The following is a 57,671-nucleotide window of genomic DNA, read 5'->3' on the forward strand; positions in this document are numbered from 1 at the left end:
TTGCGGAGCATCATAACTCAAATGGCATCGCTGGTACCTCCCCAGAGATACTTATTTCCAGTATTGCCGCTCAGACAAACAGAATTCGTGTGGGATCAGGCGGTGTTTTACTGCCCCAATATAGTCCTTTTAAAATTGCAGAAGACTTTAAAGTGTTAGAAGCACTTTATCCGAATCGAATGGATTTAGGAGTGGGTCGTTCTCCAGGGGGGTCTACCCCAACCCGCTTGGCACTTACGGATGGGGTTAGAAAAAGCTTAAATGAATTTCCTCGCCAAGTAACAGCACTTCAAGAATTTCTCATAGGTTCTTCGCCTAATCACGAGGTTCAAGCTTATCCTTCTGTTGAAACGCAGCCGGAAATGTGGATGCTCGGTGTCTCACAGCGAGGAGCTAGATTAGCCGCTGAAAAGGGAACTGCTTTTACTTATGGCCACTTTATAAACCCCATTAGCGGAAGTATTGCCATGCAGCATTATAGAGAGAACTTCCAGCCGTCTAGTTTTCTTGCAAATCCGCAGGCAAATGTATGTGTATTTGTTGTTTGTGCACCTTCCCAAGAAGAAGCCGAAGAAATGGCATTAAGTCAAGATCTATGGCTGTTAGCAATCGAAAAAGGGCAAGATACTTTCCTTCTTTCAAAGGAAGAGGCGGAAAGTATAAGGCTTTCGGAAGAAGACAAAGCAATCATAAGAAAAAATCGCAAACGGGCCATCATTGGAACCCCGGGAAAAGTAAAAGAAGGACTGCTCCAATTAAGTAAAGTCTACCAAACCGATGAAATGATGATTATTACGAACATTTATGATTTTGAAGAAAAAATGCAATCCTATACACTGCTGGCAGAAGCAGTTCTTTGAAATTTTCATGTAAACACTTGATAAAATTAGCTATAATAATGAAAAAAGGGGGTGCTTACAGTTGGAGAATCATATACGATTGTCTGATACTACTTCCACTCATGCAAAGCCTATTATTGGAAAGGCGATACTTTGCATGGGGCGAAACAACTAATTTTATCGCTGACTAATATTTTGGCTTTGCACCTTATTTTAGACAAAAATAAAAATAAGGGAGCGGGCAAATTTGAAGTATACAAACGCAATGAATGTTTTACCTGAAAAGCTTATTTTGGAAATTCAAAAATATGTCCAGGGCGAGACTCTATATATTCCAAAACAAGAAAATGCTCATAAGAAGTGGGGAACTTCAAGTGGGGGAAGATTAATGCTGGATCGCAGAAATAATGCGATAAAAGCAGCTTTTGTAAATGGAAGCACCGTTCAAGCATTGGCGAAGGAATATCATCTCTCCACAGAAACAATTAAAAAAATCGTCTATTCACATAAAAATAAAGAATAGCACTGGTGAGTTTTCATCAGTGTTTTTTTATGTAAAAATCGTTTCTTAGTCATCTTTTCCATTTTAGAAATAGAGTGTCTTTACTAAAATAGGAAGAGAGGATAATCCATTAATAGGAGAGAATGATATGACAGAAGCATTTATAAAAAATGAACAATTAAATTTTATCAAAAAGCAAATTTCCAACATTAAAGAAAGTATGAATAAAAGTTTACCTAAAACAGTGTTAGCTGCAGTAATGGAGTTAGCTGAGGCAAAAATTTTCGAGCTTTTTCCCCAAGCAACAAGTGATCAGCAAGAGTTATTGGATATTTCCAAATGGAAAACAAAGGATGAATATGAACAATATATAGAGCGACTTGCTAAGTATGTATTGCCGTTTCCAAAAATTACAGAACAGCAGCTAAAAAAATTATTCCCAAAGCAAAAGAAATTAAGATTACCTGATTTTGCAACAATAGACCTTCATCAATTAACCTATTTAAGCTGGACAGATGGAAAGTCTAATAGAAAATTTGTCATTCATGAATTAGATGGGAAATTAGTAGGGGTGGAAGGGAAGATGACGCCGACTAATAAAAAAAATATTTGTTCCTTCTGCAATAGCTTTGGAGAGGTTGCCTATTTTTCAACGATTACCAAAGACAAGAAACCTAAAAATGCAGATTATTACAAGGCTATCGGAAACCTGATTTGTACAGATAGCAGCGAATGCAATAAGAACATGGACAATACCGCATATTTGCAAGAATTTTTACTGACCGCAGAGGGTCGATTTTACTGAGAACGTCCTCGGTGGAATCATCCCTCTGCTACCCTGTTGATAAGCTGTGCTAAGGTTATTAATCCTTTTTCTAATTCTTCTAATGAGGCATAGGAGTAGGATATTCGCAGATGCCGGTCATCTGCTTTATCGTATACGATGCCTGGATTGATAAGAATTCCTTCTTTAAGAGAAATCTCAAATAGCTTGCGTGAAGAAATCATTGGTTTTAATTTCAGCCATATGTAGAATCCGCCATTAGGTACTGTCCATTCAGCAATATCAGAGAAATTTTTCTTTAATAGATTATTTGTAAAATCTCTTCGCAGTCTTAGCTCTGCTCTTACTTCTGTTAAGAAATCCTCGTACCATCCGTTTTGCAGCCATCTTTCTACAGCAAATTGAGATAAACTGCTAGAACCATAGTCTGTCTGCATCTTAATATCGGCTAAATGCCCGATAACTGGTTCAGGTCCTACAATCCAACCAATTCGGAGCCCTGGGCTTAATGTTTTGGACATACTTCCGATATAGAGAACGTTTCCTTGTGTATCAAGTGCTTTTAAGGGCTTGGGCGGAGGAGTGTCTAACCATAAATCTCCGTATACATCATCCTCAATGATAGGTATTGCTTCTGTTTGACTAATTGCTATTAACTCCTTTCGTCTCCTTTCAGACATGACAATGCCAGTTGGATTATGAAAGTTAGGAATTGTATACAGCAGCCCGGCTTGATGCTGTCTTTTTAGCCGTCCAATGGTATGACAGGTAATTCCTTCTTCATCGAGCGGCAGGCCTAATAAGTGCATTCCTGCTGATTGGAAGACATGGATGGAACTTAAATAGGATGGTGTTTCATGAAAGATGGCTGCTCCTCGCTTTAAGAGACCAATTGATAGTAATTGAAGTGCTTGGAGCCCGCCTGAAACAATTAAGATCGATTCAGAGGTAGCGACTATTCCCTTCTTTTTTAAATAAGAACTAACCGCTTGTCGCAAAGCTAAACTTCCTTTAGGCTCGGTATATCCAAGTGAAAAGCTTAGATTGTCCTTAAGGTGAAAGATTTCTTCCATCCGTGCTTTAGGTAATAGCTTTGGAGAAAGCTCGCCAGTACCAAGTCTAATAATATTCGGATTTGCTTCGGCTTTATTAATTTTTTGGATAATAGATATGTTCGGTCGATGAATGCTCGATTTAACATAACTAGTCCAATCAGGAGGTGGAGTGGAGGCAAGTAAACTCCATGTATTATTTATTACCTTTGTTCCACTTCCTACTTTTGTTTCAATTAACCCATCAGCAGCTAATTCTTCAAGTGCTGTAACAATGGTGCTCCGGTTGACTTCGAATTGTTTTGCCAAACTTCTTTGGGAAGGGAGTTTCATACCAATCGTCCATTCTCCATGAATTATTTTCTTTTTCAGATAGGTAGTAATTTGTTGGTGTAAGGAAACGGTTGAATCCTTTTGTGGCTTCCATTCCATTTCTGCCATTAATTGTATACTCCCTTTGCTTTTTCTTTTATTTTAACAAAATGGTTGGGTTTGTAACCATCCAATTGGATGGAGACAGATAGCCTATTCTTCGTTATGCTCAATAAAAGCAAGGGGGAATAAGGATGGAACCAATATTACATGGAATTTTATTAGCATTTGGGTTAATACTACCATTAGGCGTTCAAAATATATTTATATTTAATCAAGGAGCAACGCATAAAAAATTTAGTTATGTGTTACCGGCCATAATTACGGCTAGTATTTGTGATAGTTTACTTATTTATTTAGCAGTTGCAGGTGTTTCAGTAGTAGTTTTTACCTTTGAATGGGTGAAAACAGTGCTTTTTACTGTTGGCTTCTTTTTCTTAGCGTATATGGGATGGTCTATGTGGAAAACAGCAGCCATGGTGGGGAGCAAGCAAGAACAGCTACTCTTTTCTCCACGCCGCCAAATAGCATTTGCTGCGTCTGTTTCTCTATTAAATCCACATGCTATTCTCGACACAATCGGCGTGATTGGCACAAGCTCCTTAGCCTATACTGGAGAGGAGAAAATCTTGTTTACTGCTGCTTGTATAAGTGTATCTTGGATTTGGTTTTGTTTATTGGCAATAGCAGGGAGAAAGATTGGACAAATCACCGGGCGCGGAAAGCTGATTAAACGCATTAACCAAGTATCAGCAGTTATTATTTGGGCGATGGCACTTTATTTAGGTCTAAATCTAATAATCTTAAAATGACATCCCGCTTTGGGCATTCAGAATGACATCTCCTTTATATTTCGCTATAATGAGAGGGCTGTAAGTGCCCTTCAAATGAAAAAGGGGGTTATGTAATGATTCAATTGCGTAATGTTAGTAAACGTTTTGCGGATGATGAAGTCATTAAGTCTATTTCTTTAGCGATACATAAAGGAGAAATTTTCGGAATTATTGGAGCGAGTGGTGCTGGTAAATCCACGTTGCTGCGGTTAATGAATTTATTAGAAGTTCCGGAAGCAGGAGAAGTGCTAGTGGACGGCCGAGAGCTGACCAGTATTAACTATAAAGAACTTCGACAAGCCCGTCAATCAATTGGGATGATATTTCAACATTTCAATCTTGCTGCAAATAAGACCGTTTATGATAATGTGCTAGTGTCTTTAGAATTGGCTAACTATTCAAGAAAGGACAGACGAAATCGAGTAATAGAGTGTCTCCGATTTGTTGGATTGGATAGCTTTATGGATAAATATCCTGCACAATTAAGCGGAGGTCAGAAGCAGCGTGTAGCGATAGCACGCGCAATTGCGAATAATCCGCAAGTATTATTATGTGATGAACCAACCTCTTCCCTTGATCCAAAAACGACAGGGGAAATCTTGCATGTTCTAGAGGACGTTAATAAGCGTCTAGGGGTAACGATTGTAATCGTCAGTCATGAGATGGAGGTAATCAAAAGCATCTGTAACCGTGTGACAGTTTTGGAAGATGGAGAAATTTATGATACCGTTGCAATCCAGCCAAAAGGAATTCAACAAATAAATAACACCTCCAAAAGGTTAGTAGAACAGCTGAAAAAGGATGGTGAAGTAGACCATGCCTGAGATATTAATTCAATATAGATTGGAAATTTGGCAATCTATTGGGGAGACTTTTATAATGGTAGGCATGTCTATCCTAGCAGCGATTATCATCGGACTGCCAGTCGGAACATTGCTTTTCTTAAGTAGAAAAGGAAAGATGCTCGAAAATCGAATAATTTTTTCTACACTGAACTTAATAGTAAATATTATCCGTTCTTTTCCATTTTTATTATTAGTAGTCTTTCTTATTCCATTTACGAGAATCATCATTGGAACGGCTATGGGTACAGCAGCTGCAACAGTCCCATTATCGATTATTGCCATCGCTCATTATGCTCGTTTAGTGGAGCAATCATTACTAGAAGTGCCAAAAGGCGTAATAGAAGCAGCCATTTCGATGGGAGCATCTGTCAGGGAAGTTATCTTCAAATTTCTTTACGTAGAAGCTCGTTCTGGACTTGTGCTAGGACTAACAACTTCGATTATCAGCTTTATTTCTTATTCAACCATTATGGGAGTTGTTGGCGGCGGCGGTATTGGAGATTTTGCGATTCGTTATGGATATCAACAATTTAAAACAGATTTAATGATTTATATGATTATTATTATGGTCATATTAGTACAGGCTATTCAGTTTACTGGTACAGCAATAGCAAAAGTAATTGATAAAAGATAAATGAGGAGATAAGAAAATGAAAAAAATATTATTTTTAATGATAATAGGCCTATTTCTGTTAGCAGCTTGCGGAAAAGAAAAGGCAGAAACAGATAAAAAGCAAATGAATACCAAGGAAAAAGAAGAAGTAACGCTAAAAGTAGCGTCTTTAATACCACCAATGACGGAAATCCTTGAGTTAGTAAAACCAACATTAGCAGAGGAAGGTATTAACCTTGATGTTAAAGTATTAAGTGATAATGTACAGCCGAATACGGCACTTGCGGCAGGGGAAGTGGATGCAAACTTTTTCCAGCATGTCCCCTACATGGAAGAGTTTAACCGCAGTAATAACGCTGAATTAGTGCCAGTAAAAGCTATTTATTTTGCAAATTATGGTGTTTATTCAAAACAATATGATTCTATGGATGATGTGCCAGAAGGTGCTGTAATCGCAATTGCTAATGATGTATCCAATGTAGACCGTTCTTTGGCATTATTGGCTCAACATGATGTCATTAAGTTAAAAGAGAAAACGGGTCCTTATTACACCAAAGCGGATATTATCGAAAATCCGAAAAACTATAAGTTTGAAGAAGTTGATTTATTAATGCTTGCAAGAATGTATGATGATGCCGATCTAGTCGTGATGACACCAGCTTATGCTTCCCCACTTGGCTTAACACCAAAAAGTGATGCCTTGTTAGTAGAAGGGGTAGAAAATGATTTTGCGATTACATTAGTTGCTCGTAAAGATAATGCAGATTGGGAACCTATTCAAAAGCTAGCGGAAGCAATGACTAGTCCAGAGGTTCGTAAATTTTTAGAGAAAAAATATGACGAAACAGCCATTCCTGCATTTTAAATAAGAGGTTGTCTAAAGACAGTCATATTTCACTGATAAATAGCATATCAATGCCTTATCCTAACTATTTATAAGGATAGGGCTTTCTTTTTGGGGAAATTCTGGCTTTAAAAAAATGAATAATTAGCGTATAATTATAGGTAACTATTTAAAATTTTTTGAAAATAAGTTGGGCTGTAACAAGGTGATGCTTGATCCAGAAAAGATGATAGCTTAAATAATTCCTTGGTTACTTTAATGCATCAAAAAGGGAACGCTTACATTCTTTCTGAAAATAAAAGTATAAGGAAGGTTAAAATGAGCAGACGAGAGACGAAAACAGACGTTATTTTAATTGGTGCCGGGATTATGAGTGCAACTCTAGGAACGCTTTTAAAAGAATTAGACCCAGATTTGAAAATTACAGTGTTTGAAAAATTGGCTAGTGCAGGTGAAGAAAGCTCGAATGAATGGAATAATGCGGGAACAGGTCATGCGGCACTATGCGAATTGAACTACACAGTAGAAAAACCAGATGGCTCTGTAGACATAAGTAAAGCGGTAGAAATTAACGAACAGTTTCAAGTTTCCTTGCAATTTTGGTCTCATCTTGTAAATAATCAAGTATTACATAATCCACAAGATTTTATTAGACCATTGCCACATATGAGTTTAGTGCTAGGGGGAAAAAATGTAGCATTTTTACAGAAACGTTTTGAGGCAATGGTAAGTAATCCGCTATTTAAAGGAATGGAATTTTCAAAGGATCCTGAAAAACTAAAAGAATGGATACCTCTCATTATGCAAGATCGCGAATTAAAAGAGCCGATAGCCGCGACAAAGATTGATTCTGGAACAGATGTGAATTTTGGTGCCTTAACACGCTTGCTGTTTGCTGATTTATTGAAAAAGGGGGTAGAAATTAACTACAAGCACAGTGTAAATGATTTAAAACGAACGAAAGATGGTTTATGGGAAGCAAAGGTACAAAATTTAAATAGTGGCACAATGGAAACACATGCTGCTAAATTCGTCTTTATTGGCGGCGGCGGCGGCAGTTTACATTTACTGCAGAAATCTGGTATTCCTGAAGGTAAACATATGGGTGGGTTCCCAGTCAGTGGTATATTTTTAGTCTGCAAAAATCAAGAAATAATCGAAAAACATCATGCAAAGGTGTATGGTAAAGCAAAGGTCGGAGCACCACCCATGTCCGTTCCCCATTTAGATACACGATTCATCGATAATCAGAAATCATTGCTTTTTGGCCCTTTTGCTGGTTTTTCACCTAAGTTTTTGAAGACAGGCTCCATGTTTGATTTAATTACATCTGTTAAGCCAGATAATTTGTTAACGATGCTGGCAGCTGGTGCAAAAAATATGTCCTTAACAAGTTATTTAATCCAGCAGCTTATGCTTTCAAAAGAAAAGCGAATAGAAGAATTACGTGAATTTATCCCGAATGCCAAAGCGGAGGATTGGGATCTTGTGGTAGCTGGGCAGCGTGTCCAAGTAATAAAGGATACAGAAGCTGGCGGAAAAGGGACACTTCAATTTGGAACAGAGGTTGTAAGTGCTGCAGATGGCTCGATAGCAGCATTGCTTGGTGCCTCACCTGGTGCCTCTACTGCTGTTCACGTTATGCTGAAAGTAATCCAGAAATGTTTTACAGAAAAAATGCCAGAATGGCAGCCGAAATTAAAGGAAATGATCCCATCGTATGGATTATCCCTAAAAGAAAACCCCCAGCTATTGCATGACGTTCATACATTAACAGCAGAAACATTGCGATTGTCTGAAAAAAGCCCTATTCATCATTAATCGAAATTAGATTGTTAATCCATTCAACTAGGAGAGAAAAAATTTTTTTCGAACAAGTAATACAAAATCAGATACATTTATTTAAAAAAACTTTCATCATGGGATGGAAGTTTTTCTTTTGGAGAAACCGATAGAAGCTTCGCTATTCCTATGTTTTTTCTATATGTATAGAAAAATGATTTAAATTTTGCGAAATGATTGACAAGCGCTTTCAAAAAATGGTTAACTTTGTTTATACAACAAACAAACTAACTTTTGGATTACAAATTATTAGCTGGGTAAGTTTAAAAGTTGGAGGGAATTTTGAAAAATTGCAAATTAGAAAAATACTAGTCTATTTAAATCATTATTCATAAGGAGGATTTTTTAAATGAAAATTATCAACCCTGTACTGAAAGGATTTAATCCAGACCCAAGCATTTGCAGAGTCGGTGAAGACTACTATATCGCAGTATCTACCTTTGAGTGGTTTCCAGGAGTACAAATACATCATTCAAAGGATTTGGTGAATTGGGAATTAGTTGCACACCCATTACAAAGAGTTTCTCAACTAGATATGAAAGGAAATCCTAACTCTGGTGGTGTTTGGGCTCCTTGCTTAAGCTATAGCGACGGGAAGTTTTGGCTTATTTATACTGATGTAAAAGTAGTGGATGGCGCTTGGAAAGATTGTCACAATTATTTGGTTACTTCCGAAACGGTAGATGGGGATTGGGGAGAGCCGATTAAATTAAATAGCTCTGGTTTCGATGCTTCCTTGTTTCATGACGCGGATGGCAAGAAATATTTATTAAATATGCTGTGGGATCAGCGTATTGGCCGTCATCCTTTCGGCGGAATTGTTATGCAGGAATACTCTACAAAGCAGAAAAGGCTAATTAATAAGCCGCAAATAATTTTTAAAGGCACGGATATTAAATTAACAGAAGCGCCGCATCTTTATCATATTGGTGAATACTATTATTTATTAACAGCAGAAGGCGGAACGAAATATGAGCATGCTGCAACAATTGCACGCTCCAAAAATATAGAAGGACCTTATGAGGTTCATCCGGATAACCCACTTTTAACTTCCTGGCATGATCCTAGAAATCCATTGCAAAAATGTGGGCATGCTTCTATTGTTCACACCCATACGGATGAATGGTATTTAGCTCATTTAACTGGCCGTCCTATTCATCCAGATGATGATTCTATAATCCAACAAAGGGGATATTGTCCTTTAGGAAGGGAAACAGCGATTCAAAAGCTGGAATGGAGAGATGGCTGGCCATATGTAGTTGGCGGAAAAGAAGGGAGCTTGGAAGTAGAAGCTCCAAAGATTCCAGAAACAAAATTTCCTCCAACTTATCCAGTTGTCGATGAATTTGAGGAAGATAAGCTCAATATCAATTTCCAAACATTGCGCATTCCTTTTACAGAGAAATTAGGTTCTTTATCAGAAAGACCTCATCATTTACGCTTATTTGGCCAAGAATCATTAACATCAACCTTTACACAATCTTTTGTTGCTAGACGTTGGCAAAGCCTTCAATTTGAAGCGGAAACAGCCGTAGTTTTTACGCCAGAGAATATACAGCAGGCTGCAGGTTTAGTAAATTACTATAACACTGAAAACTGGACAGCATGGCAAGTGACATATGATGAAAATCTTGGACGCATCCTTGATTTAACGGTTAATGACAACTTTTCTTTCTCTCAACCATTGAAGGAGAAAATAATTGTTCCAACCGAAATAGAATATATTTACTTAAGAGTCACAGTCGAAAATGAATACTACTACTACTCTTACTCATTTGATAAAGTAGAGTGGAATACACTAGATATAGTATTTGAATCAAAAAAACTATCTGATGACTATATTCGCGGTGGCGGTTTCTTTACTGGAGCATTTGTAGGAATGCAATGTCAAGATACAAGTGGTCAAAATATACCAGCAGACTTTAAATATTTCCGCTATCAAGAAAATGAATAATGGTAAAACCCAGGAAATTAGCTCCTGGGTTTTTATTTTTTTCCTTTTCTAGCACATAATATTCTCTTATATATGCGGAAGTAAAATGAAAGTGCTAACATTTCATTTCCCCCTTTAGACGGAAAAACAATATGTTAAGTTGTAAGAGTTTTCATTGTAAGATAAAAGCGTAGTAATCATCATAAATAATTTACTTAAAATAAATTACTCGGAGGTCATTAAATTGAAAAGAATATTATTAGCTTGTTCTTCAGGAATGTCTACTAGTCTATTAGTTTCTAAAATGAAAGACGCTGCAAAGGAAAAAGGCATTGAAGCAGAAATTTGGGCTGTTGCTCAAGATAAAGCACAGACAGATATGGAACGTGCAGATGTCCTTTTAATTGGTCCGCAAATGCGCTTTTTAAAAAAGAAACTAGCTACTCAAGCAGAATCAGTTGGAATTCCATTAGATGTTATTGATCCAGTTGCTTATGGACGAATTGATGGATTGGCTGTTTTAAACAAAGCGTTAGAATTAATCGAGAATAACAAGTAATCGTTTATTTCCAAATGAAAGCATTTACTAAAAGAAGGAAGAGAGGAAAAACCTTATGAATAAATTTATGGAGGTTTTGGAAAATATTCTATTGCCAATTGCTGAGAAATTGAACAACAATCGTTATTTAGCAGCATTACGTGATGGATTTATGGTTGCCTTGCCGCTAATCATTTTTGGATCAATTTTTGTTGTAATTGCAAACTTTCCTTTCCTAGATAAGATGATAAGCGAAGATGCTTATGCAGCTTATCAAAATGCATTAGGTCCAGCATCCGCAGCAACGCTAAGTATTATGGGACTCTTTGTCATAATGGGAATTGGATATAAGCTGACACAGCATTATGGTCTTGAAGCAATTTATGGAGCTGTTGTAGGGGTTGCATCATTCCTTATTTTAAACCCACAAGAATTAGGGGAAGTAACTGGGGTTATCCCAACAGTTATTCTTGGCGCACAAGGTATGTTCTTGGGGATTTTCACAGCATTTATTTCCGCAGAGCTATATCGCTTCTTTGTGAAGAAAAATTGGACGATTAAAATGCCGCCAGGTGTACCGGACTCTGTATCTAGATCCTTTAGTGCATTGATTCCCATTACACTAACATTAACATTCTTTTTAATCATTCGTATTCTTTTCAGCTTTACACCATTTGAAACAGTACAAAACTTTATTTATACAATTATTCAAGAGCCATTAACTGCTCTAGGTAGTAGTCTTCCAGCAACAATCGTAGTGGTATTATTAATTCAATTATTCTGGTTCTTCGGTTTACACGGACAAATTATTATGAACTCTGTCCTTGACCCAATCTGGTATGCATTGAATGACCAAAACTTTACTGCTTTCCAAGCAGGAACAGAGCTTCCAAACGTTATCACAAAACAATTTATGGATACGTTCCTAGTAGGTATGGGTGGTACTGGGATGACATTGGGGGTTGTTATTCTTATCTTCTTAATCGGTAAGAGCAGACAAACAAAAGAACTTGGAAAACTAGGTGGACCAGCTGGAATTTTCAACGTAAATGAACCAATTATCTTTGGTTTACCAATCATTATGAACCCATTAGTTCTTATTCCGTGGTTATTAGCGCCAGTAGTAGTAACAATCATTACGTATCTGACAATGTCAGCAGGGATCGTTCCGAAACCAGCAGGTATCATTGTTCCGTGGACAACACCGATTGGTATTAGTGGATTCTTAGCAACTGGTAATGATTGGAGAGGGGCAGCACTGCAAATCTTTAACTTACTTGTTGTGATGGTGATTTGGTGGCCATTCCTAAAAGTTCTAGACAAAAATTATTATGAAACAGAGAAAAAAGGATAAGCAGTCAGCAAGATAGAAATAAGTTTTACATTAAGAGGAAGGGGATTTACCTTAGTTAACCTTAAGTGTAAACCCCCTTTAGTTTTAGAAATGGAGTGACAGGGATGGAAACAGATAACAAAATGACAGAAATAGCTTTTCAAATAATTCTTTTTGCTGGAAATGGACGTTCATGTGCAATGGAAGCAATACAAGAAGCAAAAGAAGGAAACTTTGAAGAAGCGGATCGATTACTAGAAGAATCAAGTTCCGAACTTGGTAAAGCGCATGGTTTTCAAACGAGACTACTCCAAGAGGAAGCGAGCGGAAATGGTGCGGGCGTGAATGTGATTTTAGTTCATTCTCAAGATCATTTGATGACAGCTATTACTGTTCGTGATTTAGCTACTGAAATAATTGAGATTTATCGTAATAAATAATTTTGGAGGTTTCTTAAAATGACTGTTCAATACAAATTTCCTAAAGGTTTTTGGTGGGGAAGTGCCACATCTGCAACACAGATAGAGGGAGCAGCGAATGAAGCAGGAAAAGGAAAAAACATTTGGGACCATTGGTATGAGGCAGAACCAAATCGCTTTTTTAACAATGTAGGGCCAGAAACTACTTCTAATTTCTACTATCAATATAAAGAGGATATTCAATTGATGAAGGAAATTGGGCATAATTCTTTCCGCTTATCTATTTCTTGGTCTAGATTAATTCCAAACGGACGGGGAGAAGTGAACCCAGAAGCTGTAACTTTTTACAATAATGTAATTAATGAGCTACTAGCTAATGGAATCGAACCATTCGTTACCCTGTATCATTTTGATATGCCGCTAGAGATGCAGAAAATCGGTGGCTGGGAAAATCGTGAAGTTGTAGATGCTTACCAAGCCTATGCTTTGCAATCCTTCCAGCTATTCGGTGATCGTGTGAAAAAATGGTTTACGTTCAATGAACCGATTGTTCCGGTAGAAGGTGGATATTTATATGATTTTCATTATCCGAATATCGTAGATTTTAAGAAGGCTGCACAAGTAGCCTATCATACAGTTTTAGCACATGCGAAAGCTGTTCAAGCTTTTCGAGGATGGAATCAAGACAAAGATACAAAAATAGGGATTGTTTTAAATTTAACACCATCCTACCCAAGAAGCCAGAATCCATATGATTTAAAAGCTGCGAATATTTGTGATTTATTCTTTAATAGAAGTTTCTTAGATCCTGCTGTTCTTGGTGAATATCCAGAGGAATTAGTAGAAATATTACGTGAACATGGACAACTACCGAATAGTGAGCAAGGAGATTTAGAACTAATTAAAGAAAATACAGTTGATATTCTTGGTGTCAACTATTATCAGCCCCGCCGAGTAAAGGCAAAAGAGCATTTACCCAATCCTTATAGCCCTTTTATGCCAGAATGGTTCTTTGATCCCTATGAGATGCCAGGCAGAAAAATGAACCCTTATCGCGGCTGGGAAATTTACGAAAAAGGTATTTACGATATCATGGTGAATTTAAAGGAAAACTATGGGAATGTGGAATCCTTTATTTCCGAAAATGGCATGGGAGTACAAGATGAAGAGCGTTTCTTGAAAGATGGTCAAATTCAAGATGATTATCGTATTGAATTTATTGAAGGACATTTACAATGGCTGCATAAGTCTATTGAAGAAGGCTGTAATGTTAAAGGATATCATCTATGGACATTCATGGATAACTGGTCATGGTCCAATGCTTATAAAAATCGCTACGGTTTCATTTCAGTAGATCTAAAAACACAGACAAGAACACCAAAGAAAAGTGCTTACTGGTTTAAAAATGTAGCAGCCAATAATGGATTTTAGGAACAACCGTGAATGTTTCTGATATAATCTTTCTAGATATCAAGATAGGTTCTGATCAAGAGTTAAGATCAGAACCTTTTTGAGTAAAAATGTATATGGATAAAATAGTAAAAAATGAATGGAAGGAGACTTTATTTTGTTAAGCTCCCGAATGAAACAAGTATTAAGTGAATTATTGGCAGCGGATACACCAGTAACAGGTGAATATTTAGCTACTGTTAATCATGTGACAGCGCGAACAACAAGAGAAGATATTAAAAACCTAGATGCTATATTAAATAATCATGGTGCAAAAATAATTTCCGTTATCTCAAAAGGTTACACGTTGGAGATTTGGGATAAAGCTGTATTTCAACAGTATTTACATTCTATATTTGTAGAAAACTCACTTTCTCATACTGGTATCCCTAAAACACCAGAAGACAGAGTAACTTATATTATTATCCGGTTTTTATTAAATGATCAATACCTTAAATTAGATGATCTCGCAGATGAACTGTTTGTCAGTAAGTCTACTATTCAACAAGACATTAAGCATGTGAAAGAAAGTCTCCAAAAGTATGACATTATATTAGAAGCACGACCGAATTATGGACTTAAAGCAATTGGGGATGAAATTAAAGTTCGCTTTTGTTTATCAGAGTATGTACTTGATCGTAAAAAGCAAACAATCAGTACAATAGATAGTCCTCATCCTTCTATTTTTAATGAAGAGAAAATGGATAATATCCAAGAAATTATTTTAAGACAAATAAAAAAGTATCAAATTACTTTATCGGATATCGCTATTAATAATTTATTGATTCATATTGTAATCGCCCAAAAGCGGATTGTTAGTGGTCATTATGTAGCAATATTTCATGCTGATTTGGATGAAATTGAACAACAAAGGGAATATCATGTAGCAAATGAAATAGTGAAGGAAGTAGAAGATCTATATCAAATTAAGTTTCCACAGGCGGAGATTGCCTATATTGCCATGCATTTACTTGGAACAAAGTTAGTTACCCAGAAAAAGGGTCATATTGATCATGTAATTGAGGATGATATTCTTCAGCTGGTTCATTTTGTTTTGTCCAAAATAGAAGAAAAATTAGACTTAGGCATTGAAAAGGATGAAGAACTTATCTTTGGAATGAGTATGCATTTAAAGCCTGCAGTTAACCGCATTAAATATGGAATGAATATAAGGAACCCCATGTTGCAAGAAATTAAAAATAACTATCCACTTGCCTATGAGGCAGGGATTATTGCAGGACTGGCCATTAAAGAATACACAGGAATCGAAATGGATGAAAATGAAGTTGGTTATTTAGCGCTTCATATTGGTGCAGCAATGGAAAGAACTAAATTACGTTCAGGTCCAAAACGCTGTTTAGTTGTATGTGCTTCTGGGCTTGGAACCGCCCAGTTAATTTATTATCGTCTTAAATCTTATTTTGGCAGTAATTTAGATGTGGTTGGGACGACAGAATATTATATGCTCGATCAATATAATTTAAATGAAGTTGATTTTATCGTTAGTTCTATTCCGTTTAAGGAGAGCTTTGACATTCCAGTCATTGAGGTAAATGCAATATTGAAGGAAAGTGTTTTAAAGGCAATTGAAAAATTTATTCTAAACCAAAGTAATCATCAGCCAATCGAATCCTTTTTTCGCCAAGATCTTATTTTTTTAAAGAAAACATTCCATTCCCAAGAAGAGGTTTTAACCTTTTTACATACACAGTTAATGAAGAAAGGTTTAGTGGGAAAACCATATTTAGACGCGGTATATGAAAGAGAAAAGGTAGCGCCAACCGCTTATGGGAACTTGGTTGCTATCCCGCATCCGATTACGCCCCAAACAGAAAAAACATTTGTATGTGTATGCACCTTAGAAAAACCTATCGATTGGAATAATAACTCGGTTCAGATTATCTTTTTGCTATGTGTAAAAAAGAACAGTCAAGAGGATTTGCAGGAAATGTATGATGTCCTCGGTAAATTTATTGAGGACCACACAAGTGTTCATAAAATATTAAAGGCAAGTATGTATGAGGAATTTATCCGCATAATGAAGGAAGCATGATGGTTAGAAAGTAAAGAGCGGGGGTTTACCGATATAGGTATACTCCCGCTTTTTAAGTTAATTCTTATTCTCCTACATCTGCCCACTTATATTCATAAGTTGCTCCGAATGGATTTACAAATACATTCTTTACTTTTGGTGAAATCAATTGTGCTCTTGATGCTTGGTAAACTGGTGCAATTGGAGCATCTTCAAATAATAGCTTTTCAGCTTTTAAGAAGTTATCATAACGAGCAACGTTATCAGTTGCAAGTTTAGTTGCTGTATCGCCAACTAATTGATCATATTCTTTATTAGAATAGCCTGTTTTATTGTTTCCTCCATCTGTAATCCACAAATTCATGTATGTGAATGGATCAAGGAAGTCAGGGCCCCATCTAGAAAGTTGCAGCTCATAATCCATGCTAGAATCTAGATCAAGTCGTTGCTCTTTTGGAACTTGTTTAATTTTAACATTCAAGCCTTCTAAGTTTGTAGATAACTGGTTAGCCACATATTCAACTAAAGTTTTTGTTGTTGCATCATCATCTGCTAAAAACTCTAGCGAAACATTATCTGTACCTAATTCTTTTAAGCCTTTTGCCCAGTAATCTTTTGCTGCTTTTAAATCATAAGTAACAAGATCTCCACTAACTTTGCGGAAGTCCTCACCAGTTTCTGGCATTGGAGTAAAGTCAGCTGGGACAAGTCCATTTGCTACGATAGAACCGTTATTTAAGATTTCATTAACTAAAGCATCCTTGTCAAATGCACGGCTAAGAGCTAAACGAATATTTTTGTTTGCTAAAGCTTCTGATTTTGTTTGGTTAAATTTAAGGAAATACACAAATGTGTCTGCTGAAACATTATAATTCTCATCAGTTGAATACTGGTCAACTAAATCAGATGTAAGATCCATGCGATCGACTGTTCCTTTTTCATATAAACCAAGAGCTGTTTGTGGGTCTTTTACTACTTCAAATGTCAATTTATCCATTTTAACGGTGCTTGCATCCCAATAACTATCATTTTTTGCAAGAACCCATGAAGTACCTGTACTGTCCCACTCAGTAATGCTATAAGGCCCGTTTGCTAATAAGTTCTCTGAACTTGTTGCAAATTTATCTCCTTTTTCTTCCACAAACTTTTGGTTTAATGGCAAGAATGTACCAAAAGTAGTTAATGTCTCAAAATAAGGTGTTGGGTTTTCTAATTCTACAACAAGTGTATAATCACCGTCCGCCTTCACACCTAATTGATCAACAGCTAGTTCCCCAGAACTGATAGCAGCAGCATTTTTAATGACACCGTTCATCATATAAGGACCATATTCCGATTTAGTGTCCGGATTAACAGCGCGTTGCCATGCATACACAAAGTCGTTTGCTGTAACTGGGTCACCATTTGACCATTTAGCATCTTCTCTTAATGTAAACGTCCAAGTTAATCCATCATCACTAACTTTGTGATCAGTTGCAATACCTGGTGATGGCTGTGTATCTTTATCTAAACGGTAAAGCCCTTCCATTGTGGCACCAAGATAAACAAATGAAGATTCATCTGTAGCTAAAGCTGGGTCCATTGACGGAATTGCCTCTGGATTTATAAAGTTAAGGACTTTTTCGTCTGATTTACCGTCCTTATCCTTTGAGTCGGTAGAAACGTCGGTATTATCGCCAGAGCATGCAGCTAATACACTTAGCACAAATGCAAACGTGAGAAGTAATAACCAATTTTTTCGTTTCATGAAGTATTCCCCCTGTTTATGTTGTTTAATTCTGAATATTATCTATCTAGTGAACATTCAAAACTATAAAAATTATTATACCTACTAGTAGATGTGGTTGTAAAGTTATTGTTGAATAATTATTGAAAGATTTAGTATATTTAGACCTATTTTATCTGAAGGATTTTATTTTATAAGAAAAAGAGATTCAGAATTATGGAACGATAAGGTTAGAAAATAATGAATATACCTTTCTAAAGATATGTGTTGGGGGGATTATGGAACGATTGTTGTTCTTCTTGCTGTCTTAATCCGTTACGTGATAGAGTTTGAAGGAGTACTGCCTGCTTTTGGGTAGATTATATATAAGGAAGTTGGAAGGAGAGGAATTGAATGGAATATCGCAAAGCGACTAGGGAAGATATTAATCTGCTAATGGAGCTAAGAAAATTCCAGTTAGTAGATGAGGGAATTACTGCAGATAAAGATATTGATAACGAGCTAGAAGATTTTTTTCAAAGGAAATTAGCAGAAGGTTCCCTTATTCAATGGCTTGTAATGGAGGAGAATGAAATAATTGCAACAGGAGCTATCGTAATATATGAATTCCCACCTACTTATACGAACAAGAGCGGAAAAAAGGCCTACGTAACTAATATGTATACAAAGAATGCTTATCGCGGAAAAGGAATAGCTACCACTCTACTAACAAAATTAGTTGAGGAAGCTAAAAGCTTAGGTATTAAGAAAATATGGTTGGGTGCTTCGAAGCTTGGCAGACCTGTTTATAAGAAGTTCGGCTTTAAGGAAACGGATGAGTGGATGGAGTTGGAGCTAGAATAATAATGCAGGAGTGGTTAGGGTCATCCTTTTTGTGGACAGACCCTCTTTTTTATTTGGTAAAAGTGATGGGGAGTTTATTTGGTCGATGAGGTATAGTGGAATGGCAGCAGATGGGGTAGATATAAGCTCATAATTGTGGTATATCAGCCAAAGCAAAGGTGAAATCAGCTAAAGCAGAGGAGGAATCAGCTAAAGTAGAAGGGAAATCAGCCAAACTGGAGGGAGAATCAGCTAAAGTAGAGGAGGAATCAGCCAAAGCCCAAAATACTAGCCAATCTCTCTCACTTCACCCACCAACGCCTACCTCAACATAACTAAAAAAGAGCCTCCGCAAAAGGGAAGCTCTTTCTCAAAATCTATTAATTACGAATCAGATAATCAAATGCACCTAACGAAGCAGTTGCACCAGAACCCATGGAAATAATGATTTGCTTATAAGCGCTGTCTGTACAATCTCCAGCTGCAAATACACCTGGCAGGCTTGTAGCGCCATGCTTATCAACAAGAATTTCACCCATTCTGTTACGCTCCACTGTGCCTTCTAACCAATCTGTATTAGGAACTAGACCAATTTGGACGAACACTCCTGCAAGCTCGATATGTTTTTCTTCACCGGTTTCGCGTTCAACATAAGTAATACCGTTAACTTTATCAGTACCAGTTATTTCTTTTGTTTGAACATTTTTAAGAACTGTAACATTTGGTAGGCTGTTTAAGCGTTCTTGTAAAACAGAGTCTGCTTTTAATTCCGACATATATTCAAGAACTGTTACGTGTTTCACAATTCCTGCCAAGTCGATAGCAGCTTCAATTCCTGAGTTACCGCCACCGATTACAGCGACGTCTTTTCCAGTAAATAATGGTCCATCACAGTGTGGACAATATGCTACACCTTTGTTCTTAAACTCTGCTTCTCCCGGTACGCCAACATTGCGCCAGCGAGCACCAGTTGATAGAATAACAGATTTACTTTTCAGAACGGCACCATTTTCCAATTCGATTTCTATTAAGTCTTTTTTCTCTAAACGCTTAGCACGTTGAAGGTTCATAACGTCAATGTTATATTCTTTTACATGCTCTTCCAGACTTGCTGCAAGCTTTGGACCTTCTGTTTGTTTCACACTAATGAAGTTTTCAATAGCTAACGTATCCATGATTTGGCCACCGAAGCGTTCTGCAACGATACCAGTGCGGATTCCTTTACGTGCAGCGTAGATTGCAGCACTTGCACCAGCTGGACCACCGCCAACTACTAATACATCAAATGGTTCTTTATCAGCAAATTCAGAAGCATCAGCTGTGCTGCCCATTTTTGCTAAAATTTCTTCTAATGACATACGACCGCTGCCAAATGATTCCCCGTTAAGGAAAACGGTAGGAACTGCCATGATATCTTTGCTTTCTACTTCTTCTTTAAAAGCTGCCCCATCAATCATTGTATGTGTGATACCAGGGTTTAAAAGACTCATCACATTCAACGCTTGTACTACATCCGGACAGTTATGGCAAGTTAAGCTAATGTAAGATTCAAAGTGGAATTCACCTTTGATTGCTTTAATTTGATCGATTACTTTTTGATCGACTTTAGGAGCTCTACCACTTACTTGAAGTAAAGCTAATACTAAAGAAGTGAATTCATGTCCTAGAGGGATACCAGCAAAAGTAATTCCAGTATCTTCGCCAACACGATTTACACTAAAACTTGGTGTTCTTTCTAATTCAGCAGTTTCTACTTTGATATGAGCTGACATAGTAGCTAGTTCATCAACTAGGGCTAGCATGTCACGGGATACTTCATCCGATCCCGTGCTAACCTTAAGAACAACATCGCCTTCCATCATTTGCAGATATTGGTTCAGCTGCCCTTTAATTTCATTATCTAGTAACATATAGAGCCACTCCCTTAAATTTTGCCAACAAGGTCTAGGCTTGGCTTAAGTGTAGTGCTGCCTTCTTGCCATTTAGCTGGGCAAACTTCACCTGGATTGTTGCGAACATATTGTGCAGCTTTAATTTTGTTTACTAGTGTGCTTGCGTCACGGCCGATACCGTCTGCATTGATTTCAACCGCTTGGATTTTACCATCTGGATCGATAATGAAAGTTCCGCGATCTGCCAGACCAGCTTCCTCGTTAAGAATGTCAAAATCACGAGAAATTCTTTGTGTTGGGTCACCGATCATTATGTACTCGATTTTGCCGATTGCCTCTGAATGATCGTGCCATGCTTTGTGAGTGAAATGAGTGTCTGTTGAAACAGAGTAAACTTCTACTCCAAGATCCTTCAATGTTGCATATTCGTTTTGTAAGTCTTCTAATTCAGTTGGACATACGAAAGTAAAATCAGCTGGGTAGAAGCAGAAAATACTCCATTTACCTTTTAAGTTTTCTTCTGTTACTTCAATAAATTCACCGTTATGAAATGCCTGAGCTGTAAATGGTGAAACTTCTTTTCCAATAATTGACATAATAAAATTCCTCCTAATATGAATAATTTATTACTAGTTTGGACAAATAATCCAAACTTATGCAAATAATAATTATTACAATTCAACATTTATTATTATATAAACTTAATTATTTTGTCAAGGATAATCTAAAACTTATTAATACTTATTTTAATTTTTATTAATAATAACTCTTGCGTGAATTTGTGAAAAGCAGACAACATAAGTACTGTATTTGCAGTGTTTTTGTTATCGATCTATTAATTTTCATTTATTAAAGATTATTCTCAATTAAGAGGGGGCTCGTTCGCCTATCAATAATATAATCAAGCCTTCTATAAAAATAGGAATACCGTTTTCAAAAAATTAAGAAACAAAACTATGTAAAAGAAGAAGAGGCCTTTTTCATAATTAAAGATTTATTGGAGAAACTACTTTGTATCTAACTTAAATGGGTGGGAAACATTATGATACATAAAAGCATAAATATTATTTTGGTTTTGGTTGGATGCTATCTTCTATACCTTATTGTATTCTGTGTTATCGTGCCTTACTTTTACAAGCCTAAGGAAAACTCTTCTTGGAATCCAGCTGTGAACCTCTCGCAGAACGAAGAGAATGTAGTGTCATCTGATAAAGTAGTATTACTTCAAGACAGGGAAGATTCTGGTTTAGCAAGGTTGCAGTTAATAAAGAATGCAAAGAAATCTATTGATTTATCTACTTATGCCATTCAAAAAGGTACATATTCCGATTTGTTTTTTGCTTCTCTATTTGAAGCAGCAGATCGTGGGGTAAAAGTACGTATTTTACTGGATGGAATGGTCAATCAATTTAATAAGGATTTACGTTTGTATAGCTATGCTATTTATCAGCATCCGAATATGGAATTAAAGTATTATGAACCCCTACATTTAGGAAAGCCTTGGACTTGGAATAATCGATTTCATGATAAGCTATTTATTATAGATGAAGAACTTGCGTTAGTTGGCGGTAGAAATATAGGAGATAAATATTTTAGTGCACAAGGATCTAAAGGAGCTTCCAATGATCGCGATGTGCTTGTGTTTACTGAAAAATTAGAAACAAGTGTGTTAAAGCAGATGAATGTTTATTATCAATATGTTTGGGAACACCCTTTTACAAAAAGTTCCGTAAAGAAACTTTCACAAAGGAAGGAAAAGTTAGGGGAGCGAAAGCGAAAAAGAGCCATCCACTTATTAAAACATGCTAAAGAGGTTTACCCATTGTCGATAGATAAAATGATTAACTGGAAAAAAGATGCATATCCAACGAAAAAAGTTCATTTTCTTTTTAATCCACATCAGCGCTTTAATAAAGATCCTCTTATTTGGAAAGAAATTGTATCACTAAGTGAACAAGCAAAATCCATTTATTTAGAAAGCCCTTATATTGTGCCAACGCAGAAAATGCTGGCATATGTAGATAAAAAGAAAATAGCGATTGATCATTGGAAGATCCTAACAAATTCCGTTGCCTCTTCACCGAACTTAGTTGCATTTTCTGGATATTGGGCAAGCAGGAAGGACATTGTCCATTTCGTTGATGAGTTATATGAGTACCAGCCGAAAACGGAATCGCTTCATGGAAAGACGTATATCTTTGATGGGAAAATTAGTTTAATTGGCTCCTATAATCTAGATGCAAGAAGTACTTTTTTAAATACCGAAACAATGGTATTGATTGATAGTGAAGAATTCGCTCACTTTCTTCAAGAGGAATTAAATAAAACGGTAAATGATCAAAGTCTTCAAGTTTTAGAAGATGGGGCTTATAAATCAGATGATAAAGTGAAGGAAACAGAAGCAGGTTTTTGGAAGAAACTGACGGTAAGGGCATTGTCCTTTTTCGTAAAGCTGGTGGACTTTTTAGTGTAGGCTATTTTCTAGAAAATAGCCTCTGTGTTTCACGTGAAACGCAGAGGCATGATTATTATCCTTAATAAAGGACCATATTTCCTGTATTCTTAGCATGGGTTTCTGCCTTTTTTAAAAGCAAGACAGAGGCAGCGGCAAGGATAAGAATAAAGGAAAATAAAAGCGAATATTGTCCGACCATTTGCGTAAAATCTTTTCCATTCAGCACAAGATCTCGAAAGATATCTAGTACATAAGTTAGTGGAAAAAGGTAGGCAATTGCTTTCCCCCAGATTGGAAAGGCAAGGATTGGAATACGTACACCAGAGAAGAATTGCATTGGTTCCTCAAAAATGGTAAAAAGGATTCCAGCATCTCGCGAAAAGAGAAAGACAATATTTAAAAATCCCCCCCAAACAATGGCAGATACACTAAGAAGAAATAAGGCAAGTGGGACATTTGCCCAATAAATTTCTGCCGCCTTTCCTGTAACAATAAGCACCAATAGAATGAAGGTAGTGAATAGCCATACGGCTTCAAGCAAATTTCCAGCTGCGCGTGCAAACATGATAGTTAAACGATTTGCAGGTGTAAGAAAGATGAGCTCAAGTGTACCAGCCTGACGCTCATAGCTCATATTCCAAGCGGATTGAACGAGACTCCAGAAGAAAATATATCCTAAGTACCCAGTTAGTAAAAACATAGTGATTTGGTCAACATCCATATAGGCCGATAGCGGACTAGATTTCGTTAGGTTAAAGGGTTTAAAGGAATAATAAGACGTAATAAACAATAAAGCTGGCCATAAGAGTAAGGAAAAATAGATTAACTTGTTATGAAAATTATGTTTATGACTTTTAGCCATTTCTGCTTGTAAAATAGAAAACAACTTCATGCAGATTTCTCCTTTGCTAAGGTTAGAATCGCATCTTCTAATCTTGGCCGCTTAAGCTCCAGCTTTAGGATTGGAACAGATTCATTCATACAAATATTAATAAGGAAAGAAGTGGGATCATATGGTGCATCGACAAGAATCACTGTGCTCTCTGTCAGCCAATTAAACTGAATGCTGCAATCGACTAATGCTTGTTTGAGTTTATTTTGCACATTTGCTGATAGGGAACTTGTTTCCATCCTCAAATGATAGCTTTTTACAACAGATGAAATAATTTTTTCTGGTGTGCCATCTAAAATAATCGATCCCTTTTCAATAATATAGATGCGATCACAAAGCTCCTCCACTTCTTCGAGGTAATGACTTGTTAATAAGATTCCTTTGTCTTCCTGCTTTGCTAAGTTTTTCACTAATCCTCTCAATTGTTTGGCTACTGGTGCATCCAGGCCAAGCGTTGGTTCATCAAGAAATAAATATTTAGGATCATTAATAAGTCCTCTCGCAATTTGGAGCCTTTGCTTCATCCCTTTAGAATATAGTTCTACTGGAATATCTTTTGCCTCTTTTAATCCAACTTGATCGAGAAGATAGGCGATGCGTTTTTCCAGCTCTAGACCTGATAGTTGATAGAGCTTTCCGAAATATCGAAGGTTTTCGGATCCAGTCAGCCGCCAATATAGCATTCTTTCTCCGCCAGCAATCATATTAATGTGCTTTTTTACTTTCATTGCCTCTTTTACAGCATCAAAACCATCAATCGTTATTTGTCCCTCTGTTGGATTTAGTAAGGTACTGAGCATTTTAATGGTTGTAGTTTTTCCAGCCCCATTTAAACCGAGCAAGCCAACGATTTCTCCTTCTTTAATAGAGATGTTCAAATCTTTAACAGCACAAACAACTTGCTTTTCTGAACGGAAAAAATTCTTTCTTTTTTTCACTGTGTAATACTTACTAATTCCTTTTGCTTCGATCATTTTTCTCACTCCTTATCCAAAATGCTTTTCTAGTACGTATTTCTCCATTTTTTTCATCAAATATGAGCCTATTGGTAAATAAATTAATCCAAGCGCCGCCATTTTTAGTAATGGAGCCAAAAGCTCATGAAGTGGGGTCCCCTCTATCCAGACCATTCGTAAAGCATCAATCCCATAGGTGAGTGGCATGACTTGGCTGACCCACCTTACTCCCTCTGGTAAAAAGTCGCTGGGAAAAGTGATGCTGCAAACAAGTCCCATAAGGACAAATAAAGTGTTCTGCGTGATATATGTATCTCGAAAGTAGAGCATAAACGATCCTAATACTAATGCCATCGAAAAGGTGGAAAGAATCAAAATGGTAAGAACAATTATGACATGAAGCCAGTTTATTCCTTGTAAATGCAAGCCGAATAGAGAGCCAGCTGCAATAATCACAAGGAATTCCAACATAATTCTAATCAACCCTTGCGCTACATAGCCGAGAAAATATCCCTTTCTAGTCGATGGTGTTAGAAGAAGGGATTCTAGGGTCCCTTCTCGCAGTTCTGTGATAAGTGTCCGACTTGTAATCATTAAAAGAGACACTGAAAAGGAATAAAGTAATCCACCTAAAATGCAGTAGGAAAGATAGTCATCTGTCCCCGCATAAGCAGAGAAACTGGATGATAATTCTCCTTTAAAAACAAAAAAATAGGTAAGATAGGCAAAGACAATAATATAAATGGCGCTTAATATATGACCTAGAAAAAAAGACCAAGGAAAAGCTCTTTTCATCACGAGATAATTTCGCCAAAAAGTAGCAGAAATGCTCAACCACATTTATGTATCCTCCTTTTGACCAAGGGAAGGCTAATCAAAAAACTGATTTAAGTCGACCTTCAGTTGGTCTAATTTTTGCAAATTTGTTTCATAAAACACAAAGTGTCCATGTCTTTCCCCTTTTATTAAGCACGCCTTTTCTAAGATTTTTAGATGCTTAGAAATTGTGGCCTTTGCAAGCCCGGTAGATTCAGATAATTGCAGTGTACAAAAGGGATGCCGGGACATTTGTCTTAATAATTGTAATCTCGTTTTGTCCCCTAATGCAGAGAGAGTAGAAAGCAAGTCTATTGGGACTATATCTTGACTAGCTCCCAGCTGATTAGGAAAGGAGACATGCAAATAAACAATGATGGCAGGAACCTCTAAGCCAACTAAGAGATGTGGAGCGATAAAGCTGGATGGGTATATCGTCAATGTTTCTATCTCTTCATAAGCAAAAATCCAGGTGTCTGCTTTATAAAACCGTATCGATTTTTGATCAAGTTTGAAGCGTGGATGGATAGCGTTGATCGCTTCATAGGGATTTGCTGCTATTGCCTTTTTTAATTCATGAACAGATTTAACTAACCACGGCTCCATTCGGTATAATTCGCGCGCAAAATAATTTTGCTGGTAATCATAGAGCAAATCGCAAAGGAGATTCCGATAATAATTAGGTTTTTTTAAAACCTTTTGTTGATTTGTATTTGCGTCTGTAAAATCGCTTTTACCTAACAGGAAAGCAAGAAATTGCTGTTCTGGCAGTAAACGTAATCGTTCAATGGCTTCCTCAACATGCTTCTCTTCCAATAAAAGATAATCATTCAAATCGAGAAAATTAAGCCATTCATTACTAATTTCCCCAAAAAATTGAATCATTTTCCAATGCTTTTTTGATATTTCTTCTTTTGTTTTTTCTGCCCAGTCTAACCTCGTCAGGTGATGAGCTGGATTGTGTAAAACATGTAAACTTGTTAACATTTCACGAAATGGGGAGTAAATGACACGTACATGTTTTTCAATCCAAATGTTTACTTTATCCATGGATCTCTTCCTTTTATTTTGATTCGCTAAAGAGCGAATCAAATTGATAATTTTGCAAAATTATTCAGTATTTTATAGAGAGAGGTAGGATTTGTCAATGGGGAATTATTCTTTACTGTGAAAGCTGGCATTTAGGAAGGGGATGAAAGGCACATAGCCATTATAGAAAAGAAAACCCGTACCGAGATTTCGATACGGGTTAAGAAAACAAGAGAGTTCATTACGGTAAAAAAGTATGGATGAGATCCATACATGATTCCAATACTTCTTCTGGAGCTTCGTCTCGCTTATTGAAATTTCTTGCTCGCCAGTTTACGCTCCTTAATTGGTCTGTTAATATATACCCTGTAATATTTAGTCCAGGAGGCAAGGCTACTTCAAACGGCCAATCTCCGCTTCGCGTGCGAATCGGACAGACGATAGCAAGACCTGTTGCGTAATTAAAAGATTCGGGACTTAAAATAATACAAGGGCGATGACCGGCTTGCTCCACCCCTGATTGCGGATTGAAGTCTAAAAAGCCGATATCCCCCTTTTTAGGAACAGCGTTATTAGTAGAAACGTTTCACAAAACACAATAAAAAAGACCCAACAAAGTGCAAAGATTTAAGTAATATCAATGTTTTATATTGACATTCTTTCCTCTTTTACCTCCGTTAGATCTCCCCACGTTCATTGGAACTTATCCTTTAAAAAAGTCTTTTAGTACTTGGAAATCTTCCATTACATCAATCTTATTCGGCTCTGCATTTTGCAGTCTTTCTACCATTGCTGGTATGTCATTTAGATCTTTGTTATCAGTATATTCAATAAAGGATAACTCATGCAGCCAATCATTATAAGAATGTTTTGCTTTTCCATAGCTATTTCCGAACACTAGACAAGGTGTCTTAGTGATAATAGAAAAGATCATAGCATGCAACCGATCTGTAATGATTAACTTTTTGGAACCAATTTTATCAAGCGTTTTTAAGAAGTACTTTTCACGGTCCGCATAATCAATCACATCAACCTCTGATAAAACCGTATCTGTCCGCTCCACAGACTCCGTTTTTCCAAATAACTCCATTAAGTCGGAAACAAAGCTTTCTTCTGTCACCTTCTCCTTATCTGCTCTTAGAACAAATAGAACACCATCACGTTCCAGCTCCCTTGGCTCAATAGACAGAGATAATACCATATCTGGAGTGTAAATAACATTTGCCTGGAAGGTTTCTTTTAAAATATCTAAAGTTTGATTCTCTCTTGCCACTAAAGTTAGATTAGGATTTTGATTGTATGCCTCTTGGCTTTTCCGCTTCTCTTCTCTACCTTCCTCTGTATCCTCAAAAAAGGCGGATTGTGGAAAAACAATTGTTTTGTAGTCTTTAAAGGATGAAACTACTTTTCTACGATCTTCCTCAATATCTACGTATAAACTTCCGAGATTTCCTCCACCTGTAAAACAAACAATATCATCTTCGCTTATAATCTTTTTGACTAGCTCTATTCCTTCTTCTGTTGCATAGTCCATAATTTCAATATATTCATAGTAAGGAAAACAATTTTTAATAAACTTCTCCTCAGCATAGGCAATAGCTTGATCCCCAATATTCGTATAACTTGGCGATCCAAATAGGAATACTTTTCTCTTATTATTAAATAATGCTTCCTTATCTACATTAGGAGCAATTCCTTTTACAATATTCCATTCTTCTTTCCTTGCTTGATTTAACATAACTTTATTCCTCCTTCTCACTTCGATAGAACCTAGGGTTAATTGTCATGTACCCAAAACAAGCTATAAATATTCCGAAAACATTAACTTTCTCCTTTACTTTTTTTGCTTCCATATCAATAGAATTGATTTGCCATCGTTCGGAGAATCTTCTCCATAATTAAAAGGAAGCACGGCAAAAAAAATAAAATAAAAGGAAAAATAAACAAACTGATAGAAAAATGAGCTTTTTGGTAGAACATCCTGAATGATTAAAGAATTAACGACTAGAATCGACAATAAGTTAAATAATACACCTCCCCCATGAATCAATGTCTGCTGCCATCTTTTTTTCTTCTCTATCCCTTTATAGTGGCAGGCAGCATCTACAAAATAAAGTACATGAATATGCATACACCCTATAGAAAACAGTCTTTTTCCCCTGCCAATCGTTAAATCGCCCTTCAACCCAAATATCCATACAAAGAGTTGATGCCCGGCAGCATGAACTAAATTAACAATAGGCAAAACGACGAAAAAGGCCCATGCAAATTTGTCGAGATCACTTAGAGTAAACATCTTCATCCCCCTTCTCTCCCCTTTTAAGATGGCAGTTTAAGTTACTAGTTATCTTTTAAAATTTGGCTATATGTAAGATACCTCTTCCGCATTGGAACCAATCCCGTATTAGAGATTTGATAGATATTGGTAATATTTATATATAATTTTTTGGCAGATAGTTGATTTCGAAGGGAGAGTCTCTGGATAAATACCCCTTTCTCGAACAGCTGCTCGAATGACTGCGATGGGGTGTAGTCATTGTACTGCTGGAACCTGCTCTGATTGTTTGAATGATCTGTATGCTATGCAAATATAGAAACCTATATTATTTTATGGTAGGGGTTTTCTTTTTGATAGACGGAGCAAAATCAAGCCAGCCAGTCGCTACGCTCCTGACCGATAATCTATGTGAAACAAGAAAATGACGAAGGGAATGTGGACTTTTTACTCATTTCTGCAAAATATCGTATTCTTTTCTACTGATTTGGATATGTATATGTATATACAATGTAGAAACGAGATGATAGAATGGTTTACAACGACAAAGAAGGAAACCAGAATAAAAGTTCACATGACAAAAAAGGAGGAAAACATATGACAACCCTTCAAAAATGGGGAAATAGTTTAGCCGTCCGCATTCCTACTCATCTTGCTAAAAACATTGGGGTAGATAACGGTTCCGAAATAGAACTTCAATTATGTGATGACGGAATCATGATCCGCCCCGCTAAAACGAAACCTACATTAGATGATCTACTAGCCAAAATAAAAGGGAGACCCAATCCACATTTAGATTATGACTTTGGCAAACCAGAAGGGAAGGAATACATTTGAATAATATTAAATATATTAATTAGAAAACGCTTGCAAGTTAATTTTTCGTGATATATACTAACTTATATCGAAACGTTTCTATAAAATTCATCTGAAAATGGAGGGAACAAGAATGAATTTCAAAAAGAAATTTGCATTGCTAGGAACCACAGCATTACTTGCAGTAGGATTAATGGCGGGATGTTCTGATAGTAAAAATGATGCTAGTGACTCAGAAGTACTAACCGTTTGGGGAATGGGAGATGAAGTGAAGCAGCTCCCTAAAATGGCGGAGGAATTTACGAAAGAAACAGGCATTGAAGTAAAAATTCAAGCAATCCCCTGGGCTAGTGCTCATGATAAATTACTGACAGCCGTAGCTTCGAAGGAAGGACCTGATGTCCTTCAAATGGGCACTACTTGGATGCCGGAGTTTCAAGAAGCTGGTGCATTGGCGGATATGGGGCCATTTATTGATAAAAATGATCATTTAAAGCCAGAAAACTTTTTCGAAGGGTCAGTAGAAACAACCAAGTTTGATGATAAGTATTACGGGATTCCATGGGCGGCAGAAACGAGAGTTTTATTCTATCGTACGGATATTTTAGAATCCGTTGGATATAAAGAGGCGCCTAAAACATGGGCAGAGCTTGAAGACGCCGCGAAGAAATTATCAGAACGAGGAGACAATATGTATGGTTTAAATGTCGATTCGAAAGAACAAACACTTGGTTTCATGTTTGCTCGACAAAATGGTTCTGAATTACTGTCAGATAAGGAAGAAGCGCGATTTAACCAAGCGCCGTTTGTAGAAGCAGTGACGTTTTTAAATGATATGATCCAAAAAGGTTATGCGCCTAAACAGGACTTAGGAATGGATGTTTCGCAAACGTTCTCAGGAGATGCTATTGTACCATTGTTTATTAGTGGTCCGTGGATGGTGAAAACAGTCAATGATACAGTGCCGGATATCGAAGGCAAATGGGCAACTGCCGTTCTTCCTGCTGGAAAAGATAATAATGATTCTAGTCTTGGTGGATCGAATTTAACCATATTTGAACATTCGAAGAAAAAAGATCAAGCGGCACAATTTATTGATTTTATGGTCAGCAAGGAAAACCAATTAAAGTGGTTAGAATTAACAAATGCCATGCCAACAGTAAAAGAAGCGTGGAAGGATGAAAAGCTAGCCGGAGATCCATTATATGAAGTATTTGGAGCACAAATGGAAAATTCTCATCCCATGCCATTGATTCCAGAATTTGAAGAAATCGCTCAAAACTATTTGAAGCATTTTGAGAAAATTTATTTAGGTGGAGCAGATGTACAGACAGAGATGGATGCATTTAATGCAGAATCAGAAAAGGTTTTAAGTAAATAAATGAGCAGAAAGGAGTATCTAAAACATTAGAGGAAGCTATCTGAATAAACCGTTCGATTAGAAAAATATCTTTCTAATCTGAATGTGTTAAAAGGAATCTTTCTCTAAAGAGATGCTCCTTTCTATTTAAAGTAAAGGAAGTGCTTTAAAATTGAGAAACTTTACTAGTAAAAGAGCCCCATATTTATTCATTTCTCCTGCATTGCTCTTACTAATGTTGTTTTCCTTAATTCCTATAGTTGTAGCTTTTTTTATTAGTTTTACAGATATCAGCTTAGTTGGATTAGCGGATTGGTCACAGATCAATTTTGTGGGATTAAGTAATTACAAGGAAATCTTAACAGATCCTGTTTTCCTCAAGTCTATTGGAAATACCTTGTTTTATGTAGTGATTGGTGTGCCTTTAGTTATCGCCTGTTCCTTAGGAATCGCGGTTATGATTAACTTCGGGGAAAATAAAATATTTCAATTTTTTCGGTTGATTTTTTATACGCCGTCGATAACAAATGTGGTCGCCGTAGCAGTGGTTTGGAGTTATCTTTATAACCCGAGCTTTGGATTTTTAAACTATTTACTGTCTCTTATCAATGTTTCTCCAGTACCGTGGCTGCAAGATCCGACAATGGCGAAAGTGTCATTAATTATTCTTGCTTTATGGCGAGCAATTGGTACGAATATGATTATTTTTTTAGCGGCTCTTCAAGGTATACCGAAAGAATATTATGAGGCTGCCTCATTAGATGGCGCTAATCGACGTCAACAATTATTTCAAATTACGATACCAATGCTTAAGTTTGCAACTTTCTTTGTAACGATTACGACGATGATTGGCTGGCTCCAGTTTTTCGAAGAACCGTTTATTATGACCAATGGCGGGCCTTTAGATAGTACTACTTCCGTTGCGTTATTTATTTACCGGAACGGGTTCCAATTTAGTAAGTTTGGTTATGCAGCGGCAGGGTCATTTATTTTATTTATTGCGATTATTATCGTTACCTTGATTCAATTCCGCATTCAGCGTAAGAGTGATGAAGAATCATTATAGGAGGAAATAGCTATGCATACATCTCAAAAGCAAATGAGAACTTCAAAGTGGATTGTTGGAATTATTCTTACTGTTGGCGGATTTTTTATGGTCTTACCATTTATTTGGATGCTGCTTTCTTCCCTGAAAACGGATGCAGAAATTATGCAGTTTCCTCCAACTATTTGGCCGCAGGAGATTACTTTTGCTAATTTTAAAGAATTGTTTTTAGCGTTTAACTTTGCCGTGTATTTAAAAAATACATTAATTATCGTCCTATGCTCATTTGGCGGACTAATTTTGAACGCGATGGCAGGATACGGCTTTGCAAAATATAACTTCAAGGGAAAGAATATTCTCTTTTATTTAGTGCTTGCGACAATGATGATACCTGGGCAAGTCACAATGATTCCAGTCTATTTGATTTTAAACGCAATGGGTTTAACAAATACAATGGCAGGGATTGTTCTTCCGGGTCTAGTGGGGGCTTTCGCCATTTTCCTATTCCGTCAGTTTATGTCTACTATATCGAACGAATTATTAGAAGCTGCTCGATTAGATGGTGCGAGTGAATGGAAAATATTTTGGAAAATAATTATGCCTGTTTCACGCCCGGTTATAGCTGTGCAGGGAATATTGACCTTTATCGGTGCGTGGAATTCCTTCTTATGGCCGCTAATTATGGCGAATGATGAAAAGTATTATACATTATCTGTTGGTCTACAGCTTTTAAAAGGACAATATGCAAGCAATTATGCTCTGCAGATGGCTGGTTCTACCTTTATGATTATTCCAATCATTATTGTATTCATGATATTCCAAAAATACATCCTGCAAGGATTCAATGTATCAGGATTGAAGTAAGGAGCATGTAAATGAGACAAGAAGATTTAGTTAAATTAGTGGATGAAATGACAGTAGAGGAAAAGGTAGATCAGCTTCTACAGCTTTCTGCCGATTTTTATACAAAAAAAAGTGAAGAAATGACAGGACCTTTAACTGATTTAGGGTTAACAGAAGAAAATATCAAACAAGCTGGCTCTACATTAGGTTTATCGGGAGCTGAAGAAGCTATTCGTATCCAAAAGGAATATATGAAAAAGCATCGCTTAGGAATTCCAACCTTAATGATGGCTGACATTATCCATGGATTTCGAACGATTTTCCCCATTCCTTTAGGTTTAGGGAGTTCCTGGAGTTTAGAAGCTGCGGAAAAAATGGCGCGAATTTCTGCATTAGAAGCTAGTGTATCTGGTTTACATGTAACCTTTTCACCGATGGTTGACTTAGTGCGCGACCCTAGATGGGGGAGAGTGATGGAATCAACAGGAGAAGATGCTCATTTAAATAGTGAATTTGCGAAAGCGTTAGTGCACGGCTATCAAGGAGAAGACTTGAAAAGCGATACAGAACGACTAGCGGCCTGTGTAAAGCATTTTGCTGCATATGGTGCTCCAGTGGGAGGAAGAGACTATAATACGGTCGATATGTCTGAACGGCAACTAAGGGAAAGCTATTTACCGAGTTACAAAGCTGCTATTGATGCAGGTGCTAAATTAGTAATGACCTCCTTTAATACAGTGGACGGGATTCCCGCAACTGGGAATGAGTGGCTTTTTAGAAAAATATTAAGGGAACAGTTTGGTTTTGATGGGGTAGTAATATCTGATTGGGGAGCAGTGAAGGAATTGATTGCTCATGGCGTAGCTGGAAATGAAAAAAAGGCTGCGGAGCTTGCCATAAAGGCAGGAGTAGATATTGAGATGATGACCACTTGTTATGCTCACTATTTAAAGGAGTTAGTAGAGGAAGAAGTAGTAGACGAAAAACTTTTAAATGAAGCAGTGCTAAGAATTTTAGAATTGAAAAATGATTTAGGGTTATTTGAAAATCCTCATCGCGGAGCAGATGCGGATCGGGAAAAAGAAGTAATACTGTCACAATCTCATCGAAATGCATCCAGAGAAATAGCAGCAAAATCAATTGTATTGCTAGAAAACAATGGAGTCCTGCCGTTATCTGCCAATCAAAAAGTAGCAGTTGTCGGACCGGGAGCAGATTCACAGGATATTTTAGGAGCTTGGTCATGGCAAGGGAAAATGGATGAAGCTGTGTCGTTACTTGAAGGGATGCAAACGAAATCTGCTAATATTCTCTCAGCAGAAGTACCTTGTGATTACTTTGAACTATCAGAAGACATGATTTCAAGTGCACTAAAAGCAGCGAGTCATGCAGAAGTCGTTGTATTAGCTTTAGGGGAACAAGAATGGATGAGTGGAGAGGCGGCCAGCCGAAGTAATATTTCCTTGCCGAAAGAACAGATAAAGCTTTTTAAGCAATTAAAGGATACAGGTAAACCGATAATCGTTACGCTGTATAATGGCCGACCGTTAGATATTAGTGAGCTAGATGGAGCAGCTGCCATTTTAGAAGCGTGGTTCCCTGGTACAGAAGGTGGAAATGCACTAAGTGACATTTTATATGGAGATGTAAACCCAAGTGGACGTTTAAGCATGAGTTTCCCAGAAAATGTGGGGCAAGTGCCAGTTTACTACAATGGAGATAATACAGGTCGTCCTTATGAAGAGAATCCGGACGAAAAATATGTTTCTAAATACTTGGATGTTTCAAATTATGCACGTTATCCATTTGGCTATGGATTAAGCTACAGCGAAGTTGTTTATAACAATTTGCAAGTAGATAAAGAGACCATATCGGAGAATGAAGCCGTGACAGTTACGGTGGAAGTGGAGAATAGAGGCAACTATCCTGTCACAGAAACGGTCCAGCTTTATATTCGTGATCTAGTCGGAGAAGTGGTGCGTCCTGTTAAGGAATTAAAGGACTTTAAGCAAGTTTATTTAGAAAACGGAGAAAAGCAAGTGGTAACATTTATTATTTCGGAGAAGCAGCTTCGATATACCCACAGAAATATGCAATTCATCAGTGATGATGGCGATTTTGAAGTAATGGTTGGTCCAAATAGCATAGAACTTCAATCAAAATGTTTTAAATTAAAAAAGATAAGAGGATAGGGATGAAGATATGAATACTCAAATAGTTACATTGAATGGGAATAATACGACATTTTCATTTCTTCCTAGCGGGGATATATATGAGATTTGTCATAAGGATATAATGGTTAACCAACTCATAGGGAATTTATTAGATGGCAGTGCTAACCAGATCTATTTGCGTGTGTTTAAAAATGGGACAATTCTTTCAACACCATTACTAGGTATTCAATCGGATAGCAAGCTGGCAGTAGGTGAGCGTGTATTAATTTGGAATGGCACCTTTCAAGGAGTATCCTATGAAGTTAAATTTATATTAACTTTACAGGATGTATGGTTCTGGGAAGTTTCTTTACAAGGGAATCAAACAGTAGACTTATTATATGGACAGGATATTGGCATTGCGGCAAAAGGAGCCGTTCAATCAAATGAAGCGTATGTGTCTCAATATATCGATCATTACATCGATTCACAGCACGGATATACAATTTGCTCCAGACAAAATCAGCCGCAAGAGGGTAAATTTCCGTATCTACAACAAGGATGTTTGCAAAAAACAATTGGATTTAGTACAGATGGATACCAATTCTTTGGAAAGTCCTACAAAGAAACAAATATTCCTGAGGCATTACAGAGAGAAAGCCTTCCAACAGAGGTTTATCAGTATGAAATGGCTTATGCGGCCCTGCAAACAGAGAAACGAAATGTACAAGAGAAGCAATCGTTCGTTTTTTATGGTTCTATCTTGGAAAACCATCCAGCAGCCGTAGAGAAACCTTGTTTTACTACGGAACAAATAGAAAAAATTTGGGTAGAAGCAAGCAAGTTGGAACAGGTTACAAAACCAGTAAATAAAATGACATGTATCGTTAATCAAGTTATCAAAACAGAAAGGTTGACTCCTGAGGAAATAGATGAGTTATTTGGTATTCAACTAGAAAAAGAGATAGTAGATCAAAAACTTTTGTCCTTTTTTACCGATAATCAACGTCATGTTGTATTAAAGGAAAAGGAAGTTCAAATGGAAAGGCCGCATGGTCATATCCTTTTAAGCGGAACTGACTTAGTAGTAGATAAACCGGTAATGGCTACAACGGTCTATATGTATGGAATTTTTAATTCCCAAATTGTTTTAGGGAACACTACCATGAACAAAATGATGAGCAATAATAGAAATTCACTTAATATAATGAAGAAATCTGGTCAACGGATTTATATAAAAATAAATAATCAGTGGCAGTTATTAGCTATGCCATCTGCATTTGAAATGGGCTTTAATGTTGCTAAATGGTATTACAAGCTTGCGGACGACTTGATTACAGTGACAAATTATACCTCTGTTGAAGAGCATGAGATTAAGCTGAGCATCGAGAGTAAAAAAGGGAAAAAATATGATTTCGTCATTAGTAATCATATTTTAATGAATGATGGAGAGGATTCTGTACCGTTTAAATGGGAACAATCAAATCAAGTCATCACATTTAATGGCACACCAAGTTCAACTGTCGATCAAGGCTATCCAGAGCTAACTTATCATATCCATGTTGAACAACCCTTTACGTTGAAGGATGAAACGGTTTTTGTTTCTCTTAAGGAAGAATCTGACTTCCCGCTAGTCATGTTAGAATTGCTGCAAGAACATACCGTAAACCTTACTATTCAGGGGAATTTGCACAGAGGAAATTATCAGCATCATCAAAAGAGCGAAAGTATAGAGACGGAAAGCTATGAACGTTATCTGGATGGATTATTAAATGGTTTTCAGATGAAGCATGAGAATCCGCTCATCCAAGAAGAAGTAGAGAGAATGAATCTGCTTAGTAGATGGTATTCTCATAATATGCTAGTCCATTATCTGTCTCCGCATGGGTTAGAGCAATATGGCGGGGCTGCATGGGGAACAAGGGACGTTTCACAGGGGCCGGTGGAATATTTCTTTGCTGTTAATCGCCCTGAAATTGTCCGTGAGATTTTGAAAAAAGTATATGCAAACCAATTCGAAAATGATGGGAATTGGCCGCAGTGGTTTATGTTTGATCGCTTTGAAAAGATTAAAGCAGATGAAAGTCATGGCGATGTTATTGTATGGCCGTTAAAGGTAGTTGGAGATTATTTAACATTTACAGGCGATACGAGCATATTAGCGGAGTCTATTCCATTTACAGATCGGGATACATTTGCGAAAACAGAAGAGTCTTATCCGTTAATGGAGCATGTTAAGAAGCAAATCCACTATATAGAGGAAAATTTTCTGCCGAATACGTTTTTATCCTGTTATGGAGATGGAGATTGGGATGATACATTACAGCCATATGATAGCAGGTTAAAGAAAAATATGGCTAGCAGCTGGACAGTAGCGCTTACCTACCAGACAATCCGTAATTTAGCGAGAGCGTTAGAGAGCTATGATAGTCTGTATGCAGCATACCTTTTTGATTTGGCTAAAAATATTAAAGCGGACTTTAACCGTTTTATATTAAGTACAGATACCATTCCAGGATTTGTCTATATGGAGGATTCGGATCATGTGGAATTAATGATACATCCAGATGATAAAAAAACAAATATTCAATACCGATTATTACCCATGACAAGAAGTATGATTGCGGAATTAATCACACCGGAGATGGCCGAACATCATTATCGAATTATAAAAGAAAATTTATATTTTCCGGATGGAGTGCGGTTAATGAATCGGCCTGCATCTTATAAAGGCGGCGTAAGCACTAACTTTAAACGTGCGGAACAGGCTGCTAACTTTGGAAGGGAAATTGGTTTGCAATATGTACACGCCCATATTCGTTTTACGGAAGCAATGGCGAAGTTAGGGAAAGCAGAAGAAACATGGAAAGGATTAAATACGATTAATCCAATTGGTCTCAAAGATCGTGTAGAAAATGCAGCTATTCGGCAGAGTAATGTTTATTTCAGCAGTTCTGATGGCGATTTCAAAACGAGGTATGAAGCACAAGAGAATTTTGGTAAACTTAAAAATAGAGGTATTCCTGTAAAAGGCGGCTGGCGTATATACTCCAGCGGGCCAGGAATTTATATTAATCAGTTAATAAGCAATGTGTTAGGGATTCGCCAAACAGCTGCAGAGGTTATTATTGATCCAGTTCTGCCAGAAAGCTTAAATGGTTTAACTGTAACATTTCAATTATTAGATAAGCCTGTAGAGATTAAGTATATACTCAGGTCTAAAGATAGGAAGGCGATCTTTAATGGAAATGTTCTAGAGAACAGACTAGAAGATAATCTTTATCGGCAGGGTGGAATATGCTTAAATAAGGAAGCAATGAAGAAAGTATTACAACAAGAAAATATATTAGAAGTATACTGCTAATAGGAAGGGGTGAAGGCAATGGTAGGGATTAAAGATATAGCTAAGGCAGCTGGTGTTTCTATTTCTACCGTATCCTATGCACTAAATGGCAGTCCAAAGGTAACGGAAGCCACTCGTGCAAGAATAACTGCTATTGCAAATGAGCTCAATTATATTCCTAATATGGCAGCGAGAACATTGAAAAAGCAGGAAACAAAAATTATAGCTGTCTATCTTGCAGATTATGGCGGGAGCTTCTATGGAGAGCTATTAGAAGGAATTAAACGGGGTCTTGCCTATTACAACTACGATATGATTGTTTGCAGTGGGCAGAAGTCCCATCTGTTTCTTCCGGAAAGAATGGTAGATGGGGGTATTATTCTAGATTGGACCTTTAGCACGGATGAAATTATTCAATTTGCTAATCGAGGCCACTCTTTAGTTGTGCTGGATCGAGAAATTAGTTGTCCAAATGTTAGAAAAGTGTTATTGGATAATAAAGGCGGAGCAACGCTTGCGGTGGAAAAAATAATTTCAAGTAATCTGGGAAAAGTTTATTTGGTAACAGGTCCAGAAAAAGCGTTTGATAGCCGGCAGAGGCTGGAGGCAAGTGAACGCGAATTAGCACGCTATGGCGTAGAATATGAGGTTATTCCCTCTGCATTTACGGAGGAATCGGGTTATGCAGCAGCAGAAATCATTCATTCGAAGATGACATGCTCACCGATTACTATTTTTTCTTTTAATGATGAAATGGCTGTAGGGATTTATAAATATTTTAAAGATAAAGATAGAAAGATAGGCACAGATATTTCTCTTATTGGATTTGATAATATAGAAATTGGCTCTTTTCTTAATCCGTCATTAGCGACAATTTCTTATTCCAAACATCGTTGGGGAATGGTTGCCGCGGAAAAAGTGGTTCAGTTGATAAATAATGAAGAAGTCGAGGATGAATGGATAATTACCAGTTTTGTAGAAGGAAAATCATTTATTTCTAATAAAAAGTAGGGGTGGAAAAATGGCTGTCTCTAAAGTGAATTTTCGTTCTGAAGTTTTAGGAAAAGCAACTTCTATGAATATTTATCTACCTGATAAAGGGAATAGCCCCCTTATTCCTGTTATCTATCTGTTACATGGCTGGTCTGATGATGACGAAGCTTGGTTAACTGCTACATCACTAGAAAGATATGCGTCAGAGTATGAATTTGCGATTGTGATGCCTCAAGTGGATTTAAGTTACTATGCAGATATGGTAAATGGAAATCGCTATTGGACGTTTTTATCGGAAGAATTACCTGCATTAGTGAGAAAGTGGTTTCGTATTTCCGATCAGAAAGAGGCTAGCTTTGTTGCTGGACTATCCATGGGCGGCTATGGAGCAACGAAATTGGCTCTCACTTTTCCCAATCGCTTCAACAGCTTTGCCTCTTTATCAGGAGCAATGGATGCCGTGGAATTGTGGAAGAGGGATAAAGATAGAGACAAAGCATTTGCAGATATTTTTGGATCTATTCAGCAGCTGGCTGGCAGTGAAAATGACTTATTCTATCTTTTGGAGAAGCTAAAAGAAGATAGCCAGGTGAAAATGCTGCAAATATGTGGTACAGAAGACTTCCTTTATCAGGATAACTTAAAGTTTAGAGAGAAAGCGCAAAAGAAAATAAGAGATTTTCATTATATTGAAATGCCGGGAGATCATAACTGGGCATTTTGGGATAAAACAATTCAGATTGTATTAAAATGGTTTGATGAGAACTATAAAGAAGCGAATAATTAAAAGAAGGGACTGTCCATTTAGGGATAGTCCCTTTGCTGTTTTCATGAAAGAAGGATGCCTCTTTAGGAAAATTATAAATTCCCCAAAATTCTTGTCCCATGCGCTTCTTTCATTCCTAACTCCGAAGAAAGCAACGGCAGGTTAGCAGATGTTATTCCGCCGCCAGGAATAATAATAATTTTTTCAGCAGCATATTCTATATAACTTTTTAGTGCAGGCAGATTGTTCTCTATTCTGGTTGATAGAGGGCCGCCATGCGTTAAAATACGGTGCACGCCATGGGATGCGAGCCAATCGATTGCTTGCCATTTTAGCTGAGGAGCAATTTCATCAAAGGCCATATGAAAGGTAATCTCCATCCCAGCGGCAGCGTCTATGCATTTCTCCAGCGCTTCTTCATCAATCCAGTTAGCTTTATTCAAGCAGCCGATTACAGCTCCATTTATACCAAGCTCTTTAAAAAGGTGGATATCTTGGCGCATAATATCTATCTCATGCTCGTTATAAATAAAGTTTCCGCCTCTTGGGCGAATGATAGCCATCACCTTTGTATTGGTGTTTCTGCAATAGGAAATCGTTTTTGCCGCAACGCCATAGCTTACTGTTGTTCCTCCAACAGAAAGGTTATCGCATAACTCAATTCGATCTGCCCCTTTTTGGATGGCGCTTGGAACAAGTGTGAAGTTTTCTACACATACTTCTTTTATCATTATTGTCACCTACCAATCTAATTAAGATAGTATCATATATGGACATAAAGGAACGGTATAATAAGTGGCTATTGTTTTCTCTTTCCTAATATGTTAAAGTATTTGGAAAATAAGAGGTGATGGAAATGGTTAAACGCACACTTAGTATCTTTCTTTCACAATTACATCATCATAAACAGTAGTCTTGCTATTTCGATTTAAAAATCGTACATAGGAAGGCTATTTCTCATGAAACCGCATTTGATTAAGTTTTACTACTTAAATCAAGGGCGGTTTTTTATTTTTAAACAGGAGGCTAAAAAAATGAAGAAGATGAATTATCAAAATGTAAAGGGAACACTCGATTATTTGCCAGAAGAGGAAGGAATTAGAAGAACGATCCGCAGAACGATGGAAGATGTATTCATTCAGTATGGCTGCAAGCCGATAGAGACACCAATCCTAAATTATCAAAGCTTGCTTGCTTCTAAATACGCTGGCGGGGCAGAAATATTAGAAGAAATGTATACACTTTCCGATCGGGGGAAAAGAGAGCTGGCGCTGCGATATGATTTAACGATTCCTTTTGCGAAGGTTGTTGCAATGAATCCAACATTAAAAATGCCTTTTAAACGCTACGAGATTGGCAAAGTTTTTCGAGATGGACCAATAAAGACCGGCCGTTACCGGGAGTTCACACAATGCGATGTGGATATTGTAGGTGTTCAATCGCAAGTGGCCGAAGCAGAGCTCATGATGATGGCATTAGATATTTTCAGAAGATTAAAGATGGACGTGACGATTCAATATAATAATCGTAAATTATTAGTTGGATTTCTCCGTCAGTTAAATATTACAGGTCAAATGGTAAACCGTGTGATTTTGATTTTAGATAAAATCGAGAAAATTAGTAAAGAAAAAATAAAAGAAGAACTAAGGGAGACGGGATTAGACCAAGTGGCGATAGATGCTATAGAATCTTTTTTACAAAAGGACTTGGACGGTATTGTAGAGGAGTATCGACAGTTGGCAGAAAAAGAGGAGATTATCAAACAGGGGTTAGAAGAATGGAATGAATTACAAGCATATTTAAAGCAGCTAGAAATTGAGTCATGTTGTTTGTTTAACCCATTTCTTGCGCGAGGGCTTGAAATTTATACAGGAACGATATATGAAATTTTTTTAACAGATAAAAGCGTAAAGTCAAGCATCGGGAGTGGCGGAAGATATGATAACGCGATAGGAGGCCTAATTGGTTCCCAAGAAACTTATGCAACAGTGGGCATTTCTTTTGGGCTGGATGTCATTTTTGCCGCTCTTTCATTAGAGAATAGCTATTTAGAAGCGGAAAGGCTAGACTACTACATTATTCCAATTGGTCGCCCGATGGAAGCTATATCAGCAGCAAAAGCGCTTCGAGACCAAGGTTTTAAAGTGGAATTAGAACTAGGAAAGAAAAAACTGGCAAAAGCTTTAGATAAAGCAAATAAAGAAGGTGTCAAAAAGGTCATTATAATAGGAGAAAACGAGGTAGATGGAAATACGTATAAAGTGAGAGATATGGAAACGGGAGAGGAATGGCTAGAAGCTTTTCAATATTAAGTAGGATGGGGCAGTAGATGGGAGACATTTACTGCCTTTTTATGTTTGTCAGGATTAGAAGCGTGTCAAAACCCATTTCAAGAAAAAAGGTAAAAGAAAAAACATATCCATATTCCTTTTCATATAAGTTAAAAAAAATTACCTTTCCGGTCGCATAGAAAAGCAAATTCTCTAGAAAACTTCATAACAGATTATTTCCACACAAGAGAAGCATACTACAAAAGAAATAATATTTAATAGTAGATATTCGTTGTAATGTTACTTAAATGATGATAACATAAAGTTATGTAACATTATTGGGAGGCAAACCGATGGAATATGTCGATCCTATAAAAGAAATTGAGAGTATTAATGCGATTAAAGAAGTATTAAGAAAACAATCTCAAAGAGACTTGCTCCTTTTTGTATTAGGTATTAATACAGGAATAAGAGTTAGTGATTTACTCGCATTAAAAGTTCGGGATGTAAGAGATGCGTCGGGAATTAAGGAGTTTTTGTATCTTCGTGATTCAGATGAAGTGAAGGCATACTATTTAAATAGTAAAGTGCATACTGAATTGGAGAAATATTTGCAAGAACATGAATTTGAAGAAGATGAATTTCTTTTTAAGTCTCAGAAGAATAATCAACCGATTACTCGTCAACAGGCCTATCGGATTATAAACAAAGCGGCAAAATTAGTTGGAATTTCTGGGAAGATTGGAATGCATACCTTGAGAAAAACATTCGGCTACCATGCCTATCGAAAGGGGATTGCTATTTCTTTATTGATGCATGTATACAATCACACTTCCCGTTCGGAAACATTAAAATATATAGGCATTGAAAAGCACGAAAAGAGATTAGTTAAAGTGGACGTTAATCTTTAATAAAAAACTCCACCAAGTTTGGTGGAGTATAAATGGCCTATAGATAATCATCATCGTTACTAGCGTTCGTATCGATGTCAACATTCGTTAATTCGTTAACGATGTCCTCATGTACTTGCACTTGCAATGTTTCTTGATCTTTCATAAATTTGAATACACCATTATTGAAATCCGTACCATGTTCTTTAAAGAAAATCCCTTCATACATTACCTGCTTTGTATGATTAAAAATTAGACGGTATCCATTTTGTTCTTTTACTAAATATGCACGTACACCTTTTTCATATTGACCTTCAGGGTTTTTCAAAAAACGAGCGACCGAAATGATATGAAGATCAACAAATGGGATTTCACGTAATAACGAATTAATAATCGAACCTTTTGCAATCTGCTCCCAACGACTTTGCGCTGTTTGACCGAGAACAATTTGGGTGATGTTTTTTTCTCTAGCTACTTCTGCGATTACCTTAGAGATTGGTCTTGATTCCTTGTCTTTAATGATAAACGCATCCGCACTATGACGTTCAGCTAACTCTTTCCATCTAGAAATATAGTTTGACTTTTCTGCATCCAGCTCATCAAACGGTTTGGAATCCACCGTTAGAATATAGAGTGGACAATCAAGCATATTAGCTAATTTACAGCCTCGTTGTATAAGACGTTCACCGTTAGGACCGTAATAAACGCAGACGAGAATACTTTCATCCATGCGTTCTTTTCCATTTATCATGATTTTTTTCACCTCAGGTATAGATGTGAATGATTTACACCATTAATAATAAACTATGTATGACTATAACGTATGCTACTTTATGAGTCAATGGATTTCTTAAATTATCCAAATGAACAAATATATTTATATTCTTTTACTAATAGTAAGGTTAGACATCGTTTCCATTATAAATACCTTTTTGACTTAAGTTCATCAAAATAGAACCAATTTAAAGGAGGGAAATTAAAAATGACTTGGTTACATTTTATGATATTGTTTCCATTTATGTTTGCCTTAATTGTGCCTTTTATTTATAAAAGGCTGACGCCGCGAATTCATACTGGCTGGTTTGTACTATTTGTGCCATTTCTTATTTTTATCTACCTGTTGACGTACATTCCAAAAGTGGCAAAAGGAGAGGTGTTTACTTCTGCGGTTAAATGGATACCAGCCTACGGTATTAACTTTATAACCTATTTAGATGGGCTTAGCTTAGTTTTTGGATTGCTGATTGCTGGGATAGGAAGTTTAGTCATTTTATATTCTATTTTCTATTTATCAAAGCATCGCGAGGCGTTGCATAACTTCTATGTATATTTATTGTTATTTATGGGAGCGATGCTTGGGCTAGTATTGTCTGATAATTATTATGTTTTGTATGTTTTTTGGGAAATTACGAGTGTGTCGTCCTTTCTGTTAATTGCTTATTGGTATGAAAGGGACCGTTCTAGATATGGCGCACAGAAGGCAATGTTGATTACTGTTTTTGGCGGACTTGCGATGCTGGCGGGTTTGATTATGCTTTCTATTATGGCAGATACAACCAGCATAAGAGAAACGCTGCTTCAACTTGATTTAATTCAAGGCCATGCTTTATTTATACCAGCAATGATTCTCATTTTGCTAGGGGCATTTACGAAGTCTGCCCAATTTCCGTTTAGTATTTGGCTTCCTGATGCCATGGAAGCACCGACTCCAATCAGTGCTTATTTACATTCGGCAACGATGGTTAAAGCAGGAATTTATTTAGTTGCTCGTCTAACTCCTATTTTTGGCGGGACGATGGAGTGGTTCTGGATTGTTGTAGGAATAGGCATTTTTACTTTACTATATGGCTCCTTTAATGCCGTGAAGCAGACAGATTTAAAAGCATTATTAGCGTATTCAACCATTAGTCAATTAGGATTAATTATGAGTCTGCTTGGCTTGGGTTCTGCTGCAATGTATAAAGGGTTAGCTGTAGAAGAAGCAGGGCTGTATGCAACAGCGATTTTTGCAGCGATTTTTCACTTAGTAAATCATTCCACCTTTAAGGGCTCTTTATTTATGGTCGTAGGAATAATTGACCATGAAACCGGTACTCGGGATTTGCGGAGACTTGGCGGGCTAATTCACTTAATGCCAGTTTCCTTTACCCTTACTGTAATTGGCGGTTTTTCGATGGCTGGTCTTCCACCATTTAATGGTTTCCTAAGTAAAGAAATGTTCTTTACCGCTGTTGTGCAAGCATCGGAAATGGAAATATTTAAACTTCAGCATATTGGAATTTTTATTCCTATTATAGCTTGGATTGCTAGTGTATTAACGTTTGTTTATTGCATGGTATTAATTTTTAAAACATTTAGAGGGAAAAATAAAGCACCAAAACTAGATAAGGTGGTGCATGAGGCACCGATTGGCTTGTTACTCTCGCCTATCATCCTAGGTGCGCTTGTTATTCTTTTCTTTTTTATTCCAAATGTTGTCTCGAAGTTTTTGCTAAAGCCAGCATTTGCAGCCGTGCTGCCAACACTTGCGCATACGGTCGAGTCGAAAAAAATTAGTGCTTTCCATGGATTTAATACAGAGCTTTGGATGACGATTGGTGTGGTGGGATTAGGCACGATATTATATTTACTTTTACGAAAATGGTATAAGATTTATCGTTTATATCCACAAGCCTTTACATTAAGTAATTTATATAATCTAGGTTTGGAATATCTGGAGAAATTCTCCAAGTCCATTACTGATTTTTATATGACTGGCTTTTTACGTGATTATTTAGTCTATATATTTGGCTTTATCATTTTAATCATTGGGGGATCCTTGTTCCTATTTAATGGTTTTACATTTGATATGTCACATGATTCACCAATTACTATCTTTGATATGGGAATAGTAATTGCAATGATAGTAAGTTCTGTCACGGTGCTGTTCTCCAAATCGAGAATTACATCTATTGTAGCGGTTGGAGCGCTAGGATTTCTTGTTTCATTTTTCTTTGTTCTTTTTAGAGCTCCAGATTTAGCACTTACGCAATTAGTAGTAGAAACGGTAACTACTGTATTATTCTTGCTGTGCTTCTATCATCTGCCGCAATTAAAGAAAGAAATTAGCAGGGTACCTTTTAAAGTGGTTAATGCCATTATTTCGATTGGCATAGGGCTAGTCGTTACACTGATTGCTCTATCTGCAAATGGAACCCATCTATTTGCTTCTATTTCAAGCTATTATGAAAACTCCTATAAACTGGCCGGCGCAAAAAATATCGTTAACGCCATTTTGGTAGATTTCCGTGGTATTGACACGATGTTAGAGATTCTTGTGCTTACAGTGGCAGGTTTGGGCGTTTATACGTTAATAAAGGTAAGACTAGTGGGAGGAGATAAGAATGAAGGAACCAAATGATATTATCATCCGAAGTGTTGCAAAGGTTGCTGTCGTCATTATCCTCACCTTTGCGATCAATCTTTTTGTCTCTGGACACCATTTTCCAGGTGGCGGATTTATTGGCGGTCTTACCTTTGCGGCAGCGATTATACTGCTTTTTCTTACCTTTGATATTGAATCCGTACGAAAGAACCTTCCTGTTGACTTTAAAGTATTAGCGGGAGTTGGCGTGTTAATCGCTGTTTTGACAGGGGTAGGGGGAATGATATTTGGGGAAGCATTTTTAACCCAAGCCTTTGGATACTTTGATCTGCCGATTTTCGGAAAAACAGAGTTGGCGACTGCAGTCCTTTTCGATGTGGGTGTGGCTCTTGCCGTTATCGGGACCGCCATAACAATTATTATGACAATAGGGGATGATCGATAATGGAGACGTTAATGTCTATTCTTGTAGGTGTCTTATTCTCTATCGGAATCTACCTTATTTTAACAAAGACATTATTACGAATTATTTTAGGGACATCTATTCTTGGTCACGGTGTAAACTTGCTTATTATTACAATGGGTGGATTGAATAAGGGAGGGCCACCTCTCTTAGGTATAACCGATCATACTTTTGCAGATTCTCTGCCTCAGGCATTGCTGCTTACGGCCATTGTCATAAACTTTGCAACAACAGCTTTATTTTTAGTACTAAGCTACAGAGCATATAAAGTACTAGGCACCGATGATACAGATTTATTAAGGGGTAATGAGGATGAATAATATTGTCATTTTGCCGATCATCCTTCCTATCGTATTTGCGATGATCATGGTTATTTTTCGAGATAAAGTTATCCTTCATCGGATATTAAGCTTAGTAGCAGTTTTTTCTGTTTTTATTGTGGCGTGTGTTTTAATTGATCAAATTAAAACAGACGGGATTCAGTCCATTCAATTAGGAGGATGGGAGGCGCCGTTTGGTGTAAGTATGGTTGCCGATATGTTTGCAGCAATTCTTGTTCTCGTTACGAGTGTTATTGGGTTTTGCTGTTTGCTGTACGCATTTCATTCGATTGGGGAACAATTGGAGAAGTATTATTTTTATCCGTTATTCTTGGTTTTGATAACAGGTGTAAACGGTTCTTTCCTTACAGGAGATATATTTAACCTATTTGTTTGTTTTGAAGTAATGCTTGTTGCTTCATATGTCCTGATTTCATTAGGAGGAACAAGGGTTCAGCTAAGAGAATCGATTAAATATATACTGATAAATATTATTTCATCCTTTCTGTTTCTCGTTGCAATTGCTTATTTATACGCCATTACTGGAACGCTAAATTTTGCTCATTTATCTGTCCGTATTGCAGAGGTTGGTCAAGGCGGGCTTATGACGACGGTAGCAATTTTATTCCTAATTGTATTTAGCTTAAAAGCTGGATTGTTTTTATTCTTCTGGCTACCAGGCTCTTATAGTGCACCACCAACAGCTATTTCTGCTATCTTTGCTGCGCTGTTAACCAAGGTAGGAATGTATGCGATTATTCGAGTGTTTACCTTGATTTTTTATCATGAAGTTCACATTACCCATTTATTAATTGGAATTCTCGCAGCTATTACAATGACCCTTGGAGCAATTGGAGCTGTAGCCTATAGAGATATCTATAAAGTGATGACCTATAATGTGGTTATTGGTGTTGGGTTTATTTTAGCGGGTGTTGCTACGTACTCAACAGTGGGGATGACTGGTTCCATCTACTATTTCATTCATGATATGGTGATTAAGGCACTTATCTTTCTACTGGGAGGCACAATTATTCATCTGACTGGAACAAGTAAATTAGATGAGATGAGTGGATTGATTCGTTTGCACCCGCAATTAGGCTGGATGTTCTTTGTTGCAGCTTTATCCTTATCAGGAATTCCTCCACTAAGTGGATTTTTAGGAAAAATATTTATTACAGAGGGTACCTTTACTGCAGGATATTACTGGTTAGGTGCATTCGGACTGATCAGCAGCTTATTTGTCCTTTATTCTATTATGAAAGTATTTATGGCTGTGTTTTGGGGCTATACCGATTTAACACTAGAACAAGAAAAAGGGACCACGAAGGGATTAATGCTGCCAATAGCTTTCCTTACTTTCTTAACCATTGCATTAGGGATAGGGACAGAAGGGATTCATGAATATGTAGATTTGGCAGTTGAAGGCTTGATGGACCCCAATTATTATGTCAAAGCTGTTTTAAGCAATAATTAAGGGAATTTAAGTAGTAAATAGACAGAAAGGGGTGGTATCCATGCCTATGCAGATATTGATCAACTTATTAATCGGTATCATCTGGATGTTTTTACAGGACACATGGAATGTCTTAACATTTTTCACTGGTTACTTGTTCGGTATACTAGTTTTATTTATCTTGCGTCGCTATTTGCCAACTAAATTTTATTTAGAAACATTTTTTGCGGTCGTAAAGTTATTTTTTGTTTTTATTGAGCAGCTGTTTACCTCAAGTGTTGTTGTGATTAGGCAGATAACAAGGCCAAGATTAAATATTTCCCCAGGAATATTTTCGTTAGAAACGGAATTAGAGGGGGAATTGGAAGTCTCCTTACTAGCTCTATTAATGAATTTAACTCCTGGTTCTGTTGTAGTAGAGGTTACTTCCGATAATAAAAAGTTCTTTATTCATGCAATGGATATCCCTGCACAAAAGGAATCCATCTTTCGTTCAAAGGAAAAATTCGAAATGGCCATAAAGAGGGTGACTCGCTATGATTGATCAATTATTGGTTGGATCGTTAATTTTACTGATTATATCTATTCTTGCAACAATATATCGTCTTATCAAAGGACCGTCAGCACCTGATAGAATACAGGCATTAGATAGTTTAGGAATCAATCTAATTGCAGGAGTAGCGATTTTTTCCGTTCTGCTTCGGAATACAGGTTTTTTTGAGGTGATTTTATTAATTGGAATTTTGTCGTTTATTGGAACGATTGCTTTTGCCCGATATATGGAAAGAGGTGTAGTCATTGAGCGAAAACAATCTGATTGAACTCATATCTGTTCTGCTTATATTCTGTGGCGCTATTTTTTGTTTTCTGAGTTCCCTTGGATTAATAAGACTGCCAGATGTATACACAAGATCTCATGCTGCATCCAAAGGTTCTACTATGGGAGTACTCTTTACCCTTGTTGGCACATTTGTCTTTTTTATTATAGAAGGTGTTTTTAGCATTCGCCTGTTCTTGGGAATTTTCTTTGTTTTTTTAACTTCTCCTGTTGCATCCCATGTCATTGTTCGTTCCGCTTATCGCTCAAAAGTTAAGCTTGCGGATATAACGGTACAAGATGATCTGAATGCTGAAATGGATAAAGAAGGGATAGAAACAGTGGAAGTAATTCATAAATAAAGGGAAAAAAGATATAGAAGGCCAGCGATTTTTAATTGACGAATTTTTGTGGATTTTATATAGTAAGAAAAGATATACCCGTACTGAAACGGGAGAGGTTCATAGCAAATACCCTCTATAAAAAACTATGGATACATGCAATTCACGCCATGTCCATAAAGGACATGGCTTTTTTGTTTGATTCAGCTAGTTTTTCTGCGTAAGGTAAATGCCTCTCTTTTAAGCAGTGTTGGGAAACACCAAACAAGGAGGACTTTTTCATGTCAGGAAGAAAGAACGAAGAAGGATTAACAGATTTAACTTTGTTAGGAAATCAAAATACTCAATATAAAAGTGATTATGCACCAGAGGTATTAGAATCAGTGGATAATCTTCATTCGGATAGAGATTATTTTGTGAAATTTAATTGTCCTGAATTTACAAGTCTTTGCCCAATAACAGGACAGCCTGACTTTGCGACAATGTATATTTCTTATATACCAAATAAGAAAATAGTGGAAAGCAAATCTTTAAAGTTGTATTTATTTAGTTTTCGCAATCATGGAGATTTTCACGAAGATTGTGTCAATATTATTATGAATGATTTAATAAAACTGTTAGATCCAAGATATATTGAAGTATGGGGAAAATTCACTCCAAGAGGCGGAATTTCCATCGACCCTTGGTGTAATTATGGAAAACCGGGCACTAAATTTGAAGAGATGGCAGCACATCGATTAATGAACCATGATATGTACCCAGAAAAGGTAGACAATCGATAAGAAAAAACCAGTCAGCGACTCGTTATGTAGAGTAGTTGACTGGTTTTTCTTTTGGATTAATAAGATTATGGCAAAATATTTCCAGCGGCACGATAAATGCTGTACCATTCTTCTCTTGTTAAATAAACGTCACTTGCTTTTATGCAATCAATTAATCGATCTGCATTCATTGTGCCGATTACTGGCTGCATATTGGCAGGGTGACGCAATAACCAGGCAATCGCAATGGTTGTGTTACTTACTTGATATTTGTCTGCAATTTCATCAATTTGTTGATTTAATTCAGGGAATTTATCGTTGCCAAGAAAAACGCCTTCAAAGAAACCAAATTGGAATGGGGACCAAGGCTGAATCGTTATATCATGTAAGCGACAGAAGTCTAATATGCTGCCATCACGGTTAATGGCTGAGTCGTTTTCCATATTGACATTAATCCCATTAGAAATCATATTCGCATTTGTAATACTTAATTGCAATTGGTTAGCCACAATTGGTTGTTTCACATATTTTTGCAATAATTGAATTTGCATTGGATTTTGGTTGGAAACACCAAAATGGCGAACTTTTCCTGATTGCTCCAAAATGTCAAATGCTTCTGCTACTTCTTCTGGTTCCACTAAAGCGTCTGGGCGATGGAGTAGAAGAGTGTCTAAATATTCGGTGTTCAATCTTTGTAAAATACCGTCTACTGATTGCAAAATATGTTCTTTGGAGAAATCGAACATTCCTGTTCTGATCCCGCATTTAGATTGTAGGATAATATTTTCGCGAACAGTTGGTGACATATGTATAGCGTCAGCAAATATTTCCTCACAGTCACCTTTTCCATAAATATCTGCGTGATCAAAGAAGTTAGCACCATGTTCTAAAGCAGTTTGGACAAATCGTTCTGCTTCCTTTTTTTCTAATGAATTAATACGCATACAGCCAACTGCCACTACTGGCACTTCTAAATTACTGCTACCTAGCTTCATAGTTCTCATGATTTCTACTCCTCCTAAACTATATGGAAAGCGCTTTTATTGTTTCCTCATTCATTTTGACATATGAACGGCTTAAACGGCAAATATTATGTACTTTTTATCCCGCACTTAATCCTCCTCATACTGAAGGGAAATGAAGGAAACAAAGTTAGAAATAACTGCCCTGTAAAGATCAAATAAGCGAACTAACCATCAGCAGTATTATGAGGAAAACCAACTGATGAAGGTTTCTTTATAAAAGAAATGAAAGATGTCCTATTTACTATCCCATACAAGTAAACATATAATTATTATAAAAAAAAGAAAACGCTTACAAGAAAGGTGGAAATAGAATGAGAGGTTTTATAAGGAAAGCGTTTATTATTGTAATACTTATTTTTTTGTTGTTTCCCTTTGGAAGTGAAAAATTTGTATCAGCGGCTTCTACAAATGGGACGATGATGCAATACTTTGAATGGTATTTACCGAATGATGGAAATCATTGGACAAGACTTCAAAATGATGCTGCAAATCTTTCTAGTAAAGGGGTAACGGCAGTTTGGATCCCTCCAGCATATAAAGGAACAAGTCAAAATGATGTTGGATATGGTGCTTATGATTTATATGATTTAGGGGAGTTTAACCAAAAAGGAACGGTCAGGACTAAATATGGTACAAAAGCCCAATTGAAATCGGCAATCGCTGAATTACATAAACAAAACATACATGTATATGGCGATGTAGTAATGAATCATAAAGGAGGAGCTGACTTTACAGAGACTGTAACTGCAGTTGAAGTAGATCCAAATAATCGAAACCGGGAAACATCCGGCGATTATCAAATATCTGCATGGACAGGCTTTAATTTTCCTGGGAGAGGCAATACGTATTCTCCATTTAAATGGAATTGGTATCACTTCGATGGGACTGATTGGGATGAGAGTAGGAAAATAAATAGAATATATAAATTTCGGGGAACTGGTAAGGCTTGGGATTGGGAAGTCTCAAGTGAGAATGGTAATTATGATTATTTAATGTATGCAGACATTGACTATGAACATCCTGATGTAATCAATGAAATGAAAAAATGGGGAACCTGGTATGCAAAAGAATTAAATTTAGACGGTTTTCGATTAGATGCGGTTAAACATATAAAACATGATTACCTGCGGGACTGGGTAACACATGTAAGAAACCAGACTGGTAAAGAGATGTTTACTGTAGCGGAATACTGGCAGAATGATATTGGGCAGCTAAATAACTATTTAGCAAAGACAAATTATAATCAGTCTGTTTTTGATGCACCTCTCCATTATCATTTTCATTATGCATCTAATAGCAATGGAAATTATGATATGAGGAATATTCTAAAAGGAACTGTAATGGAAAGCAATCCTAGGCTGGCAGTTACTTTAGTGGAAAACCATGATTCCCAGCCAGGACAATCTTTGGAGTCTGTTGTAAGTACATGGTTTAAGCCCTTAGCCTATGCTTTCATTCTAACAAGAGCTGAAGGATATCCATCTGTTTTTTATGGAGATTACTATGGAACGAAAGGAAATAGTAATTATGAGATTCCTTCTTTAAAAACGCAGTTGGATCCGATTCTAACTGCTCGCAAAAACTATGCATATGGTTTGCAACGTGACTATATTGATCATTGGGATATTATCGGATGGACTAGAGAGGGAGAGGCTGCAAGGGATAAATCAGGACTGGCGACGTTAATAACAGATGGTCCTGGAGGATATAAATGGATGGAAGTAGGAAAACAAAATGCTGGAGAAGTCTGGTACGATATTACAGGGAATAGAAAGGAAACAGTCACTATTAATAATGATGGCTGGGGCCAATTCTATGTAAATGGCGGTTCTGTTTCTATTTATGTACAAAAATAATAATAAAGAGAAGAGTTAGCCAATCTTACTGGAGCAACTCTTCTCTTTTTTCGTTCTCTTAATCCTCCATCGTAGAAAGATCGCCTGTTGGAAGACCAAGCTCCCAAGCTTTCAGTACTCGTCTCATAATCTTCCCACTCCGAGTTTTTGGCAGCTTTTCACAGAATTCGATTTCTCTTGGAGCAGCATGAGCAGCCAAGCCGGTTTTTACAAATAATCTTATCTGCTCTTTTAATTCATCCGTTTGCTCATAGCCATCAACCAATGCAATAAAGGCTTTGATAATTTCCCCTCGAATTGGATCCGGTTTACCGATGACGCCAGCTTCTGCCACTGCTGGAAATTCGATTAATTTACTTTCCACTTCAAATGGTCCAACTCTTTCTCCAGCAGTCATAATAACATCATCAACTCGGCCTTGGAACCAGAAATATCCCTCTTCATCCATATAAGCAGAGTCTCCTGAAACATACCATTCATCATGTTGGAAATAGCTATTAAATTTTTCTTGGTTGTTCCATATTGTATGCATCATCGAAGGCCAGCCTTTTTTTATGGCTAAATTCCCCATTTGGTTTGGCGGCAGAATGTTGCCATTGTCATCTAAAATTACTGCTTCAATTCCCGGTAATGGTTTCCCCATTGAACCTAATTTAATATCCATACATGGTAAATTGCATATTAGTTGAGCACCAGTTTCCGTCATCCACCAAGTGTCATGGATACGATGTCCAAACACATCGTATCCCCATCGAATTACCTCGGGATTCAGTGGTTCGCCAACACTTAATATATGACGTAACGAAGAGAGTGTATATTTTTCTGTTACCTCCTCTCCAGCCGCCATTAGCATTCTAAAGGAGGTAGGAGCACTATACCAAACAGTCACTCCAAAAGTTTCGATCGTTTTATACCATACATCAGGACTAAAGCGACCTCCTGCCACAACATTTGTTGAGCCTGTAAGCCATGGCCCAAAGATTCCGTAGGAGGTACCTGTAACCCAGCCAGGATCAGCTGTGCACCAATATACATCCTCCTCTTGTAAATCCAATACCCATTTTGCCGTCTGATAATGTTGGATCATAGCATTGTGAACATGAAGCACACCTTTAGGCTTTCCTGTTGACCCAGAGGTATAGTGAAGGATTAAACCATCCTTGCGATCGACCCATTCTATGTCTAATTCTGTAGATGCTGTTTGAAAGTAATGAAGGAAATCCTTTGTTTTATCGTCTTCTTGGATATTTTCACCGATAATAAAAATAGTTTCGAGAGCAGGTAATTCTGTATGTGGAATTCTATTTACTAGTTCAGGTGTGGTTATAATTACTTTTGCTTCACTATCAAAGAGACGGTCTTTCACCGCATCTTCCATAAAGGCTTCGAACAATGGGCCGACAATGGCACCTAGTTTGATTGCTCCAAGTAAAGCAAAATATAACTCTGGGGAACGAGGCATAAAAATAAACACTCGATCTCCCTTGTTTACATTTCCTACATCCTTTAATACATTTCCAGCTTTATTGGAGAATTTCTTTAAGTCTTTAAATGTGTATGTTTCTTTTCTTGATGGATGAAAATAATGGAGGGCTACTTTATTGGCGCGGTAGTTTTCAGCGTGACGATCAATAGCTTCATAGGCCAAATTAATTTTTCCAGTCTGATGCCATGAAAAATCCTTTTCTGCTTGAACCCATTTGAAATGTTGGTACAGCTCCTCATAGTTTTCAAGGTTATGTCTGCCTTTTACAGGTGGAAACGCTTCCAATTTCATTAATACATCCCCCTCATTTCAATATTTTTACAACACCATTATAATGGGTAAACACTATATATACAATTTTAATGTTGTAATTAAATAAATATTCCTACGTTTTAGAAAAATAGGGAGAATGTATGGGATAAAAGATTACTATAAAACTCCATCTTATTAGATATAGTAAATTATCAATAAAATTAGTAAATAAACAAATAAAGATATAACTTGGAACTTAAGAACAGAGTAAAACCTTTTATTAAATTTTTGAGAAGGAAGAGGCTTCTCCTTCCATTCTTCTAAATAATCATTACTTTTTAGAATAACATGATGGAACCGTCTGAAACTGAATGTTACTCCGTCGAAAAAACCGCCCTTAGCAATATACATAAATAGAAAAATAACAATATAAAAGAAAGTTAAATAAAAGACGGCATTAATATAATGAACAAAAGAATATGACGATGAAGAGATAAAAAAAAGAATGAATGTAAGAAAGAGATTTATAAGAAATATAGACCATTTTTTATTTTGCATGAAGTTTCACCTTTTTTAATTAAGTTTTTAATCACGAATAAAAGTATTTTACCTTAACTCTAATTGAAAGTACATTTTTAGAAAAAGGGATAGAAATTCAATATTTCAGAAAACCAGTATTTTCATTTACCTTTTACACTAAAAGTTGTAATAAACCACTGTTATGTGAAACAGCACTCGCTAAAAAATTCTAGTATAATAAAATAATCTGCTAATATATGGAGAAAAAGTATATTGGCATATGGATATATTTTACAATAGTGGGGCCTTTTGAAGTATTTTTCCCCTCTTTTTTGATAATAATTTTTAGAATTTTATCAAAAAAGTAAGCGTTGTCTTTATTGTTTTAATGCAGTATAGTGCTGTTTTAGTATAACAATATTTGAAATTATCTCTATATTTAGTCTTTACAACTCTACTAGAATAATAGTATACTCTCTTTAGCTTCTTTTTTAGATGTAATTTACAGAATAATATAACAATGGGGGGTCTTTTTTAATGAAGCGCAAATTTACTTGGCTGCTTTCACTGACGTTAGTGTTAAGTGTATTTTTAGCGGCATGTTCTGGTGGCGACGACAAAGGGTCTAAAGGTTCAGATAAGTCAGCAGAAAATAAAGATGTAGAACAAGTATTAAACTTAATTAACGGAGATGCAATTCCATCCATGGATCCATCAATGGCTACGGATGAATACGGTTTCCAATTCTTAGGAGCTACTATGGAAGGTCTTTATCGTTTAGGTAAAGATGCTAAGGTAGAACCAGGTATTGCAGAATCTCACGAAGTATCTAAAGATGGTTTAACTTGGACATTCAAGTTACGTGAAGATGCTAAATGGTCAAACGGAGATCCTGTAACTGCTAACGATTTCGTTTATGCTTGGCAGCGTGCAGTAAATCCTGACACTGGTTCTGAGTACGGTCCATATATGATGGGTGGCGTAATCAAAAACGCTACAGAAATCAATAAAGGCGAAAAGAAAGTAGAAGAACTAGGAGTTAAAGCAGAAGACGACCATACTTTAGTTGTTGAACTTGCTAACCCAACTGCGTATTTTGAATCATTAACAACATTCGGTACATTCTTACCATTAAATCAAAAATTTGTGGAAGAAAAAGGCGATAAATTCGCGACTAGCTCTGACACTCTTTTATCAAACGGTCCATTTGTTTTAGAAAACTGGGAAAGTACTGCGCAAAAGTGGAATCTTGCTAAAAACGACACATACTGGGATGCAGATACAGTTAAGTTAGAGAAAATCAACTATGTAGTAGTAAAAGACGCTCAAACAATGGTTGACCTATATGAAAAAGGCGAAGTTGACCGTGCTTCATTATCATCAGACTTAGTTGACCAATACTCTTCTCATGAAGACTATACAGTTAAAGCTGATAACTCAGT

Annotated in this window: 53 protein-coding genes and 1 riboswitch (2 of these 54 running past the window's edge); of the genes, 37 read left to right on the top strand and 16 right to left on the bottom strand. The window is 36.8% G+C overall.

Annotated features, from left to right (window positions below; genetic code table 11):
• From NSQ89_RS23560 to NSQ89_RS23570, 3 genes are all read left to right on the top strand, one after another.
• Window positions 1–860, top strand: partial view of an LLM class flavin-dependent oxidoreductase gene (locus tag NSQ89_RS23560; protein WP_341133363.1) — the 3' portion only. It extends 121 nt beyond the left edge of the window; the window shows 860 of its 981 coding nt (coding positions 122–981); its start codon lies off the left edge, out of view; it ends in the stop codon at window positions 858–860.
• A 226-nt stretch (window positions 861–1,086) separates the two neighbouring features.
• Window positions 1,087–1,362 carry a CD3324 family protein gene (locus NSQ89_RS23565; protein ID WP_047940965.1) on the top strand — a complete coding sequence of 92 codons (276 nt, stop codon included), beginning with the start codon at window positions 1,087–1,089 and terminating at the stop codon, window positions 1,360–1,362.
• Window positions 1,363–1,489: 127 nt separating this feature from the next.
• Complete coding sequence (locus NSQ89_RS23570) at window positions 1,490–2,146, top strand: FusB/FusC family EF-G-binding protein (protein ID WP_341133364.1); 657 nt, start codon at window positions 1,490–1,492, stop codon at window positions 2,144–2,146.
• Window positions 2,147–2,163: 17 nt separating this feature from the next.
• Here the strand turns inward: NSQ89_RS23570 and NSQ89_RS23575 are convergent, their stop codons facing one another.
• Window positions 2,164–3,618: an aminotransferase-like domain-containing protein gene (locus tag NSQ89_RS23575; RefSeq protein WP_095258309.1), complete on the bottom strand. Its 1,455-nt coding sequence runs from the start codon at window positions 3,616–3,618 to the stop codon at window positions 2,164–2,166.
• Window positions 3,619–3,743: 125 nt separating this feature from the next.
• On the opposite strand from NSQ89_RS23575, the gene NSQ89_RS23580 reads away from it, so the two are divergent.
• From NSQ89_RS23580 to NSQ89_RS23630, 11 genes are all read left to right on the top strand, one after another.
• Window positions 3,744–4,361, top strand: coding sequence for a LysE/ArgO family amino acid transporter (locus tag NSQ89_RS23580; RefSeq protein WP_061797121.1), 618 nt, complete (start codon window positions 3,744–3,746; stop codon window positions 4,359–4,361).
• A gap of 95 nt (window positions 4,362–4,456) precedes the next feature.
• Entirely contained in the window at window positions 4,457–5,206 is a 750-nt protein-coding gene (locus NSQ89_RS23585; RefSeq protein ID WP_047940961.1) for a methionine ABC transporter ATP-binding protein, read from the top strand.
• A complete protein-coding gene (locus NSQ89_RS23590; protein ID WP_047940960.1) occupies window positions 5,199–5,861 on the top strand; it encodes a methionine ABC transporter permease in 663 nt (220 codons plus the stop codon). Before NSQ89_RS23585 ends, NSQ89_RS23590 begins: the two co-directional genes overlap by 8 nt.
• Window positions 5,862–5,877: 16 nt before the next feature.
• On the top strand, window positions 5,878–6,705 hold the full coding sequence (locus NSQ89_RS23595) for a MetQ/NlpA family ABC transporter substrate-binding protein (protein WP_047940959.1): 828 nt from the start codon (window positions 5,878–5,880) through the stop codon (window positions 6,703–6,705).
• A 237-nt stretch (window positions 6,706–6,942) separates the two neighbouring features.
• Window positions 6,943–8,505, top strand: a complete 1,563-nt coding sequence (locus NSQ89_RS23600) for a malate:quinone oxidoreductase (protein WP_082138246.1) — start codon at window positions 6,943–6,945, stop codon at window positions 8,503–8,505.
• A 370-nt stretch (window positions 8,506–8,875) separates the two neighbouring features.
• Window positions 8,876–10,480, top strand: coding sequence for a xylan 1,4-beta-xylosidase (gene xynB / locus NSQ89_RS23605; RefSeq protein WP_341133365.1), 1,605 nt, complete (start codon window positions 8,876–8,878; stop codon window positions 10,478–10,480).
• A gap of 223 nt (window positions 10,481–10,703) precedes the next feature.
• The gene (locus NSQ89_RS23610; protein WP_061797114.1) at window positions 10,704–11,018 is read left to right on the top strand and encodes a PTS sugar transporter subunit IIB; all 315 of its coding nucleotides are present in this window, start codon (window positions 10,704–10,706) and stop codon (window positions 11,016–11,018) included.
• A gap of 55 nt (window positions 11,019–11,073) precedes the next feature.
• Window positions 11,074–12,351 carry a PTS cellobiose transporter subunit IIC gene (gene celB, locus NSQ89_RS23615; protein ID WP_047940956.1) on the top strand — a complete coding sequence of 426 codons (1,278 nt, stop codon included), beginning with the start codon at window positions 11,074–11,076 and terminating at the stop codon, window positions 12,349–12,351.
• Between the two features lie 104 nt (window positions 12,352–12,455).
• Complete coding sequence (locus NSQ89_RS23620) at window positions 12,456–12,770, top strand: PTS lactose/cellobiose transporter subunit IIA (protein ID WP_047940955.1); 315 nt, start codon at window positions 12,456–12,458, stop codon at window positions 12,768–12,770.
• A gap of 18 nt (window positions 12,771–12,788) precedes the next feature.
• Window positions 12,789–14,180, top strand: coding sequence for a glycoside hydrolase family 1 protein (locus NSQ89_RS23625; protein ID WP_095258307.1), 1,392 nt, complete (start codon window positions 12,789–12,791; stop codon window positions 14,178–14,180).
• A 136-nt stretch (window positions 14,181–14,316) separates the two neighbouring features.
• A complete protein-coding gene (locus NSQ89_RS23630; RefSeq protein ID WP_341133366.1) occupies window positions 14,317–16,251 on the top strand; it encodes a BglG family transcription antiterminator in 1,935 nt (644 codons plus the stop codon).
• Between the two features lie 64 nt (window positions 16,252–16,315).
• On the opposite strand, the gene NSQ89_RS23635 is transcribed toward NSQ89_RS23630, so the two are convergent.
• On the bottom strand, window positions 16,316–17,977 hold the full coding sequence (locus NSQ89_RS23635; RefSeq protein WP_047940952.1) for a peptide ABC transporter substrate-binding protein: 1,662 nt from the start codon (window positions 17,975–17,977) through the stop codon (window positions 16,316–16,318).
• 372 nt (window positions 17,978–18,349) lie between these two features.
• On the opposite strand from NSQ89_RS23635, the gene NSQ89_RS23640 reads away from it, so the two are divergent.
• Both NSQ89_RS23640 and NSQ89_RS23645 read left to right on the top strand, forming a co-directional pair.
• The gene (locus tag NSQ89_RS23640) at window positions 18,350–18,799 is read left to right on the top strand and encodes a GNAT family N-acetyltransferase (RefSeq protein WP_047940951.1); all 450 of its coding nucleotides are present in this window, start codon (window positions 18,350–18,352) and stop codon (window positions 18,797–18,799) included.
• 158 nt (window positions 18,800–18,957) lie between these two features.
• Window positions 18,958–19,113, top strand: coding sequence for a hypothetical protein (locus NSQ89_RS23645; RefSeq protein ID WP_341133367.1), 156 nt, complete (start codon window positions 18,958–18,960; stop codon window positions 19,111–19,113).
• A 45-nt stretch (window positions 19,114–19,158) separates the two neighbouring features.
• Here the strand turns inward: NSQ89_RS23645 and ahpF are convergent, their stop codons facing one another.
• Complete coding sequence (gene ahpF / locus NSQ89_RS23650; RefSeq protein ID WP_047940950.1) at window positions 19,159–20,688, bottom strand: alkyl hydroperoxide reductase subunit F; 1,530 nt, start codon at window positions 20,686–20,688, stop codon at window positions 19,159–19,161.
• Between the two features lie 14 nt (window positions 20,689–20,702).
• Complete coding sequence (gene ahpC, locus NSQ89_RS23655) at window positions 20,703–21,266, bottom strand: alkyl hydroperoxide reductase subunit C (RefSeq protein ID WP_047940949.1); 564 nt, start codon at window positions 21,264–21,266, stop codon at window positions 20,703–20,705.
• Between the two features lie 446 nt (window positions 21,267–21,712).
• Here ahpC and NSQ89_RS23660 point away from each other — a divergent pair, with 446 nt between their 5' ends.
• Window positions 21,713–23,143 (top strand): phospholipase D-like domain-containing protein, encoded by a 1,431-nt coding sequence (locus NSQ89_RS23660; protein WP_341133368.1) that lies wholly within the window; start codon window positions 21,713–21,715, stop codon window positions 23,141–23,143.
• Window positions 23,144–23,204: 61 nt separating this feature from the next.
• Here NSQ89_RS23660 and NSQ89_RS23665 read toward each other — a convergent pair whose 3' ends face one another.
• The 7 genes from NSQ89_RS23665 to NSQ89_RS23695 form a co-directional block, all read right to left on the bottom strand.
• A complete protein-coding gene (locus tag NSQ89_RS23665) occupies window positions 23,205–24,017 on the bottom strand; it encodes an ABC transporter permease (RefSeq protein ID WP_341133369.1) in 813 nt (270 codons plus the stop codon).
• Window positions 24,014–24,991 carry an ABC transporter ATP-binding protein gene (locus tag NSQ89_RS23670; RefSeq protein WP_047940946.1) on the bottom strand — a complete coding sequence of 326 codons (978 nt, stop codon included), beginning with the start codon at window positions 24,989–24,991 and terminating at the stop codon, window positions 24,014–24,016. Before NSQ89_RS23670 ends, NSQ89_RS23665 begins: the two co-directional genes overlap by 4 nt.
• Window positions 24,992–25,003: 12 nt before the next feature.
• Window positions 25,004–25,813: an ABC transporter permease gene (locus NSQ89_RS23675; protein WP_061797085.1), complete on the bottom strand. Its 810-nt coding sequence runs from the start codon at window positions 25,811–25,813 to the stop codon at window positions 25,004–25,006.
• Window positions 25,814–25,843: 30 nt separating this feature from the next.
• Window positions 25,844–26,839, bottom strand: coding sequence for an ArsR/SmtB family transcription factor (locus NSQ89_RS23680; RefSeq protein ID WP_095258304.1), 996 nt, complete (start codon window positions 26,837–26,839; stop codon window positions 25,844–25,846).
• A gap of 220 nt (window positions 26,840–27,059) precedes the next feature.
• Window positions 27,060–27,365, bottom strand: a complete 306-nt coding sequence (locus tag NSQ89_RS23685) for a type II toxin-antitoxin system PemK/MazF family toxin (RefSeq protein WP_341133440.1) — start codon at window positions 27,363–27,365, stop codon at window positions 27,060–27,062.
• A 156-nt stretch (window positions 27,366–27,521) separates the two neighbouring features.
• The gene (locus NSQ89_RS23690; RefSeq protein ID WP_061797073.1) at window positions 27,522–28,556 is read right to left on the bottom strand and encodes a polysaccharide pyruvyl transferase family protein; all 1,035 of its coding nucleotides are present in this window, start codon (window positions 28,554–28,556) and stop codon (window positions 27,522–27,524) included.
• A 96-nt stretch (window positions 28,557–28,652) separates the two neighbouring features.
• Window positions 28,653–29,120 (bottom strand): hypothetical protein, encoded by a 468-nt coding sequence (locus tag NSQ89_RS23695; protein WP_235844443.1) that lies wholly within the window; start codon window positions 29,118–29,120, stop codon window positions 28,653–28,655.
• A 570-nt stretch (window positions 29,121–29,690) separates the two neighbouring features.
• On the opposite strand from NSQ89_RS23695, the gene NSQ89_RS23700 reads away from it, so the two are divergent.
• The 8 genes from NSQ89_RS23700 (at window position 29,691) to NSQ89_RS23735 (ending at window position 40,433) form a co-directional block, all read left to right on the top strand.
• Complete coding sequence (locus NSQ89_RS23700; protein ID WP_061797075.1) at window positions 29,691–29,930, top strand: AbrB/MazE/SpoVT family DNA-binding domain-containing protein; 240 nt, start codon at window positions 29,691–29,693, stop codon at window positions 29,928–29,930.
• Window positions 29,931–30,042: 112 nt separating this feature from the next.
• Window positions 30,043–31,290, top strand: coding sequence for a sugar ABC transporter substrate-binding protein (locus NSQ89_RS23705; RefSeq protein WP_341133370.1), 1,248 nt, complete (start codon window positions 30,043–30,045; stop codon window positions 31,288–31,290).
• Window positions 31,291–31,504: 214 nt separating this feature from the next.
• Window positions 31,505–32,335 (top strand): carbohydrate ABC transporter permease, encoded by an 831-nt coding sequence (locus NSQ89_RS23710; RefSeq protein WP_369988880.1) that lies wholly within the window; start codon window positions 31,505–31,507, stop codon window positions 32,333–32,335.
• A gap of 12 nt (window positions 32,336–32,347) precedes the next feature.
• Entirely contained in the window at window positions 32,348–33,178 is an 831-nt protein-coding gene (locus NSQ89_RS23715; RefSeq protein WP_061797067.1) for a carbohydrate ABC transporter permease, read from the top strand.
• An 11-nt stretch (window positions 33,179–33,189) separates the two neighbouring features.
• Entirely contained in the window at window positions 33,190–35,349 is a 2,160-nt protein-coding gene (gene bglX, locus NSQ89_RS23720) for a beta-glucosidase BglX (protein ID WP_061797064.1), read from the top strand.
• A gap of 10 nt (window positions 35,350–35,359) precedes the next feature.
• Window positions 35,360–38,674: a GH36-type glycosyl hydrolase domain-containing protein gene (locus tag NSQ89_RS23725; RefSeq protein WP_341133371.1), complete on the top strand. Its 3,315-nt coding sequence runs from the start codon at window positions 35,360–35,362 to the stop codon at window positions 38,672–38,674.
• Between the two features lie 18 nt (window positions 38,675–38,692).
• Complete coding sequence (locus NSQ89_RS23730; RefSeq protein ID WP_047940934.1) at window positions 38,693–39,664, top strand: LacI family DNA-binding transcriptional regulator; 972 nt, start codon at window positions 38,693–38,695, stop codon at window positions 39,662–39,664.
• A 10-nt stretch (window positions 39,665–39,674) separates the two neighbouring features.
• A complete protein-coding gene (locus NSQ89_RS23735) occupies window positions 39,675–40,433 on the top strand; it encodes an alpha/beta hydrolase (RefSeq protein WP_095258300.1) in 759 nt (252 codons plus the stop codon).
• A gap of 71 nt (window positions 40,434–40,504) precedes the next feature.
• On the opposite strand, the gene NSQ89_RS23740 is transcribed toward NSQ89_RS23735, so the two are convergent.
• On the bottom strand, window positions 40,505–41,143 hold the full coding sequence (locus NSQ89_RS23740; protein ID WP_047940932.1) for a copper homeostasis protein CutC: 639 nt from the start codon (window positions 41,141–41,143) through the stop codon (window positions 40,505–40,507).
• 303 nt (window positions 41,144–41,446) lie between these two features.
• On the opposite strand from NSQ89_RS23740, the gene NSQ89_RS23745 reads away from it, so the two are divergent.
• Together NSQ89_RS23745 and NSQ89_RS23750 are read left to right on the top strand one after the other, a co-directional pair.
• A complete protein-coding gene (locus tag NSQ89_RS23745) occupies window positions 41,447–42,724 on the top strand; it encodes a histidine--tRNA ligase (protein ID WP_341133372.1) in 1,278 nt (425 codons plus the stop codon).
• 311 nt (window positions 42,725–43,035) lie between these two features.
• Window positions 43,036–43,593, top strand: coding sequence for a tyrosine-type recombinase/integrase (locus NSQ89_RS23750; RefSeq protein ID WP_047940929.1), 558 nt, complete (start codon window positions 43,036–43,038; stop codon window positions 43,591–43,593).
• A 37-nt stretch (window positions 43,594–43,630) separates the two neighbouring features.
• On the opposite strand, the gene NSQ89_RS23755 is transcribed toward NSQ89_RS23750, so the two are convergent.
• Complete coding sequence (locus NSQ89_RS23755) at window positions 43,631–44,323, bottom strand: universal stress protein (RefSeq protein WP_047940928.1); 693 nt, start codon at window positions 44,321–44,323, stop codon at window positions 43,631–43,633.
• 231 nt (window positions 44,324–44,554) lie between these two features.
• Here NSQ89_RS23755 and NSQ89_RS23760 point away from each other — a divergent pair, with 231 nt between their 5' ends.
• From NSQ89_RS23760 to queF, 8 genes are all read left to right on the top strand, one after another.
• Window positions 44,555–46,972, top strand: coding sequence for a Na+/H+ antiporter subunit A (locus tag NSQ89_RS23760; RefSeq protein ID WP_095258298.1), 2,418 nt, complete (start codon window positions 44,555–44,557; stop codon window positions 46,970–46,972).
• On the top strand, window positions 46,956–47,381 hold the full coding sequence (locus NSQ89_RS23765) for a Na(+)/H(+) antiporter subunit B (RefSeq protein WP_047940926.1): 426 nt from the start codon (window positions 46,956–46,958) through the stop codon (window positions 47,379–47,381). The genes NSQ89_RS23760 and NSQ89_RS23765 overlap by 17 nt, the downstream gene beginning before the upstream one ends.
• Window positions 47,381–47,719, top strand: a complete 339-nt coding sequence (locus NSQ89_RS23770) for a Na(+)/H(+) antiporter subunit C (protein WP_047940925.1) — start codon at window positions 47,381–47,383, stop codon at window positions 47,717–47,719. The genes NSQ89_RS23765 and NSQ89_RS23770 overlap by 1 nt, the downstream gene beginning before the upstream one ends.
• Window positions 47,712–49,193, top strand: a complete 1,482-nt coding sequence (locus NSQ89_RS23775) for a Na+/H+ antiporter subunit D (RefSeq protein ID WP_047940924.1) — start codon at window positions 47,712–47,714, stop codon at window positions 49,191–49,193. Before NSQ89_RS23770 ends, NSQ89_RS23775 begins: the two co-directional genes overlap by 8 nt.
• Before the next feature lie 40 nt (window positions 49,194–49,233).
• Complete coding sequence (locus tag NSQ89_RS23780) at window positions 49,234–49,716, top strand: Na+/H+ antiporter subunit E (protein ID WP_047940923.1); 483 nt, start codon at window positions 49,234–49,236, stop codon at window positions 49,714–49,716.
• Entirely contained in the window at window positions 49,709–49,993 is a 285-nt protein-coding gene (locus NSQ89_RS23785) for a Na(+)/H(+) antiporter subunit F1 (RefSeq protein WP_047940922.1), read from the top strand. The genes NSQ89_RS23780 and NSQ89_RS23785 overlap by 8 nt, the downstream gene beginning before the upstream one ends.
• On the top strand, window positions 49,971–50,351 hold the full coding sequence (gene mnhG, locus NSQ89_RS23790) for a monovalent cation/H(+) antiporter subunit G (protein ID WP_047940921.1): 381 nt from the start codon (window positions 49,971–49,973) through the stop codon (window positions 50,349–50,351). The genes NSQ89_RS23785 and mnhG overlap by 23 nt, the downstream gene beginning before the upstream one ends.
• 88 nt (window positions 50,352–50,439) lie before the next feature.
• Window positions 50,440–50,486, top strand: a riboswitch (PreQ1 riboswitch).
• 125 nt (window positions 50,487–50,611) lie between these two features.
• On the top strand, window positions 50,612–51,112 hold the full coding sequence (gene queF / locus NSQ89_RS23795) for a preQ(1) synthase (RefSeq protein WP_047940920.1): 501 nt from the start codon (window positions 50,612–50,614) through the stop codon (window positions 51,110–51,112).
• Window positions 51,113–51,177: 65 nt separating this feature from the next.
• Here the strand turns inward: queF and NSQ89_RS23800 are convergent, their stop codons facing one another.
• Entirely contained in the window at window positions 51,178–52,095 is a 918-nt protein-coding gene (locus NSQ89_RS23800) for an aldo/keto reductase (protein ID WP_095258297.1), read from the bottom strand.
• A gap of 332 nt (window positions 52,096–52,427) precedes the next feature.
• Between NSQ89_RS23800 and amyS the strand changes: the two genes are divergently transcribed.
• Window positions 52,428–53,972, top strand: coding sequence for an alpha-amylase (gene amyS / locus NSQ89_RS23805; RefSeq protein WP_341133373.1), 1,545 nt, complete (start codon window positions 52,428–52,430; stop codon window positions 53,970–53,972).
• A 58-nt stretch (window positions 53,973–54,030) separates the two neighbouring features.
• On the opposite strand, the gene acsA is transcribed toward amyS, so the two are convergent.
• Both acsA and NSQ89_RS23815 read right to left on the bottom strand, forming a co-directional pair.
• Window positions 54,031–55,749 carry an acetate--CoA ligase gene (gene acsA / locus NSQ89_RS23810; RefSeq protein WP_341133374.1) on the bottom strand — a complete coding sequence of 573 codons (1,719 nt, stop codon included), beginning with the start codon at window positions 55,747–55,749 and terminating at the stop codon, window positions 54,031–54,033.
• A 156-nt stretch (window positions 55,750–55,905) separates the two neighbouring features.
• Window positions 55,906–56,268, bottom strand: a complete 363-nt coding sequence (locus NSQ89_RS23815) for a DUF3899 domain-containing protein (RefSeq protein WP_095321964.1) — start codon at window positions 56,266–56,268, stop codon at window positions 55,906–55,908.
• A gap of 498 nt (window positions 56,269–56,766) precedes the next feature.
• Here NSQ89_RS23815 and NSQ89_RS23820 point away from each other — a divergent pair, with 498 nt between their 5' ends.
• Window positions 56,767–57,671, top strand: partial view of a peptide ABC transporter substrate-binding protein gene (locus NSQ89_RS23820; RefSeq protein WP_341133375.1) — the 5' portion only. The gene runs 766 nt beyond the window's last position; the window shows 905 of its 1,671 coding nt (coding positions 1–905); the start codon lies at window positions 56,767–56,769; the stop codon falls past the right edge of the window.

The sequence above is a fragment of the Niallia sp. FSL R7-0648 genome, assembly GCF_038007005.1.
GTDB lineage: Bacteria > Bacillota > Bacilli > Bacillales > Cytobacillaceae > Niallia > Niallia circulans.

Bases quoted from the DNA above. Each gene is read 5' to 3' on its own strand.
- NSQ89_RS23780 (WP_047940923.1), top strand. From the start codon at position 49,234: ATGCCTATGCAGATATTGATCAACTTATTAATCGGTATCATCTGGATG.
- NSQ89_RS23620 (WP_047940955.1), top strand. From the start codon at position 12,456: ATGGAAACAGATAACAAAATGACAGAAATAGCTTTTCAAATAATTCTT.
- ahpF (WP_047940950.1), bottom strand. From the start codon at position 20,688: ATGTTACTAGATAATGAAATTAAAGGGCAGCTGAACCAATATCTGCAA.
- NSQ89_RS23635 (WP_047940952.1), bottom strand. From the start codon at position 17,977: ATGAAACGAAAAAATTGGTTATTACTTCTCACGTTTGCATTTGTGCTA.
- NSQ89_RS23580 (WP_061797121.1), top strand. From the start codon at position 3,744: ATGGAACCAATATTACATGGAATTTTATTAGCATTTGGGTTAATACTA.
- NSQ89_RS23595 (WP_047940959.1), top strand. From the start codon at position 5,878: ATGAAAAAAATATTATTTTTAATGATAATAGGCCTATTTCTGTTAGCA.
- NSQ89_RS23700 (WP_061797075.1), top strand. From the start codon at position 29,691: ATGACAACCCTTCAAAAATGGGGAAATAGTTTAGCCGTCCGCATTCCT.
- NSQ89_RS23735 (WP_095258300.1), top strand. From the start codon at position 39,675: ATGGCTGTCTCTAAAGTGAATTTTCGTTCTGAAGTTTTAGGAAAAGCA.
- NSQ89_RS23715 (WP_061797067.1), top strand. From the start codon at position 32,348: ATGCATACATCTCAAAAGCAAATGAGAACTTCAAAGTGGATTGTTGGA.
- NSQ89_RS23600 (WP_082138246.1), top strand. From the start codon at position 6,943: ATGCATCAAAAAGGGAACGCTTACATTCTTTCTGAAAATAAAAGTATA.
- NSQ89_RS23730 (WP_047940934.1), top strand. From the start codon at position 38,693: ATGGTAGGGATTAAAGATATAGCTAAGGCAGCTGGTGTTTCTATTTCT.
- NSQ89_RS23625 (WP_095258307.1), top strand. From the start codon at position 12,789: ATGACTGTTCAATACAAATTTCCTAAAGGTTTTTGGTGGGGAAGTGCC.
- NSQ89_RS23670 (WP_047940946.1), bottom strand. From the start codon at position 24,991: ATGATCGAAGCAAAAGGAATTAGTAAGTATTACACAGTGAAAAAAAGA.
- NSQ89_RS23785 (WP_047940922.1), top strand. From the start codon at position 49,709: ATGATTGATCAATTATTGGTTGGATCGTTAATTTTACTGATTATATCT.
- NSQ89_RS23695 (WP_235844443.1), bottom strand. From the start codon at position 29,120: ATGAAGATGTTTACTCTAAGTGATCTCGACAAATTTGCATGGGCCTTT.
- NSQ89_RS23750 (WP_047940929.1), top strand. From the start codon at position 43,036: ATGGAATATGTCGATCCTATAAAAGAAATTGAGAGTATTAATGCGATT.
- NSQ89_RS23690 (WP_061797073.1), bottom strand. From the start codon at position 28,556: ATGTTAAATCAAGCAAGGAAAGAAGAATGGAATATTGTAAAAGGAATT.
- NSQ89_RS23570 (WP_341133364.1), top strand. From the start codon at position 1,490: ATGACAGAAGCATTTATAAAAAATGAACAATTAAATTTTATCAAAAAG.
- bglX (WP_061797064.1), top strand. From the start codon at position 33,190: ATGAGACAAGAAGATTTAGTTAAATTAGTGGATGAAATGACAGTAGAG.
- NSQ89_RS23705 (WP_341133370.1), top strand. From the start codon at position 30,043: ATGAATTTCAAAAAGAAATTTGCATTGCTAGGAACCACAGCATTACTT.
- ahpC (WP_047940949.1), bottom strand. From the start codon at position 21,266: ATGTCAATTATTGGAAAAGAAGTTTCACCATTTACAGCTCAGGCATTT.
- NSQ89_RS23590 (WP_047940960.1), top strand. From the start codon at position 5,199: ATGCCTGAGATATTAATTCAATATAGATTGGAAATTTGGCAATCTATT.
- NSQ89_RS23725 (WP_341133371.1), top strand. From the start codon at position 35,360: ATGAATACTCAAATAGTTACATTGAATGGGAATAATACGACATTTTCA.
- amyS (WP_341133373.1), top strand. From the start codon at position 52,428: ATGAGAGGTTTTATAAGGAAAGCGTTTATTATTGTAATACTTATTTTT.
- NSQ89_RS23675 (WP_061797085.1), bottom strand. From the start codon at position 25,813: ATGTGGTTGAGCATTTCTGCTACTTTTTGGCGAAATTATCTCGTGATG.
- NSQ89_RS23710 (WP_369988880.1), top strand. From the start codon at position 31,505: ATGTTGTTTTCCTTAATTCCTATAGTTGTAGCTTTTTTTATTAGTTTT.
- NSQ89_RS23585 (WP_047940961.1), top strand. From the start codon at position 4,457: ATGATTCAATTGCGTAATGTTAGTAAACGTTTTGCGGATGATGAAGTC.
- NSQ89_RS23770 (WP_047940925.1), top strand. From the start codon at position 47,381: ATGGAGACGTTAATGTCTATTCTTGTAGGTGTCTTATTCTCTATCGGA.
- acsA (WP_341133374.1), bottom strand. From the start codon at position 55,749: ATGAAATTGGAAGCGTTTCCACCTGTAAAAGGCAGACATAACCTTGAA.
- NSQ89_RS23760 (WP_095258298.1), top strand. From the start codon at position 44,555: ATGACTTGGTTACATTTTATGATATTGTTTCCATTTATGTTTGCCTTA.
- NSQ89_RS23815 (WP_095321964.1), bottom strand. From the start codon at position 56,268: ATGCAAAATAAAAAATGGTCTATATTTCTTATAAATCTCTTTCTTACA.
- NSQ89_RS23745 (WP_341133372.1), top strand. From the start codon at position 41,447: ATGAAGAAGATGAATTATCAAAATGTAAAGGGAACACTCGATTATTTG.
- NSQ89_RS23640 (WP_047940951.1), top strand. From the start codon at position 18,350: ATGGAATATCGCAAAGCGACTAGGGAAGATATTAATCTGCTAATGGAG.
- NSQ89_RS23755 (WP_047940928.1), bottom strand. From the start codon at position 44,323: ATGATAAATGGAAAAGAACGCATGGATGAAAGTATTCTCGTCTGCGTT.
- celB (WP_047940956.1), top strand. From the start codon at position 11,074: ATGAATAAATTTATGGAGGTTTTGGAAAATATTCTATTGCCAATTGCT.
- xynB (WP_341133365.1), top strand. From the start codon at position 8,876: ATGAAAATTATCAACCCTGTACTGAAAGGATTTAATCCAGACCCAAGC.
- NSQ89_RS23680 (WP_095258304.1), bottom strand. From the start codon at position 26,839: ATGGATAAAGTAAACATTTGGATTGAAAAACATGTACGTGTCATTTAC.
- NSQ89_RS23665 (WP_341133369.1), bottom strand. From the start codon at position 24,017: ATGAAGTTGTTTTCTATTTTACAAGCAGAAATGGCTAAAAGTCATAAA.
- NSQ89_RS23575 (WP_095258309.1), bottom strand. From the start codon at position 3,618: ATGGCAGAAATGGAATGGAAGCCACAAAAGGATTCAACCGTTTCCTTA.
- NSQ89_RS23660 (WP_341133368.1), top strand. From the start codon at position 21,713: ATGATACATAAAAGCATAAATATTATTTTGGTTTTGGTTGGATGCTAT.
- NSQ89_RS23800 (WP_095258297.1), bottom strand. From the start codon at position 52,095: ATGAGAACTATGAAGCTAGGTAGCAGTAATTTAGAAGTGCCAGTAGTG.
- queF (WP_047940920.1), top strand. From the start codon at position 50,612: ATGTCAGGAAGAAAGAACGAAGAAGGATTAACAGATTTAACTTTGTTA.
- NSQ89_RS23775 (WP_047940924.1), top strand. From the start codon at position 47,712: ATGAATAATATTGTCATTTTGCCGATCATCCTTCCTATCGTATTTGCG.
- NSQ89_RS23740 (WP_047940932.1), bottom strand. From the start codon at position 41,143: ATGATAAAAGAAGTATGTGTAGAAAACTTCACACTTGTTCCAAGCGCC.
- NSQ89_RS23765 (WP_047940926.1), top strand. From the start codon at position 46,956: ATGAAGGAACCAAATGATATTATCATCCGAAGTGTTGCAAAGGTTGCT.